The following is a 44,917-nucleotide window of genomic DNA, read 5'->3' as shown; positions in this document are numbered from 1 at the left end:
CCGCAATTTTTAAATCAGGTCCCGTGGTGTAGCGGTTAACATGCCTGCCTGTCACGCAGGAGATCGCGGGTTCGATTCCCGTCGGGACCGCCATTTAAAAGATTATATGCAGTGGTTCAGTAGCTCAGTCGGCAGAGCATGTGATTGAAGCTCACAGTGTCGGCGGTTCGATTCCGTCCTGAACCACCATTTTCCAGTTTAGCCGGCCTAGCTCAATTGGCAGAGCAACTGATTTGTAATCAGTAGGTTAGGGGTTCAATTCCTCTGGCCGGCACCATTTTTATCCAGTGGAGGAGTAGCGAAGTGGTTAAACGCGGCGGACTGTAAATCCGCTCCTTCGGGTTCGGGAGTTCGAATCTCTCCTCCTCCATTTATAGGGGTATAGTTTAATGGCAAAATAGAGGTCTCCAAAACCTTCGATGTGGGTTCGATTCCTACTACCCCTGCCATGGCGGTTGTGGCGAAGTGGTTAACGCACCGGATTGTGGCTCCGGCACCCGTGGGTTCGATTCCCATCAGCCGCCCCATTTATTGGGCTATAGCCAAGTGGTAAGGCAATGGGTTTTGGTCTCATTATGCGTAGGTTCGAATCCTGCTAGCCCAGTTTGAAGGCGCCATAGCCAAGGGGCAAGGCCGAGGACTGCAAATCCTTTATCACCGGTTCGAATCCGGTTGGCGCCTCCATTATAATAACGCGGAAGTAGTTTAGTGTTTAGAACATGCTTCTTCCTGAAGCAAGACATGGGTTCAAATCCTATCTTCCGCTCCATCTTATTTATATTTACTTTGATAATGTCATGCCACCGTGGCGGAATTGGCAGACGCGTTGGACTCAAAATCCAATTCCCTTTGCGGGAGTGTCGGTTCGAACCCGACCGGTGGTACTTTATAGAACTATTAAATTGATTTCAACAATAAAATTTTTGAAGGCAGTCAGATATAGTTTTCTGGCTGCCTTTTTTGTACTTTTAATCGAGGGAGCAGATGACATATCAATTCAGAAAGGAGAGAAACATTACGGACAGCAGGAAGAAAGAGCCTAAAGATATAGTAAAGGCCGTTAAAGACATTTTGAAAAGAAGATAAGAAACGTTAGGGTGATCATAGGTCCTATGGTCACTGATACATAAATGATTCAAAAAAAGTCTTTTGGCGATTATTATGTCATAATAGGACATAATATTTCTTCAGGGGGTGGAGTATGGACAGCTGGTACCGTATAGATAATACAGGCAAAATTTTTCATGCAGTATCCAATGCAGAAAATTCATATGTATACAGGATTTCGATGCTTCTCACAGAGGAGGTCGAACCTCCAGTGCTACAGGAAGCGCTTAATGCCATCATTCCAAGATTTCCGACATTGACTGTCCGTGTAAAGAAAGGATTGTTCTGGGATTATATGGAGAAAAACGATGCACCGCTCTTTGTACGGGAAGAATCCAATTACCCATGCGCACCGATTAAACCTTCTGAAAATGACGGCTATCTTCTCAGAGTATTGTATTATCACAAAAAGGTCTCGTTGGAAGTTTTTCATTCACTGACAGACGGTACCGGGGCATTAGAATTTTTAAAAACCCTTGTGTATCAATATCTGCTGTACAAAAAAAGAGATGTGTCTGACGATGGTTTCATCCTGCTGCCGGAAGATCATCCAAGCAGTAAAGAGACAGAGGACAGCTTTCATATCTACGCGGATAAAAAAGAGAGAAATGTCTTCAGGAATGAAAATTCCCCGGCGTACCAGATAAAAGGAACGGAGTTCAGGTCCGCTGGTATCAATATGATCCACGGTGTGATGGATGCGGCAAAGGTGAACGATTATGCAAAAAATCTTGGTACTACATTGACAGGATACCTTGCAGCGCTTATGATTCATACTGTAGGTGTAAAAATTCAAACAAAAAAATTCGATAATAAACATATAACAGTAGCCATCCCGGTCAATCTGAGAAGACAGTTTCCATCCGACACTTTAAGAAATTTTTTCTCTGTTGCGAATATAGGCGTCACTTATAATGATAAAATGCATTTTCCAGACATTGTAGATAAAGTGAATATAGAAATGATAAGACGCACCGGGAGGAAGTCGCTTCAAAAGAGTATCAATCAGCATGTCTATCTGCAGAACAGCTTCTTTACAAGAGGTATACCGGTATTTTTAAAGTATCCTGCAATGCGGTATGGTTTTAATTATATCGGTGAGAGGACAAAGACAATGACAATGACAAATATGGGGAATGTTATGTTGTCTGAATCTATGAAAAACTACATTGAGCGGATGGAAATGGCGATTTATACAACCAGGAAAAGTCCGGTAGGATGTGGCGTTGCAACTATTAATAATGTATTGACGATTACATTTTCCCAGTCAATTGAAGAGACGGACATCGTTCGGGGGTTCTTCAATGAGCTGACAAAACAGACCGGGGCAAAAATCGAAGTGTATTCCAATGAGTGGGGGGAAACGAATGATTAAATGTGCAGAATGCAGTACATGGACCAGACAGGCCAAATGCCCGCTATGCCAGACACAGCTTTCAGACAATGATACTGACAGAGAATACCGGTACCCATCCTATAAGGGGATGAAATTCGGTTTTAGAAGAGCACCGCGCTTTGCAATCCTGGCAGGCTTTTTTATAATTATGACTTGTCTTTTTATCAATATATCGGTGATGCCACATTATTTATGGATATTTTACGTTGCCGGATCGGTTACCTATTTTATCGTTTCCTTTAATCATACGATACTGTCAAAGTCACATCTTGGAAGCAAGATTGTGATACAGATAGTAAGTCTGACACTGCTGCTTCTGCTCATCGACTCAAGATCGGGTCTGCTGACATGGTCTGTAAATTACGTGTTGCCTTTACTTATCATTTCAGGCATGATCATGATTACCGGTATTGTGCTGGCAAAACGCATAAAATGGAGCAGTTATTTCAGCTTTCTGATTATTACGATTGGGCTTGGTTTCCTGCCTTCCATACTGATTGCGGCCGGTATTGTAACGGTATTATGGCCGAGTGCACTGGCAGCAGCGTATGCATTTGCTGCCATCGCAGTAATGTTGTTATTTGCCCAGCAGTCCTTTCTCACTCAGCTTGGCAGACGGTTCCATCTCTAAAATTTGTGATAAGAAAAGACATCCAAATCATTTTGATTTGGATGTCTTTTCTCTTCTCAGTCCTTATAGATGATTAATACAGCAAAAGTGTTGCCTGCAGAAAATTTAATATCGATGATTTCAGCCTGGCCATTTTCATACATAAACTCGTTGATCTTTTTATCCATCCCTTTTTCAGTCATCGCTGATAAAGTTTTCACCTTCATTAAATCCTCTCCGTTTACTTTAAATTCAGTTTAATTATACACATAATTTAAGGCGTTTCATATGATTTAAATATATGGAGAATATTAGACACACTACTTTGAAAAAGAGAATTAATGTATACTAACATGTTATTCTGTCAGATGTCAGTTTTCAGCCGCAGTGTATTGTGAATCTCATAAATAACGAAAAGGACCGATCCGTCTGATCAGTCCTTTCACCAATGATTATTCCCCAAACATCTCTTCTGAAAGGTCTGCGATATATTTCAGTTTTGCCCATTGTTCATCTTCTGTAAGAATGTTGCCATGATGGGTTGAAGCGAACCCGCATTGCGGGCTTAGACATAATTGATCTTTAGGGATGTATTTGGAGGCTTCTTCGATTCTTTCTTTGATTGTTTCCTTATCCTCTAAATCACCATGTTTTGAAGTGAAAAGGCCCAGTACAACTTTGGGCGCTCCTTGCGGAATGTAGGAAAGCGGGTCAAAATCTCCAGAACGATCGTCGTCATATTCCAAAAAGAAGCCGTCTACTTGTTCTTTAGCAAAAAGCACTGGGGCAATTTTTGCATAACTTCCTTCGAACGCCCATTTGGAACGGTAATTGCCTCTGCACAGGTGGGTGGTAATCACGAGATCTGCCGGTTTTTCTTCAAGTACCCCGTTGGCGACTCTGAGCGCGAGTTCTATCAGCTTCTCCCGGTCATAACCGGAATCATTGAATGGAATCTCCGGTGCATTGAGCCCTGCAATGTAAACATCGTCAAACTGCAGATACCTGCATCCGGCGTTATAAAACGCTTTAACGGCATCTTTGTATGCAGCAATAACATCGTCTGCATATTCTTCGATATCGGGATAAATGTCAGTATTGCGGATACCGGCGTTAAACAGCTGGTTCGGACTCGGAATTGTCTGTTTCGCTACAGCACGGTCACCGACGATGTCCTTGAATTCTATAAAGTCCTTTACATGGGGGTGGTTTTCATCGAAGTGGATTTTCCCCGTCACCCGTACATCATACCGCTCTGTTTCTTCACCTTTAAATGCAAAACCGGTTTCCGGCACATATCCTTCAACGCCGCCGAGATGTTCCAGAAAGTCCGTATGCCAGAAGCGTCTTCTGAATTCCCCGTCTGTGACAGCTTTCAGACCGGCTTCTATCTGTTTATCCACCGCATTTTTAATTTCTTCTGTTTCTATGGATCTAAGCCGCTCATATGAAATTTTATCTGCCTTATATTCCCTGCGCGCTTTGTGGATACTGTCGGGGCGGAGCAGGCTCCCGACGTGATCTGCTCTGAATGGTGCTTTAACTGTCGAATTTGCCATTATATTCCCTCTTTCTTTAAATAAAAGTCTGATGAAATAAACTCCACTCTATCCGTTAAGAAGAAAAGTGGAGTTTGTTATCCTGCTTCTCATCTTTGAGCTGCTGCTCCTGGAATTAGCACGGTATTGCCAGACAATCCGCTGCTGAGGTTTCGTCGGGCCAGTCCCTCCGCCTCTCTGGATAAGAATTTCGTTTATTAAATTAATATCACATTAAATGATATATAATTTTCTGTCAAGTATGAATTATTTGATTGAAAATGGGTAAACAGAAATGTAATCCACAATATACTTATTTAAAGTTTGGTGGTTGCAAAAAGTAAATAAGTGATGTATTATTGTATTATCTCGAAATCGAGACATTAATTTCAGGAGGTTTTTTAACTATGACAGTTTACGTATCAGATGCAGTCCACTCAGAAGTCGCTTTCCAGATAAAACACATGATGGTTTCTAAAGTAAAAGGTGAATTCGAGGATTTTACGTTTGAAGTGGATACAAACGATCTTGAAAATTTTTCAGATGCTAAAGTAACAGCTGAAATTGACGTTTCAAGCATTAATACCGGTCAGGAAGATCGCGATAATCACTTAAGATCCGCAGATTTCTTTGACACTGAAAATAACCCGAAAATCACTTTCACTTCCAACAGTGTAGAAAGATCAGGCAGTACAATTAAAGTGACCGGTGATGTTACGATGGCTGGAGTCACTAAAGAAAAAACTTTTGAACTCGTTTATAACGGTAAAGGCGTGAGCCCGATGAGCGGTGAAGAGGTTTACGGTTTCGAATCCGAATTCACTATCGACCGTGAAGAATTTGGTCTGACCTGGAATGCCCAGCTTGAAACCGGCGGTGTTCTTGTCAGTAAAGATGTGAAAGCGAACCTGGAACTCCAATTCGGCGCGAAAGCTGAAGGTTAATATAATTGGGTGAGCCATGTCTCTTAAATGAAAGGGATATGGCTCTTTTTTGTTTATATGCGCCTCTTAATGGTTATTAAACACTGAGGAGTGTGACGGCAATGAAAAGTTTTACGAAATTGAATGTTTTAGGTTTGTCGGTCTCATTGGCAGGCGCTATCATTTTTGCATTACATACCAAACATATCCAGCAAAGGAGTTTAGGCAGCCGTCTTGCTGAAATGATGGTTAAGACCGCTAATATACTGCCTGAAAAGATTGATCAGAAGTTTATCCGCAAACAGATTAAAAGCAACCGCAGGGAATATCACATTCCAAATGGCATGATTATTGATTCCAGAAGTGAATTTTTCTATATTCGCGGCATGAAAATATTTAAAATAATACCTGATGAAAAAATTTCAGACAGAAGAGTTCTTTATCTCCATGGCGGAGGATATATCAACCAGCCGCAGCCGTTTCACTGGTGGTTTCTGGACAGGCTCGTGCAGGAGACAGGGATGGTATTCCTCGTTCCAATATATCCCAAGGCGCCGGAATTCAGCCATGAAGAAGCGTATGCACTCATAGAAGCATTATATGAGCAGCAGTTCGATAACACAGAGGGCGACCTGGTCATAATGGGGGATTCCGCCGGCGGCGGATTATCGCTCGGTTTCACTCAGATGCTGCGTAATGAAGCAAAGCCGCTGCCAAAGGCACTCATATTAATATCACCCTGGCTTGATGCCACATTAAGCCATCCAGCGATACCTGAGTATCAGCGTAAAGATCCCATGCTCGGAAGGAAAAATTTAAGTAAAATCGGCAGTATGTGGGCGGGTAACGCTGCCCCGGATGATTATAAAGTCTCTCCTGTGTATGGGTCTGTTAATGGATTGCCCTGTATTTCAATCTTTGTGGGTACCCGCGAAATCTGTCTGCCTGATGTGCGGGAGCTTCAGTCAAGACTCGAAGATAGTAAAGCGCCTTATAACTACTGCGAGTACCCAATGATGAATCATAATTTTCCGTTGTCACCGATAAAAGAAGGGATGAGAGCCAGGAGCCGGATTGCAGAAATTTTAAAACGGACGTAGCAAAAGCCTGAAGAGAATTGTCTATCACCTGAAGAATGTAAGTAAGCACAACGGTAATGATGAATCATAATCAATGGCTGCAGGAGAGGCATATTGAAAAATTTAAAAAAGCGCTTGCTAAACGAGTATGAATGATGTTAATATCAATCGTGTTGTTCAGGCACTCTATCCCATACCTTTGATCTGCAGCAGATCATTATGGTGTTTCAATTAAGTCATAAATGGGTTAATATAGATGTGCTATGTAAAAGGTGAGGGGGCAGACATATGAAGGTCGAACTTACTAAGTTTAGAGTAAAAGAAGGCAAGAGCGAGCGTGTAGACGAGTGGATCACTTATATGCAGGAGCATATGGATGATGTTCTGATGACGCTTGAAGGTGAAAAGATGTTTGTTGAAACCATCTTCAGGGAGCAGGTAGGCAAACACGAATATCTTTACTGGTACAGCGTTCAGGATGAAAGTGGACACGAACTGGATGACGATGATACGCCAATGGACAGCAAACATGTAAGGTATTGGGAGGAATGCATTGATAAAACATTCCGGCCTGAAGACCTCGATGCTTCAGTAGTCATGATTCCGCCGCGTATTCGCAAGGCAATGCAGGATTGTATCAAATAATCCGGGATGGATTAAATAAGGAGAGGGACCTCTGGCGGCCCCTCTCCTTATTTCTGTTTGTCAGAAAAGGGAATCCTGATATATAATATAATAATTGGCAGAGACGTATCTGCGATTATCGGGAACATTAATTGCGTAAGTGTTTTTTATTTTAATATATGAGAATCACGCATTTTTTAACTGAAGGGAGGGATAAAAAATGGATCGTCATGAATTTAAGAAAAAAGTGGTGGATTATGCATATTCAATCGGTATCGATGAGATTGGATTCACCCATGCTGAACCTTTTTTGGAGTTCAAGGAGAAATTGATCGACTATCATAAAAGAGGCTATGCTTCCGGTTTTGAAAAAGGCACGGCAGCAGAGCGGACAGAACCGGAGCTATCTTTGGACTCAGCTGAAAGTATCATTTCGATCGCAGTGGGGTATCCGAATAAGATGCCGGACGCACCGAAGAGCAGGAAAGGGGAGCGCAGGGGGTTATTTGCAAGAGCATCATGGGGGGTGGACTATCATACGCTTTTGAACCAGCGGCTGTCCAAACTTGAAGCGTATATCAGGGAACTGGATCCTCGCGTTGAAACCAGATCCATGGTCGATACCGGCGTGTTGAGTGACAGGGAGGTCGCCAGGCGGAGCGGCCTTGGCTACATCGGAAAGAATGGATTTGTGATCAACCCGAACCTGGGTACATATTCCTATCTGGGTGAAATGATTACCAGTTTTCCATTCCCCCCGGATGAGGAACTGATTGATTCATGCGGGGATTGTAATTTATGTGTGGACCGCTGTCCGACAGGAGCCCTTATGGGCAATGGGCAGCTGGATTCACAGAAATGCATATCCTTCCAGACTCAAACCAAAGGGTTTCTCCCTGATGAATACCGCAGCAAGATCGGCAACCGGTTGTACGGCTGCGACACGTGCCAGCAGGTATGCCCAAGAAATAAAGGCATCAATACCGATCATCATGCAGACATTGAATTGGAGCCGGAAGTATTGAAACCGGAACTGACAGGTCTGCTTGAGATTTCGAACAAGGATTTCAAGGGGACCTATGGTCACCTTGCCGGTGTCTGGAGGGGCAAGAAACCGATCCAGAGAAATGCAATCATTGCCCTGGCACATTATAAAGAAAGAGACTCAATCGATGTATTGAAGCGGGTGGCTGAAAATGATCAAAGACCTGTCATAAAAGGCACCGCGTATTGGGCCATCGGACGTATCCTGCAGTCTGAGGCACTTGAATATATCAATGAAAGATATATAATAGAAGCGGACGAAGAAGTGAAGCGTGAAATGCTTAAAGGCGTCCAGGAAGCAGTTTAGGGGAGAAATGGAAATGACAAATCATATCGTACTGTACCAGCCGGAGATTCCTACGAACACCGGGAATATCGGCAGAACCTGTGCAGGTACAGACACAACACTTCATCTGATCAAACCGCTCGGCTTTTCCACTGATGATAAGATGCTGAAAAGAGCCGGACTCGATTATTGGCACAATATGGATATCAGATATTACGACAATGCAGAGGAATTTATTGAAAAGACATCAGGTAACTATTATATGATTACCAAGTTTGCAGAAAAATACCATACAGAAATGGATTTCAGTGATGCTGAAGAAAATCATTATTTTGTCTTTGGCAGAGAAACATCCGGGCTGCCGGAGTGGATGAAAGAGAGATATGCAGATACTGCGTTAAGAGTACCAATCAACGATAAAATAAGGTCCTTAAACCTGGCAAACACTGCTGCAATACTGCTCTTTGAATCCTTGAGGCAGCAGGGCTATCCGAAACTACATTAGGAGGAGGCACACAATGAACGAAACAATCAACCTGCTGAAGAACCATCGATCAATCAGAAAATTCAAGGATGAGCCGCTTGAGCGGGAAACCGTAAAGGAACTGGTGGCCAGCGCTCAGAGTGCAAGCACATCCAGCTATGTGCAGGCTTATACGATTATGGGTGTTACAGACCCGCAAAAAAAGGCGGCGCTCAAAGAAGTCAGTACGCAGCCATATGTGGAAAATAACGGACACCTGTTTGTTTTTCTGATGGATTATTACAGGCACAGGATGCTGTCGGAGAAAAAAGGGCTGCCGATCCAATATGACAAGACTGAACAGCTTGTCGTCGGTATCGTTGATGCAACACTTGCAGCCCAGAATCTGGCGATAGCTGCAGAAAGTATGGGGCTTGGGATATGCTATATCGGTTCACTCAGGAATGATATGGCCAGAGTGATTGAAATTCTGGAACTTCCTGAAGGTGTCGTACCTCTGTTTGGCATGGTGACTGGTGTACCTGACCATGAAGGAAGCAGGAAAGAACGCCTGCCTTTTGATGCGGTTTACCAGGAAAACACATATATGCCTTTTGAAGCGGCGGAGGAGAGCATTGAAGCGTATGATCAGAGAATCAGCGAATACTATAAAGCGCGTACAGACGGTGAACGTGATGATACGTGGAGCGATCAGGTCATTCCAATGTTAAGAAAAAAACAGCGTCTGGATGTGGACGCAGTGATTAAGAAGCAGGGCTACCTGGGACAGTAAAAAAAAGGCACATAACTGTTATGTACCTTTTTATAGAACGATCATATCAATGATTAATTCAGTCTCTTTTCTCCGTTGTCTTTGTAACCATATTCGGATTCGCGGCAAGCGGTCAGAATCGAAGTCAGGAATGAGATACACACCATAAGTATAAGAAATGCTTTCATAAACTGCGCCTCCTGTAATCATGCTTAATTCCATTATAAACCAAACGGCTGAAAGAAAAAAGCTGTATGCGGGAAATTTATTGTTAGAAACCTTCATCTTGAGGGTACAATAGAACTGACAGTGAGAAAATTAGGAGGAATCACCATGGCTATGAATTTCAAAATTTTTAATGACGATGAGCTGCTCAGCATATACACGGGTGATATTTTAAGGAAACAAGTGCATAACAACCCTGAAAGTATTCTGGCACTTGAACTGAATAAGGATCTGGACTGGACATATGAAAAATTTGCAGGGGAAGTGACACAGCATCCGGCAGATTTTTCACAGGTTTATATCGCAACTGTTAACAGTAATGGTGATGCTGATATCTTTAATCATCTGGATATTCCGAAAAATCAGCTGAAGACACGCGGCACTTCAGAACAGCTCAGCAGCATCCTGGGCGGCAAAAAACAAGTAAATCTTGCACTGTTGAACATCGGGGCCAACGGCGGTGTCGGATATAGCGGCAGCGGTGATGATGAGCTTTTATTTGCTGCCAGGGAGTTGATACTCGTGGCAGCCGGTGAAGATAAAGCTAAAGCTGTAAGGGACTTATATGATGCTGCAGAGAATGGCTCGGAAGCTTTTTCCAAGGTGAAACAGCACCGCATGGTCACTGTTGTGCTTGACAGTGCAGCAGCTTCGAGACTCGATCCGGATATCGCAGAATACTATACTTCAGAATTCGCTTAGATTCAGGCGTAATAGAGACGAAAAGGGAAACTGACGGTTATATTATCGATTCCCCCTGATGAAAACTCAGGTACTGAAAAGGAAGCAGAAATTAAAAATCATGAATAAGAGATGAATCCTCCTCTAAATTAGTATAAAATATTCCATGAATACTAATTTTTCAGGAGGTTTTTTAATTGTCATACAGAATCGAAAAAGATACTATTGGTGAAATCAAAGTACCCGCTGATAAATATTGGGCGGCACAGACGGAAAGAAGCAGACAGAATTTCCCGGTCGGCCAGGAGACAATGCCGATGGAAGTGGTGTCGGCATTTGCCCATCTTAAAAAAGCTGCAGCTGTTTCGAACAATGCACTGGGAAAGCTTTCCGATGATAAAAAAGAAGCGATCATATTCGCATGTGACAAAATCATTAACAGAGAACTGGATGAACATTTCCCTCTTGTCGTCTGGCAGACTGGCAGCGGCACGCAAAGCAATATGAACGTCAACGAAGTGGTCAGCTACGTGGCCAACGAATACCTGGATAATCAGAATAGCGGAGAAAAAGTCCATCCGAATGACGACGTCAATAAATCACAAAGTTCTAACGACACGTATCCAACCGCAATGCACATCGCACTTCTGCAGTCTGTTGAAGCCAAACTGGTGCCAGCGCTGAAAGCTCTCAGAGCAACCTTCGAGCAAAAGGAAGAAAAATTCCAAGCGATCATCAAGATTGGCAGAACACATCTTCAGGATGCCACACCGCTGACACTCGGGCAGGAAATCAGCGGCTGGAGATATATGCTTGAAAAATGTGAGACGCTTGTCGATGAATCGAAGCAGCAGCTTAAAAACCTGGCAATCGGCGGCACTGCCGTAGGTACAGGCATTAATGCCCATCCTGAATTTGGCGGGCGTGCAGCTGAGGAGATTTCAAAGCAGACCGGACTTGAATTTGTATCTTCTCCGAATAAATTCCATGCGCTGACTTCACATGATGAAGTGGTTTACCTGCACGGTGCATTGAAAGCATTGGGGGCTGACCTGATGAAAATTGCGAATGATGTCAGATGGCTGTCTTCCGGTCCGAGGGCCGGTATTGCTGAAATAGAAATTCCGGCAAACGAACCCGGATCTTCAATCATGCCCGGTAAAGTGAATCCGACACAGTCAGAAATGCTGACAATGGTGGCCTCCCAAGTTTTCGGCAACGATGCAACGGTAGGGTTTGCAGCTTCCCAGGGTAATTTTGAGCTGAATGTATTCAAGCCGGTTATTTTCTATAATACCCTTCAGTCCATCCGCCTTCTGGCAGACGGCATGGACACTTTCAATGAGAATTGTGCCACAGGCATAGAACCAATTGAAGAAAATATTGAAGGATTCCTTAATAATTCATTGATGCTGGTTACTGCATTGAATCCGCATATCGGTTATGAAAATGCTGCCAAAATCGCTAAAAATGCACATGAAAAAGGCATTACATTAAAAGAATCAGCAGTTGAATCCGGACAGCTGACCTCAGAACAGTTTGATGCGTGGGTCAATCCTGAAGATATGATCGAATCCAAAGATTAAGGAGTAATTTATGAAAAGAATCGGTCTAGTAGATATCGGCTCCAATACAATTCGGCTGGTCCTGTTTGAGTATGAAGCAAAGACTGGGCTTAAGGAGCTGCAGAATATCAAGGCGCCGGCCAGACTTGAGAGTTTTCTGGACAGTGAGGACGTGATGGAGACAGAAGGGGTCGACAGGCTGCTTTCCATTCTCAAAAGTTTCAAGCAGATTTCAGAAAAATATGGGGTAGAGGATGTTTATCCTGTAGCGACATCTGCCATTAGACAATCGATCAACGTGGATGAAATCCTGGAAAGGGTAAAGCATGAACTTGGCATAAACATCAAGGTGATCACGGGGGACGAAGAGGCTTACTACGGTTACCACGCTGTTGTGCACACCATCAGTAACATGGATGCTGTCACAATAGACATTGGGGGCGGAAGCACCGAGATCACCTATTTTGAAGATAAGGATCTCATGCACTCCGTCAGTCTGCCGTTCGGCGCTGTGACGCTCCATAATATGTTTTTTAAGGACAGAAAGCATAATGATAAAAAAGCAATAGCTGCTACTGAAAAATACGTCAGGGAGCAGTTGAACAGCGTCAAATGGCTGCCAAAGCGCAAGGTGCCTATCATAGCCATCGGGGGGAGCGCCAGAAGCATTGCCAGAATCCACCAGTCATCCATCAATTATCCGATTGCAGGTGTCCATGGATTTTCAATGAAGGAAAGCGATTTGAAAGATGTATATAAACTGCTCAAGGATACAGATGAGGATGATCTGGATGATATAGACGGGTTGAGTAAAGATCGCAGTGATATCATTCTGCCGGCATCGATTGTCTTTAAAAGCTTATACAGCACTGTTAAGGCTCAAGAATTTAAATTCAGCCGCAAGGGCCTGAGGGAAGGACTGGCGATGTCTATCATTTCAAAGGAAAATCCGGATGCTTTTAACAAATTTAAAATATTCTCAACTTCCCTAAGAGAGCTTGCCAATAATTTTCATATTAATGAATCTGCCGGAGCAAGGCGTACTGAAATTGCAGAACGCGTTTACCATGAACTGGAGAAATTTGACTTCATCAGTTTCCAAAAACATGAGAAGCATCTGATGATGAGTGCTGCCTACATCTTTTATCTGGGGGAATTCATCGACCGGGATGCCACCAGTCAGCACACCTATTATCTGATTACCAACAGCAACATCAACGGTATTGTCCATAAAGACAGAGTCCGGCTGGGACTGCTTGCCAGCTTTAAGAACAAGACACTGCTGCAGTTTTATGCAAAGGAATCCGGATGGTTCGGCAGCGATGAGATAAAAACCATTCAGGTGCTCGGCAGCATTCTGAAATTCTCCAATGCACTGAATGTTTCTGATACGGGCGTAGTAGCAGAGCTCTATATGGAAAAGGCAGACGATAATTTTGTGCTGAATGTGAAGTATAAAGGGGATCCCATTGCCGAAGAATATCAGGCAAATCGTCAAAAGAAACACATAGAAAAAATCATCGGTACAGATCTGGAGGTGAAATTTACAGAAGCTTAACATTCAAAGTGTATAATATACAGTGTAAGGAGGAGTGTTATGGCTTATAAACTGAATAATCCGGAGTACTATAATAATCGTGAGCTTAGCTGGCTCAGGTTCAACTACAGAGTCATTGAAGAAGCGGCGGACAGTAATAATCCCCTGCTTGAGCAACTGAAGTTCCTGGCCATAACAAGCTCAAACCTGGATGAATTCATCATGGTCCGTGTGGCCGGACTGAAGGACCAGGTTAAGATGAATTATCATGAACCGGACACCAAAACACAGCTGACCCCAAAGGAACAGCTCAAAGGGATTGGAGAATTAAACAGGGCAAACTCAGAAGTTCAATATGACTATTATCACCAACTGATGCAGGAACTGGAAGCATATAATATCTACCTGAGACGGCCCAATCAATTATCAGAATCAATGCAGGCGGAAATCGAAACGCTGTTTGATGAACAAATATATCCTTCGCTCACACCGCTTGGCATTGATGCCTACCGCCCATTTCCAAAATTGATGAACAAAAAGATAAATATTTTTGTCAACCTGTCGAATGAACTGGGGGACCGGACCGCCATTGTCCAGCTGCCGACTGTCATCAAACGCTTCTATGAGATCAAAGAGGGTAAGGACACATATTTTATCCTCACCGAAGATATTATAGAAGAACACGTAGAGAAGTTGTTTAAGGGTTTTCGTATCGATCGTACCTTTCCCTTCAGAATTACACGTAATGCCGATCTGACTATTCATGAGGAGGGGGCCGCAGATCTTCTGATTGAAATAGAAAGATTCCTTAAGGAACGGACTAAAGGTGCTGCGGTCAGACTGGAAATTGATATCAGCAAAAACAGTATGATCAACGGTTCATTTTTGAGAACTGAACTGGACCTTCATGAAGAAGATGTCTATAAATTTGACGGGCCGCTGGATTTGACTTTCCTGTTTGAACTCAGTTCACGGTTAAAAACGGACTTACCAAATCTTGTGTATAAACCATTTACACCCCAGGAACCTAAATTCCTCGGATCTGAAAATGTGTATAACAAGGCGATGAAAGAGGATATATTCTTCCACCATCCGTTTGAAACTTTCACACCGGTTGTTGAATTCATGCAGGAAGCAGCGGAGGATCCGGATGTGCTTGCAATTAAACAGACACTGTATCGTGTCTCCAGCGATTCACCGATCATCGATGCGCTGAAAACCGCTGCGGAAAATGGCAAACAGGTCACTGTCCTGCTGGAGCTGAAGGCACGTTTTGATGAAGAAAACAACGTGCAATGGGCAAAGGAACTTGAGGATGCAGGATGTCATGTCATCTACGGGATGCATTATCTGAAGACGCACAGTAAAATCACTTTAGTCGTTAAAAGAGTGAAGGGCAGACTGGTGAGATTTGTACACCTCGGCACCGGGAATTATAATGATTCAACAGCAGAGCAGTATACAGATATGGGTATCATTACAACCGACCCGCAAATCGGGAGTGATGCAATTAACTTCTTTAACTATTTAAGCGGCTACTCATTGAAACCGGAATACAATGCCCTCCATGTGGCCCCATTTGAAATCCGTGATCTGTTCGGGGAATCGATAGATGATGAAATTGAAATTCACAAAAAGTACGGCAACGGATATATATTTGCGAAAATGAATTCTCTTACAGATAAGAAAATCATCAATAAACTGCTTCAGGCATCCCAGGAAGGCGTTAAAATTGATCTGATCATCAGAGGCATCTGCTGTATGAAGCCCGGAATTGAAGGTGTCAGCGATAATATACGTGTCATCAGTATCGTGGGCAGATTTCTGGAGCACTCCAGGATCTACTACTTCAATCATAATGGTGAAGAAAAAATGTATCTGTCCAGCGCCGATATGATGACAAGAAATATGATCAAGCGTGTAGAGATTCTGTTCCCGATCTATGACAGGCGGATCATTGAGGAATTGAAGTCAATCAACCGGCTTTATCTCATGGATAATATTAAAGCGCGCAGTCAAAAACCGGATGGTTCATATGAATATGTCAGAAACTCACACCCACCGGTCAGTGCACAGGAAGAATTGATGAGACGTTCCGAAAGCTGCGGCAGGGAACAGCAGGTGCAAAAGGAAAATGAACTGCTGCTGAAAGTCAGAAACAGGTTTAAAAGAAAAAAATAATTGGACAGTGTGATGAAGCCGCCTGGATACATTCCGAGTGATATGTATCCAGGTGTTTTTAATATTTATTTGACTTTATTTTCTGAATTATTTAGAATAATCACATGTATTTTAACTAGAATAAATGAGGTGACGATATGACCACGTATGAACAATTTGCAATGGATGCAGAGAAACACAGAACCATTCCGGTTGTTGAAACTTTTTATACAGATATACTGACGCCGGTTCATATGTTTCATGCATTAAAGGAAGAAGCGGTATATATGCTGGAATCAAAAGAGCCTGATTCCCCGTGGTCCAACTTCTCATTTATAGGCTTGAACCCGATGGTTGAAATTGAAGGACAGCATGGCAGTTTCATAATCAAAGATTTGGAAAAAACAAAAAAAATAACAAAACATACGTTTCAGGAAGCATTTGACTACGTTGTTAAAATGCTTGATGTGAGCATCCCTGATATTGATATTCCATTCAGGGGCGGCGCGGTCGGCTATATCAGTTACGATTCGATATCTGATTATGAGCCGGTCCCCCCGCCGGCCGATGAAGGCGGCTCACTGCCGGATTATCATCTGTTATTCTGCCGGACACTGCTTGCTTACAATCACAGATCGAAGGAAGTCACCGTTTTAAATTTCGCACAAACGGATGCAGATGCTGACCTGGAGGCAGTATATACAGATTCCAGACGTATCATTGCAGATATAAGGCAAAGACTCGCAGGACAGATCACTTTAACCGATCTGATGCTCCCAGGGAATTTAGAAGTAAACAGGGAAATAAAATTCAAAAGTAATTATGAGAAAGAAAAATTTAAGAATGACGTTTTAAAAATTAAAACGCATATAGAAGCCGGGGATATTTTGCAAGCTGTGCTTTCCCAGCGATTTGAGACAAAGACGGACAGAAACGGTTTTGAACTTTACAGGGTATTGCGGCATGTCAATCCGTCGCCCTACATGTATTATTTGAAATTTAATGGTGTTGAGGTCATCGGCAGTTCACCGGAACGGCTGCTGCAGGTGCAGGATAATCGTCTTGAGGCCCATCCAATCGCCGGGACCAGGAAACGGGGGACTACACAGGCAGAGGATGACAGACTGGCTGAAGAGCTGTTGAATGACGAAAAAGAGATTTCGGAACACCGCATGCTGGTGGATCTTGCCAGAAATGATATCGGCAGAGTATCAGCGTTCGGCACGGTCGAAGTCAGTGAATATATGGTGATTGGCCGGTTTTCAAAAGTGATGCATATCATTAGTAAAGTAAACGGTACGCTCAGAGAGGATGTTTCTCCAATCGATGCATTCATATCCTCTTTCCCGGCAGGCACGCTGTCCGGTGCCCCGAAAGTAAGGGCAATGCAGATTTTGAGAGAATTGGAACCGACGCCGAGGAATTTGTATGGCGGCAGTATTTTGTATCTGGGATTTGACGGCAACATGGATTCCTGCATCACTATCCGTACGATGACACTTTCAGAAGGCAGTTTATATATACAGGCCGGGGCCGGGGTGGTTGCCGATTCTGACCCCGAGTCGGAATATCAGGAAACGGTGAATAAGGCAAGCGCACTGGAAAAGACTGTTCAAATCACTGAGACCATATTTGGCGCAGAAGCAGCTGCAGAACCGGCGAAAGGCGGACAGTGATGATATATATGATAGACCATTACGACTCCTTTACATTCAATATCGTACAGTATCTGGGGGAGCTCGGATATGACATCGCAGTGAGAAGGAATACGCATGTGACCATTGAAGAAATTGAAAGGCTGGCGCCGGATCTGATTTTCCTGTCCCCCGGTCCGGGCACTCCAAAAGACACCGGGACAACTTTGGAAGTCATTGACAGGTTCAAAGGCATTGTACCTATATTCGGCGTCTGTCTTGGCCATCAGACAATTGCATATACCCACGGGAGTGAGATTGTAAGAGCAGCCAGACTCATGCACGGTAAAATTTCGAAATTGAGGCATTCCGGGGCGGGCATATTTTCAGGTGTGCGTCAGGATACGGCTGTCATGAATTATCATTCCCTGGTTGTCGATCAACGGACGCTGGCAGATGAATGGGAGATTACAGCTGAAAACCATGAAGGAGAAGTTATGGGCATACGGCATAAAACTCACTCATTGGAAGGCATCCAGTTTCATCCGGAATCCATCGGCACTGTCCAAGGCAGGAAAATACTGAAAAACGCAGTCGAACAATTGAAAATGAAAGTATAAAAGCGGAACGGGATTGATATCCCGTTCCGCTTTACAATGTTTCTTTGTCCAATACTACGCGGACATATGTCTGGAGTATTGGATGCTGGAATTCGATTTTGCAGGCGAAAAGCTGTAAATCATGCAGCGTCGATGTGCCATACAATGGATCGCCGATGACCGGCATGCCGATATGTTCGAGGTGGACTCTGATCTGGTGGGTTCTCCCGGTTTCAAGTTCGATTTCAAGCTCGCAGAAGTCTCTGTTTACCTTGGCGTCCAGTATATGTGTAATGGCTGCCTTGCCTTTATTGGAAATATGATACTTATTTCGTTCTTTAGGGTTTTTGGCAACCGGCATATTGATGGTCTGTGGTTCCGGCAGCCGTTTCGTATCGACTCGGGCGATGTATGTTCTTCTTATCGCTCTTTCTGCCAGCATGTGATCAAGCATTTTCTTTATGAGCGGGTGTTTGGCAACAAGCAACACTCCTTTGGTCTCCTGATCCAGTCTGTGAACCGGTTCAAGATAAGGTGTGTTTAGTGTAAACACTGCATGATTCATCAGAGTGTCCGTTTCATCAAAATCATTTGGGTGGGTCTTTACCCCCTGAGGTTTCAGGAGGACTGCCAGATATTTGTCCTCATACATAATTTGGCATGGGCTGCTGCCTGGCTGATAGCTGCTTCCGCTGTGACCGTCTTTCAGGTGGATGTTATCACCTGTGTGAACTTCAGTGTTTAAAGGGGACGGGATAGCATTGATTTCAATGTCTTTGGACATCCGGAGAAAGTGGAGTTCTTTTTTTGGCACATGGAGTGCTTTTAATATATCTTCCAGTGTCATTGAATCGAAATTTTGATGAATTACAAACTGCATCTAGTTTTCTCCAGCCATGGCATTGATGAATTCCTCGTAACCTTCGGCATTGCCGGGATCACCGGTGAGACGGTCCACTTCCTCACCATTTTCGAAATAGATGAGTGTCGGTGTCGCTTCAATCTGATATTCCTGCCAAGCTTGTTCATACTCGTCGACATTGAGCTGTGTAACTTCTTCTCCGGTATTTTCAAATGCATCGATGAGGTATGGCGTCGCATTTTCACAGTGTCGGCATGTCGGGCTCCAGAAATAGACAAATTCATCTTCGCCGTTGTCGACGATGGCATTCACTTCATCCAGCGTCTGATTGTAATGATAATTTTCGTCATCAAGTTTGTCTATCGTCGGGCCGGACAGTTCGTCTGTTTCCAGGTCGGTATATGGATAGTATCCGGAGTCGCTGAGCTGTTCCGGCTCACTTGAACTGTTGTTCATATAGAGGAATACGCCGACAAACGCAACAACCACAATGCCGATGATGCTGTAAAATATTTTGTTTCCCATTTAGAAATTCTCCTTTTTAATTGTTTTTGCCATAAATGATAAAATTAATATAATGATGAATGCTGTAAGAGCCAGAAATGGAATAGTGATAAATCCAAACCAGTTGATGTACTGTACAGTACAGGAGACACCTTCACATGAAACGGCCCCTTCATCAAATATAATGGATTTCTGCAGCAAGTAATGATAACCGGCCATCATCACACCGATCACACTGATTGCCCGGGTATAGATGATTGCCCCATGATCTTTACGTATGATGCCGATGAGTGAAATGAGTACGATGGGGTACATGATGATCCGCTGGTACCAGCACATTTCACAGGGTACATATTGTCTGATTTCACTGAAATAAAGTGAACCCATTGTCGCCAGAAGCGAAGTCAGAAATATTAATTGCATATACAGCCTGTTCAGATTCAAGTCAGTCCTCCTTGGTACTTTCCTAAGTATAAATCATACTATATCATTATAGAAGGATTGACCGAATTACAGGTGACAATTATTTTACAATTTGATTAACGTTGTATGTATGAAAAGAGGCTAATTATGAAGAGTAAACTGCAGCTTCTGAAAGATATTGCCGAGTTCCTGAATGAAGAGACGGATAGAAATACGATGATTGACGGGGCTCTGAGAGAGCTCATCGATCATACGGATTTTGAAACGGGATGGGTGTTTTTCATCAATCAGCAAGGCACTCACGAACTTATCTCCCATTACCGGCTGCCGCCTTCACTCGAAAAGGAAAACAATAAACACCTGTGTGATGGCAACTGCTGGTGTGTCACTAAATATAACAATAATGAGCTGGAGCAGGCAACGAATATATTTGTATGTTCAAGGCTTGAAAAGGCGAAGAAAGCGTTTCCTGGAGAGAATAATGGCATCACGCATCATGCGACAGTGCCGTTGATTTCCGGTGAAGAATCCTTCGGACTGCTCAACATCGCGAGTCCCGGGAGAGAGCAGTATGATAAAGATGAACTGGACCTGCTTGAATCCGTCGCATTCCAGATCGGGTCCACGTTAAAACGGCTGGAATTGACCGCCCGGGAACAGGAAAATATGATTATTAGGGAACGTCAGCGGCTGGCCAGGGATCTTCATGATTCTGTAAATCAGATGCTGTTTTCCATCGGTATCACATCACATGCAGCCAAAGGTTTGAATGATGAAGAAAAGGTTTCGGATGCATTCAATTCCATTGAGAATACGTCCAAACATGCCATGAATGAAATGAAAGCATTAATCTGGCAGCTCAAACCCATTGGTCTGGAGAATGGGATCATCAATGCGATTCAAAATTACGCAGAGCTGCTGGGGATAGATCTGGATATAGATGTTGCAGGTTTCTATAATGTTGAAGATGAGGTGGAGATCAGCCTGTACAGAGTGCTCCAGGAAGGGCTGAATAATATCAGGAAGCATGCGGGCAGCAGCAGGGCCGACATTGCAATCATTTCTGAATCAGACCATCTGAAGGTAAGAATATCGGATAAAGGCGCCGGCTTTGAAGATGATAAAGACTCCCAAAACAGTTATGGACTGGACAACATGAGGGAAAGGGTGCGGAAGTTTGGCGGTTCTCTTGACATTGAGTCAAGGAAAGGTTTTGGCACGACGATAACAGTTACAATACCGATTGGAGAGTAAGCTTATGTATAACATAATTATGACGGATGACCATCATATTGTCAGGGAAGGTATGAAATTTTTGTTATCGACTACAGAAGATATCAACGTCGTTGAAGATTTTGGCACAGGCGAGGAGACTTTAAAATTTCTGGAGGAAAACCAGGCGGAGATCGACCTGGTGCTGCTCGATCTTGTGATGCCGGAAATGGATGGTATCGAAGTGACCCGGCGGATAAAAGCCGAATACCCGGAAATCAAGGTATTGGTGCTGTCAAGCTATACAAGCGAAGAGTATATCCGCCCAGTCTTTGCCGCCGATGCTGACGGTTATATCATCAAGGAAATGGAGGCAGAAGAACTGATCGGCGCCATTAAAAATGTGATACAGGGAGAAAAAGTCATCCATCCGAATATTTTGGAAGTCATCGACCAGGGAGGGGATATGCCCCATGAAAAAAATTTACTGTCAGCAAGGGAGATTGAAGTGCTGAAAGAAATCGTCCGGGGGAAATCCAACAAAGAGATTGGAGAGACGCTTTTTGTCAGTGAAAAGACAGTCAAAACTCATGTCAGTCATATTCTGAATAAGCTGGAAGTGACAGATCGGACGCAGGCCGTGATATATGCAATCAAGTATAATATCGTTAATTTCTAAAAAAATTATCGGGGACGGGAGTAAACGGTTACAAAAATTTTATTTACAAAAGCCGCAAGTCCTCTTTATAATAAGTAATGATTCTTTATTTTCAAATTTTAGGGGGATGTTATGAAAACGAATAGAATGACCCTGTATATTGTCATTGGTCTCATCGCGGGTATTGTGATAGGGTCTGTGTTTAATACGATGTCGGATCAGGCATGGGTACAGTGGATTGACCAGTACATATTCAATGTTGTCGGCCAGCTGTTCCTGAATATGATCTTCATGATGGTGGTGCCGATCGTCTTTATCTCAATCGTCTTAGGTGTCTATAATGTCGGAGATCCGAAAACACTCGGCAGTCTCGGTATCAAGACGATCGGATTTTATCTGATCACAACAGCCATAGCGATCACGATCGCAATGACAGTCGCCAATGTACTGGATCCGGGTACCGGCCAGTCCGAGCTTCTCGAATCGGAAGAAGTATCCGAGTACCGTTCAACGGAACTCGAAGGCGGGGAAACCGGTCAGGCCGTAGAGCAGACAGTCGACCAGACCATCATCGATCTAGTGCCGGGGAATATTTTTCAGGCCATGGCCGAAGAAAATATGCTCCAAATCATCCTGCTCGCCGTATTCATCGGTATTGCCATGATTACGGTCAAAGATAAGGTCGGCACGCTGGTGAAGGTGTTCGAACAGGCAAATGACGTGGTACTGACGATTGTCATGGCCATCATGAAATACTTTGCAGCTATTGGCGCCTTCGGCCTGGTGGCTACAGCGTTCACCCAGGCCGGATTCGATGCGATTGGGCAGCTGGGCATGTACTTTGTCTGTGTACTGATTGCATTGTTTATCCATCTTGCACTGGTATATGGTTCAATGGTCCAATTTTTGGCGAAGAAAAGCTACGTATGGTTCCTTAAAAACTTCGCGCCGGCAATGGGGATTGGTTTTAGTACTTCATCATCCAGTGCCTCACTGCCCGTTTCATTGGAGACTGCGCAGAAAAGACTGAATATCCGCAAGGGGATATCCAGTTTCGTTCAGCCGCTCGGCGCCACAATCAATATGGATGGCACGGCCATCATGCAGGGCGTGGCGACAGTATTCATCGCTCAGCTCTCGGGCATTGATCTGACGCTCATGCAGATGGTGACAGTGGTTGTCATTGCGACAGTTGCCAGCATCGGTACTGCCGGAGTTCCGGGTGTCGGTCTGGTAATGCTGGCAATGGTGCTGACAGCGATCGGTCTTGATCCGGCGGCGATCGGTATCATTATTGGGATAGACAGACTGCTTGATATGACCCGGACGATGACGAATATCACCGGAGATGCTGCGATCGCACTGATTCTTGATCATCAGCAGGATGTTAAAGAAGGCAAGCACAAAGAAGGTGCGTCCGAAGAGGCATAATTTTAATCTTAAAATTGAATAATCCAAAGGGGCATGTGATGAACACTTGGTGACATAAAGTGCATGCCCCTTTTATTTTTTGGGAAAATATATTATTATATTAAAAGTGTATAATTATAGTATAGGGATATTACAATATAAGGATTAATTGAAAGGAAGAAAAGAATGGATAAACAGACTTTTACGGAGATGCTCCAGTCCAAGTTTAAAATGGTCAGGACGGAAGCGGGTTACACGCAGGACTCCATGAGTCATACTATCGGGCTCTCCAAAAAAACACTCGTGCAAGTAGAGAAAGAACGCATAATGCCGAACTGGACAACATGCATATCATTGTGTGCACTGTTCAGGGAAAGTGAGGTGCTCACGAATACATTTGGCGGAGATCCACTGGAACTTGCACAGGTGATTTCAAGAGGGCATTGTGCCTATCCAAACTATGAAGGTGAAGCGGTGTACTGGGAGGAATTGGACAGGAAGAACGGCTACCGTCTCCAGTACAATAAGAGCAACCAGATCTACAGGGTGCTGAACCCGATGAACCGCCCGCTTCACGCCTCATATATTGAGCGTGAAATCCGCACATTCTTCTTGAGGCAGACAGATCTGCAGCTGGTTTAAAAAGTGACAAGCACCGGGCATACGGTGCTTTTCTTTTGTTTAAAAGCTGTTTATAGGATAATATAGGTAAGTCCGAGGAGGGGTGCGGAATGAATCCGGCTGTACAAATTTTATTCATGGCAGTAATTGGGTCGCTCATCGGCGGGATGACGAATATGCTCGCTATAAAAATGCTCTTTAAGCCTTATGAAGCAAAATATCTGTTCGGCTGGCAGCTGCCTTTAACGCCCGGCGTCATTCCAAGGCGGCGCGACGAAGCTTCAGGCAAGCTTGGAGAGATCATCAGCGGGCACCTTTTAACGCCGGAAGTATTCATACAAAAATTGAAAAGTGATGAAACCCAGAAATTCATCTTATTTTTTATCGAAAAACAGATCGATACAATTGAAAGGGAAAAACTCTCCGTCAGATACTTTCTGGAAAGGCTGTCAGAAGGGTTATCCCAAAAGATTGTTGACAGCTTTAATGATGAGCTTAAAAGTAAAATTCTTTCAGAGGGTGACCGGTTATATGGTGAAAAGATCAGCACTCTGATTCCGGATGATGCCATGAAAACATTGGATTCGAAAGTGGATGAACTCCAGCCGCAGATCATCAGAAGGGTCCAGCTGTATATCGATTCTGAAAAAGGGTACGACGATTTATATACGATGACCGATGAGTTCATTGAAAACAGGGGCAGGTTTGCCAGATCCTTAAAATATTTTATGAGCAAGGAAACAATTGTGGAAAATATCAGGGGAGAATTAACAAAGCTGCTGTACCATCCGAAAATGACGGATATACAAGTGAGAATCATTCAGGAAGAGTATGACAAAGTTAAGGGATACCGCCTTAGCGACATTCTCTCCCTCGATGACAAGACAGCTTTGGCTGAGAGTGTTTCAGATGTTCTGAAGCACCGGATAGATATTGATGCAATTCTCGACAGACCCATCATCGATTTCAATCCACAGATGTTCAATGCCTTTAAGGACAGAGGGAAATTTAAGCTCCGTGACAATATCACGGCCTACCTGGGTAAAAATACAGCGCGGATTTTTGAAAAGCTGCAGCTGGCGCAGGTGATAAAGAAACAGGTGGACAGTTTTGAACTCAGTCATATCGAACAGCTGGTCATGTCGATAGCGGATAAGGAATTTAAAATGATTACACTGCTCGGGTATTTTCTGGGTTTTATCATCGGCGCCGTCCAGGGAATCATTGTACTGTTTTTATAAGCAGGTGAAGTGTGTTAAAGTTATTATATCTTGTGTAAAAGGGAGTTTTAATTAATGACAGCCAACGTATATGATTCAGCGAATGCACTGGAAAGTGCACTTAGAGAATCCGAAGAATTTAATAACATGAAGGAATATTACGGGAAGGTCAATGACAATCCTGAATCCAAAGCAATGTTTGAGGAATTCAGACAGATTCAGATGGATCTTCAGCAGAAACAGTCGCAGGGTGAAGAAATCCAGGAAGAAGAAGTTCAAAAAGCACAAAAATCAGCTGAGGACATTGAAAAAGATGAAAACATCAAAGCATTGATGGAAGCTGAACAGCAAATGAGCCAGCTGATCCAGGACCTCAACAAAGTAATTATGAAACCCATCGAAGAACTATACGATCTTAACAGTCAAAATTAAGAGGGAAAGAGGTCTGCTTAAAGGGCCTCTTTCTTTTATTTTTTGGTATACTATACATAGACGATTTAATGAAAAGTCAGGTGAGATGAATGGTCAGTTTTATACACACAGCAGATCTGCATCTGGACAGCCCCTTCAAGTCCAGAGCGAAGATGCCTTCAGGGGTTCTGGAGGCACTGATGGAGAGTACATACAAAAGTGTGGGGAGGATGATTGATTTCGCGGTTGAACAGAAAGTGGATTTCATCGTTATTGCCGGTGATGTTTTTGATCAATCCAACCGTACTTTAAAGTCAGAAATATTCATGAGACGTCAGTTTGAGAGGCTTAAGGATAACGGGATTTTCGCTTTCGTGACACACGGCAACCACGATCCGCTGACTGACGGCTTCAAAACTAATTGGCCGGACAATGTTACTGTTTTTAAGGAAAATGTTGAAACCAATGAGTTGATCAGTTCAAAAGGTGAGAGGGTATTACTCCATGGGTTCAGTTATTTTCTGGATGATTCATATGAGAACAAACTGGATGACTATCCGGTCAATACTTTGAACGATGGTATTCATATCGGTATTTTGCATGGCACATATTCAAAGAGTACACATAAACACGAGCGGTATACCGAGTTTAACCTTGAAACTTTGAATGAAAAACTCTACCACTACTGGGCGCTTGGTCATATCCATCAGCGTGAACAGCTGAGTGATCTGCCGCCTATCAATTATCCCGGCAATATCCAGGGACGTCACAGAAATGAGTTTGGAGAAAAAGGTTTTCTTTATGTGGAGGGGGATGATGTCTATCTGGAATCGAGATTCGTCCCAGTACATGATGTCCTGTTTTCTGAGTACACACTGGATGTCAGCACATTGGAAAAACAGGACCTCTATCAGACGATTGTCGAATTCAAACACAGATTGAGGGAAAAAGGCAAGCAGATCATCCAGCTGACACTTTATCATGACGGTGATGAGGTGATTTCTGACAGTGATTTTGCCGAAGTCGTTGAACTGCTGAAAGAAGACGAACAGGATTTGAAGGATTTTGTCTGGATAGACAATCTTCGTCTTAATTTCATGCATCAGGACCAGATTGCACTTTTAAACGACATAAAAAGAAGCTATTCATCCAATGACGAATTGTTTAAAGAAGCGGTGAATTCGATGTACATGGATCCAAAGCTCAACCGCTATCTGCTGCCTATTCAGGAAATGGGAAAGGAAGCGCTGCTGGATGAAGGTGAAGAACGACTAAAAATGCTGATGAGGAAGTAGTGGGTATATGAAAATCACATCCCTGAATATATATGGCTACGGTAAAATTACAGAGACTGAGTTAAATACAGATCAGGATTTTGTGCAAATATTCGGCGAAAATGAAGCGGGTAAATCCACAATGCAGTCCTTTATACATTCGATACTCTTTGGTTTCCCTACCCGCAAGGAACAGGAGCCGAGAAGAGAACCCCGCATGCACAACCTTTACGGCGGCCGGCTGACTGTCGAATTCCCGGATGAGAACGGGCCCGTAGAGATAGAACGGATCAAAGGCAAGGTACAGGGGGACGTGAAGATCTACCTTGCAGATGGAACCGCAAGGGGGGAAGAATGGCTCAATAAAAAACTGAATTTTATCGATAAGAAGACATATCGGTCAATATTTTCATTCGATGTATTGGGCTTGCAGGATATTCATAAACATATGACTGAAGATAAACTTCAGGAATACCTGCTGAGAGCAGGGGCGCTGGGCTCGCATGAATATGACGAGATGTTAAGCGCCATTGATGAAGAACTTAAATCCATTTATAAGAAAAGCGGAATCAATCCAAAAGTGAATCAGGAACTTGAAGAAATATCCGGGATCAATGAAAAGATTAAACAGCTGGGTGAATATGAAGAACACTATAAGACGCTGATGAATGATAAAACCAAGACCGAAGAAAGTATAAACGCCAAAAAAGATGCCTTGTTCCAGCTTGAGAATATTCGGAAACAGAAAATGAAGGAAGTCATGTATCATAAAGATATTAAAGAATGGAAATCTTTAGAAGATAAGCTGAACATTGAGCCGGTTGTCTTTCCTGAGAATGGTGTTGAAAGATATGAATCACTAAAAAATCAACTTGAACAGACTGATAAAGATATCAGGCTTAGATCGGAAAAGCTGGAGGCGTTAAGGCAGGAGGCTGCTTCGATTGAACTGCCGGATCCGGAGCAGCTGTCCTATCTTGAGCAGATACAGAAAAGGGAACCGGATATTAAACAGAAGAACATGGAGTATACCAGGTTAAGCAATGCCAGAGATCACCTCGAAGAAGAAATTGGGCAGCTCAGAAAAGATATTGGCTGGCAGGAAGAACATGGGGATGTGGATGATTCCAATATTGTCAAAGACTCTGTTCAAACGCTGTTATCTAAGCTTGACGAAGCGGTTCTCGAGGAACAGTACCTTATCAGGGAAATCGATCATTTGAAGTCAGAAATAAAACAGTTTGACCAGGAGATAGAGCAGCTTGAGAAAGAACAGATCAGTGATGAACGTATTAAAGTGAAAAGAGAATTGATGGACCGTCAATTTGAACTGAAGGAAAAGGAGAAGATGTTCCAGCTGATCGAGAAAGACTATGAACGTGAAAAACGGGAGCGCGACAGGGTCAAGCGCGGTCAGTCCATTCTGATTATCGGCATCAGTGTCATTGCGCTGTTAATTGGTGTCTATTATATGTTTACACAGAACTGGCTGCTCGGCGGCGTATTTCTGGCAATCGGCATCGTGACATTGTTCCTGCTCATGCTGACCAATCAGAGTAATGATGATTCCCTTAAGCAGGATTACCAGAAGGAAGTCAGCGCGCTCGAAAATGAGATTGAAACCATCAAGCGCAATACTGATATCGATTTCGATCTCAACGAAGCAAGAGAATTGAAAATGGATTTGAAGACGCAGAAAACCAAGCGGATATCATCCAATGTAAAACTTGAAGAAATGAAGGAAGCACTCTCTCAAAAAGAAGCCCTTCATGATTCAGTGAACACTGACCTCCATCAAGTGAAACACGATTTGAAAGTGAATCCTAATATGGAGAATAAATACATTCTTGACGCCATCCATACGATCCGGGAGATAAAACAGAAGAGAAATCAGGTCATGAGACACAGCGTCGAGATGGATAATATCACCAGAGCACTTCAAAACTTTAAAGGTGAGATTAAGAACGGCATTGCGCATATGGGTATTCATTATGATGAAAATACAATCTTCTATGATGTCAAAAGTGAAATATCCAGGATGAATAATAACCAATCTCAATATGACAATGCCAATGAGCAGATTGCACTGCTTGAAAAAGAAATCAATGTGTTAAAAGAGACCCGCGAGTCCTCCAGGAGAGAAATTGACAAGCTGTTTGATTATGTGGATGCAGACGATGAGGAAGAATATTATTACTACGCCAGGAAACATGATGAATATCAAAGTAATATAGAGCAGTTTAAAGAACTGAGCACTAAGCTTGATGAGGAGCACTTTGATTATGATTCGAGAAGCGAACTCGCGAACTTCCTGCTCGCAGATCTCAAAGAAGAAGAAGAGACCATTACGTCCCAGATTGATGAGTTCAATGAAAAACTTCAGGGAGAACAAAAAGTGCTGGCTGACAAAAACGCCGAGATCAGCCACCTTGAGAGTGACGGTAAACTGAGTGAGCTGAACCACCAGTTTGAAATGCGAAAAAGCTATATACAGAGCCTGGCAAAAGAATATATGTCGCTGAATTATATCCGCATCCTTATAGAGACGCATATCAAGGCGATCAAGGACGAGCGGCTGCCGATTGTGATCGAAGAAGCCAGATCCATATTTGAGGATGTTACAAAAGGCAGGTATATTAATATCATCTATGATGAAAGCGGTATTCAGGTGCGCCACACCAATGGACAGATGTTCCATCCGCTGGAACTTTCACAGTCAACAAAAGAAATGCTGTACATCAGCCTGAGATTGAGTTTGATAAAAGCCCTTAAAGGGTACTATCAGCTGCCGTTGATCATAGACGACGCATTCGTCCACTTCGACAAGGAACGAAAGAAGATCATCATGGAATACCTCCGCAATAAAGTATCCGATCAGGTGATGTACTTCACTTGTAACCTGGATGCATCCATACCAACGCAACAGACAATCAAACTAAAAGAGAAAGTGAAATGAGGTGTCTCAGATTAATAATGTGGAGAAACTTAAACCGGGAGATTCGGTCGAGGCCTTCTACCTGATCAAAAGGAGCCAGCAGGGTGTAACTACACAGGGAAAACCGTATATGACACTGTATCTGCAGGATAAAACAGGGGAAATAGAAGCGAAACTCTGGACTGTGACGAAAGAAGATATGGAAGTCCTTAAACCCGAAACTTTGATTAAAGTGAAAGGCGATGTCATCGATTACCGCGGAAAGAAACAGATGAAGATCGCCGCTTTCAGAACAGCGGGTGATGAGGACGGTCTGAGTCCCAAAGATTTTGTTGAAAAGGCACCAATTGATGAAGAAACCCTTCATGAAAGTATTATGGATTACGTCATTAAAATTGAAAATGGGAGCCTGCAGAGAATCGTCAGGCAGATATTGAACAAATACAGAAAAGAATTTCTCTCGTATCCTGCAGCCATGACCTATCATCATGACTTCGTATCCGGCCTTGCCTACCATGTCCACTTCATGCTGAGGACTGCAGAGTCCCTGTGTGACATATATCCGTCACTCAACCGCAGCCTGTTATACAGTGCGATCATTCTGCATGATGTTGGCAAAGTCAAAGAGCTGACTGGACCTGTGGGTACCACCTACACCACAGAAGGTAATCTGATTGGTCACATTGTCATCGCAAGCGAAGAAGTGGCCAGGGTGGCCGAAGAGCTCAATATTGAAAGCGAAGAAGTGATGCTGCTTAAACATATGATTTTAAGTCATCACGGCAAGCTTGAATATGGTTCACCCAAACAGCCGATGCTCAAAGAGGCGGAGATACTTCATTATATTGATAATATCGACGCCCGGATGATGATGATGGACAAGCATCTGAATAAGGCGGATAAAGGACAGTTTACTGAGCGTCTGTTCCCGCTTGAAGGCAGATCGCTCTACAAACCGGAGTCGTTCGAATAAAAGAAGCCCGCTCATTTGTTGAGCGGGCTTCTTATTATTCTTCAGTGGACTCTTCTTCGGAAGAAGCCTCTTCAGTGGATTCTTCCGAAGACTCTCCGCCTGAACCTGAGCCTTGTTCTGTTGATTCTTCAGACTCCGGATTCAGGTAAGTATCTTCGATAAATGTCCTGATTTCTTCATTTTCGAATTCTGCATTGTATTCCTCAAGCACATCCCTGTAGAACTGAAGCACTTGATCCTGATTTTCCTGTATGCGCTGGTTGACAACCTGCTGTTTGATCGTCGGCAGGTCTTCTTCGATGTTTTCTTCTTCATGGCGTTTGATGATATGATATCCATTCTCTGATTGTACAGGTTCTGAAACTTCACCGGGTTCAAGTTCCCAGAGGGTGTTTTCAAATTCTTCCACCATTTGACCCTGCTGTACGTAACCCAGTTGCCCGTTGTTCTGAGCACTGCCCTGATCATCGGAGTTTTCTGAAGCGAGTTCTCCGAAGTCGGCACCGTTATCCAGTTCCTCTTTTAGAGAGTTGGCTTTTTCCTGAGCTTCTTCATCCGTCAGATCGCTTTGAGGCTGCTGCATTTGTTGCTGTTGCTGCTGTTGTTCGCCTTCTTCCGGCTGAACGCCAATCAGAATGTGGGAAGCTTCTCTGACTGAATCTATGGCTTCCTCATCCGTGATTTCAAATTGCTCCTGGAAAAACTGATCATGATATGCATTGTTAACGCGCTGTTGTTTATAATCTTCAACAGTCACGCCCGGCTGCTGCTGTTGAAGCATCATGGAAAACTGTTCTTCACCGCCCATCTGTTCAACCTGTTCGTCGACTTGAGACTCCACTTCCTCTACATCTACTTCGTCGCTGTATTTATCCTGCAGGATCGTATCCAATGTTAACTGGAATGTTTGATTGGCGACCTGATCCGTGCCAATTTGATTAAGTATATCGTCTGAGGTTACCTCTCCGGCATCACTTGTTGCAAGTACATCACCAAATTCTGTTTCACCGCTGTCGCTGCTTCCGTTCTCTGAATCCCCGCTGTCATTGCCTCCTGCGCAACCTGCAAGGCCAATCAGTCCGACACCGATGACAATCGGAGCTAGTTTTTTCTTCATTGCACAAATCTCCTTTAGTTTTAACTACAGATGTCAATATATCACAATATAACAGCGGGGTACAAATGATTGTACACCGCTGCTGAATGACAATTATTTAAACTTAAACTTAAAGTTATCCTGTATATTACTGACCGATTTCTGAATTTCTTCTCCGCGATTCTGGAGATTCTCCCCGTTCTCTTTAAGACGTTCAATATTCGGATTGATGTCAGCCTGGAAGTTATTGACCATTGTTTTAATTTCATCGCCCAGTGTTTTGAATACTTCCTGGGACTCATGCTTGGTTGTCAGGAATGATGATTTGACTTCACCAGCTTCAATCTTCAATTGGTTCATTTGGGATTTCATGCTGTCTGAATTTGATCTGAGGGAGGACTGGAGGTCGCTGCCTGATTTGGGTGCGTTTAATACTGCAATCAGGGCGCCCCCGGTGACACCAACAAGAAATCCGATGCCAAGGTTTTTAATTTTCATTTGATTTTCACGTCCTTTAGCTGTTTATAGAATATTACCCGTAGATTATATCAGTTATACATCGAGTTTATCTTTGAGCATCTGTTCAATCTCTTTCTTTTCTTCGTCGGAACGTTCATTCGGGTCCTGATTCCACTGGTAGCCAAATCCGTCGTACTCATTTTCATATCTCGGCACCAGGTGGAAATGGATATGATAAACCGATTGGGAAGCGAAAGATCCATTGTTCTGAATAACATTAAGGCCGGCGGGTTCAAATGCATCTTTAACCGCATTCGCCACTTTAGTAATGATTTTCATCAGATGGGCACCCGTCTCTTCATCCAAATCATATATATTTTCAATCGGTTTTCTCGGGACAACCAGAGTATGCCCTTTGGACAGAGGGAAAGCATCCATGAATGCGATGCAAATGTCATCTTCATATACGATATTTCCAGGGATTTCACCGTCTGCTATTTTTTCAAAAACTGTTTTGCTCATTCATTGTACCTCCATTGTATTGATATGATATATTTGTTTAATATAAGTATACAAATATTTGATTATAAATAAAAGGAAGTCGGTTATGGTACTCAAAATTAACCATCTGACAGGCGGTTATTCTAAAACCCCTGTGATACATGATATTTCCATGAACATTGAAAAAGGTGAAATAGTTGGGCTCATCGGCCTTAATGGTGCGGGAAAGAGTACAACCATCAAGCATATATTAGGGCTCCTGAGGCCGCATTCGGGTGAAATACGGGTCAGTGGCATGACTATGGCGGATGATGCTGAAAATTACAGAAGACAGCTCGGCTATATCCCGGAGGCCCCTGTACTCTACGAAGAGCTGACCCTGAAAGAACATATCCAGATGACTGCAATGGCATATGGCATTGATGAAGACATTGCGCTTGGACGGGCAGACGAGCTTTTAAAAATTTTCAGGCTAAAGACGAAGATGGATATGTTTCCGACGCATTTTTCCAAGGGGATGAAGCAGAAAGTGATGTTGATATGTGCGTTCCTGGCGAAACCGGAATTGTACATTATCGATGAACCTTTTTTGGGACTGGATCCTTTAGGCATAGATTCTCTGATTGACCTGATGATCAACGAACGGTCACAGGGCAGATCCATACTGATGAGTACTCACATTCTGGCGACCGCCGAGAAATATTGTGACCGTTTCGCCATTATCGATAACGGAAAAATGATCACAGTCGGTACGCTGGATGAACTGAGGGAAGAGTTTGGCATGGCGGATAAAAACCTGGATGAAGTATATCTCGAAATTACAGGAGGCAGCAGAGAAAATGCCTGATCACCTTTTTAAACCGAGGATGAATGAGGATATCAGTCGAAGGAGTTATTATGGCAAGTTCATATTCAACAGTCATTTCCTGATTTTTCTTACCATCGCTGCCGGTGTCTTCCTATACACACTGCTGGGTGCACTGCAGACGATTGAATATTCCATCTGGCTGGATATCACGGCAGCACTCATCATGAGTCTGCTGGTTTTACCGGGCTACAGATCACTGTTGAAAGAAGCGGACGGATTATTCCTCCTTCCCTACGAAAAGCGGATGGGAGGTTATTTTAAAAATGCGGACAGATATTCATTGTCATTGAGCGTTATGAAGCCTGTAATCGGCGGGGCTGTCGCTGTACTTATTCTTTCTTCAGGTCATGACCTGCCTGCAGTCATTGTTTTTGCAATCATATCAGCACTGTTCTACATGGCGAACTTCCATATCAGAAAAAATGCAATTAATACAGATTTATCAAATGTAACACTGCTGGTTACAGTTTTTGTGATGAATATACTGAGTCTCTTCCTCATTCTTCAGCATGTACTGTGGGTCATTCTGCCTGTTACTCTCACATATGCATTATCACTTTATGTCAAAAGCAGGAGTCACAAGGTTTTGGATTGGAATGCTTTCATCGAATATGAAGAAGTCCAGCTGAACCGTTACTACAGAAATGTTTCACTGTTTACCAATGTAAGTCATGTGGATAAACAGTTCAAAAGAAGAAAGTATTTGGACCGCCTGCTGTGGAAACCGAAAGGGAAAGCGTTCAACAAAGAAAATATGTACGAGTTTCTTTTCTACAGGACATTTGCAAGGGATCATGATCTGCCCATGATTATACTGCGACTGATTATTATCTTTGCTGTTGTGATGATATGGATCTCCAATCTTTATCTGTCTGTGATCATTGTGCTTTTCGGCATTTATATCATCGTCCTGCAGTTGTCCCAGATCTACACCGCCCAGGCTTATCTGCTGTGGCCAAAAGTATGGCCGGTGAAGCGGGAGTATATCCAGGAGAGTTATATTGCATATTCTCATAAACTCGTTTTCGTTATTTCCTTGATTTTTGCGATAATTTTTACAGTCGTGCATCCGGTGTATTTCTATGCAGCAACTGTATTTCCACTATGGGGCTATCTGATAAACAGAGTGCTCAGCAAAGGGGTATACAAAAAGGAAAAAGAACTAAGCGACTGATCGTTTCTGTCGCTTAACTCCTCTCTTCATCATATGGATCAGATTCCACATTCTCCTCGAGCGGCATATATATTTTCGAAGTGATGGTCTCCTGGAATAGGGATTCGGCGGTTCTGAACCGTTTCAATACTTTTGCACTCAGATAATCGCTGTAATCCGCCGTGTCTTTAAAGTCATTATAGGTAGAGGCAGCAGCCCATTGGATCAATGCGATAAAAGTACTGTCCTCAACAGACTCCCCGATTCTTACGGCCTGGGCCCCCCTGACATTTTGAACCACACTATACAATTCCGAAAGATGCGCTGTTATACTTTCGCGCTTGTCGCTGGCTACCGGGATGGTGTGTACTGATGTGGTGTTATTTTCTTCCAGAACGCCAAAAGATCTGATCAATGAAAATGTGCGCCTTGTTTTGAAAACAGATGATTCACTGCCGTCTTCATAATATAAAAGTGCTTCATGGCCGATTGCTGCAATATTTACTTCGGGATGCGCTTTTTTCAGGCTTTTTAGATAGGAGACTGTCCCTGTTGTCAAATGTAAATTCATTATGTTCACCTCGTATATCGTTCTTGATCATATATACCTTTCCCAATTATCGGTTAAACACAATTGAAATGAATCAAATTTTTGACATTCTTAAAGTTAACAATAATTATTATAAACAATATGTTAGAATGTTGAGTGATATACAGAATATTGGAGGAAAATATATTGTTCAATGATACGATCATCAAAGCGGCGAGGGGAGAAAAGACGGAGTATACACCTGTGTGGTTCATGAGACAGGTCGGCCGCAGCCAGCCGGAATATAACAAAGTTAAAGAAAAATACTCCCTTATGGAAATTACGCATCAGCCTGAGCTGACAGCTTATTTAACGGCGACTCCAGTGGAAAACTACAATGTTGATGCAGCGGTTCTTTATAAAGATATCGTTTCGCCTCTGGCGCCAATCGGCATGGATGTTGAGATAAAAAAAGGTGTGGGACCGGTCATACACAATCCGATCCGCAATATCGATGATGTGGAAAAACTCGGTGAACTTGACCCATATAAAGACCTCGATTATGTCTGCAAAACGATAAAAATACTGACTGAAGAGAAATTGAATGTACCGCTGATCGGTTTTTGCGGTGCGCCATTCACTGTGGCGAGCTACATGATTGAAGGCGGACCGTCCAAAAATTACCATAAAACAAAAACGATGATGTACAATCAGCCCGATACTTGGTTTAAGCTGATGGATAAGCTGACAGATATGAGTATTCGCTATTTGACCGCCCAGGTTGAATCCGGAGCGAAAATGATTCAAATTTTCGATTCCTGGGGCGGCGCATTGAACAAAAATGATTACGGATATTATCTTTCTCCATCCATGAACCGGATTATTGATGCGGTCCGCAAATTGGGTGTACCGGTTATCGTGTTTGGCATCGGTGCCTCGCATCTGATTCCTGAATGGAACAGTTTGGACATGGATGTCATGGGACTCGACTGGAGAACATCCATTGAGGAAGCCAGAGCACTTGGTGTCGGCAAGGCCCTGCAGGGCAACCTGGACCCGGCGCTTCTGCTTGCTGACTGGGAGGTCATTGAAAAACAGACAAAAGAAATATTGGATCAGGGCGGAAACGCAGGTCATATATTTAATCTGGGACACGGGGTATTTCCGGAAGTGAGCCCCGACACACTGAAAAAGTTAACGGCTTTTGTACATCAATACAGTAAAGGAAAGTGAACCAAATGACAGAGAAAAAAGGATTATTGGTAATGGCGTACGGTACGCCTTACAAAGAAGAAGATATTGAACCGTATTACACGCACATCAGGCATGGCAGGAAGCCCTCCGAAGAAGCCCTCCAGGATTTGAAGGACCGGTACGAGGCAATCGGAGGTATATCACCTCTGGCTGACACAACCAAAAGGCAGGCTGAAGCACTGGCTGCACAGTTGAATAATTCTCAAAAAGAAGTGCAGTATGAGTTGTTCATTGGACTTAAGCATATTGATCCTTTTATCGAGGATGCGGTTGAATCCATGAATAATCATGGCATTAAAGAGGCGGTTTCAGTAGTACTGGCACCGCACTATTCCGATTTTTCAGTCGGGACCTATAATGAACGGGCTAAGAGCGAGGCTGAAAAATATGGCATCGAGGTTAAATCTGTTGAGTCATTTTATGAGCAGGCGCCGTTTATCGATTTCTGGACTCAGGCTGTAAAATCATCATTAAATGAAATCCCTGTTGAAGAGCGGGATGAAACAGCAACCATCGTGAGTGCACACAGTCTGCCCGAGAAGATAAAAGAACATAATGATCCATACCCGGATCAGCTTGAAGAGACAGCACGCCTGGTTAAAGCGCATGCAAATCTTGAAAACGTCCATATCGGATGGCAGTCTGAAGGAAATACACCGGATCCGTGGCTCGGCCCGGATGTTCAGGATCTGACGAAGGAGCTGTATGATACCTACGGCTACAAGCATTTTATCTATCTGCCTCTGGGATTTGTATGTGAACATCTCGAGGTGCTTTACGACAATGATTATGAGTGTAAAGTCGTTTGTGACAACGTGGGCGCAGGGTATCACAGGCCTGAGATGCCGAACACGGACGAGAGATTTATACAGGCAATGATTAACGAAATCAACAGACTCTAGAAAAGAAGGCGGATTACAGTGAAGAAAGCAGCAGTTATCGGAGCAGGGATCACAGGTCTGGCAACAGCTTATTATCTTTCTGAACATGAAGGAATCGAAGTGGATTTGTATGAAAAAACGGATCGTGCCGGAGGTAAGATCCGAACATATCAAAAAGATGGATTCACGATTGAACTTGGGCCTGAATCATACCTGGCGCGCAAAGAGATTATGACAGAGCTAGCCTCAGCAATCGGCATGGAAGGGGAACTGGTCAGAAACTCCACAGGTCAATCCTACATCTATGCAAACAAAAAACTATCAGCACTGCCGAGGGGAGCAGTACTCGGCGTCCCTACGGAACTCGGCCCTTTCCTTGCCACTGATCTGGTGTCAGTACCGGGCAAGATAAAAGCGGGCAAGGATCTGATTAAAAAGCCCGGGCCGCTTTACACGGATGTTTCGGTGGGAAGGTTCTTCAGAAGAAGACTTGGTGATGAGGTCCTTGAAAACATGATAGAACCACTGCTTTCAGGAATCTATGCGACCAATATCGATGAACTGAGTCTGATGTCTACCTTCCCTTACTTCAAGGAAAGAGAAGATAAATATGGCAGTCTGATCAAAGGTGCCATTGCCGAAAAACCCGTGTCATCCCACAGTAAAACAAAAAAACAGGGGCAGTTTCTGCAATTTAGAAATGGCCTGCAATCGTTTATCGACCAGCTTTTGAAGACTGTACAGAAAAAAGGCGTAAATACCCATTTTAATGCGGATGTTGAGTCAATTACTAAAGCGGATGGCGTTTATTCCGTGACAGTGAATAATGAAACAAAACGTTATGATAATGTCGTTGTAACCGTTCCGCATTTCCAATATAAGAGATGGTTCGATGATTTTCCGCTAGAATACTTCAAACATATGGAAGCGACCAGTGTTGCCACTGTCGTTATGGCATTTGACAGTGCCCAGGTTAAAAATGATATAGACGGCACCGGGTTTGTTGTAGCCAAAAAAATGGATACTGCAATTACAGCCTGTACCTGGACGAATAAAAAGTGGAAGCATTCCACACCAGAAGGAAAAGCCCTTTTAAGGGCATATGTCGGACGGCCGGGCGACTTCATTGTTCAAGAAAAAACTGACGAGGAAATCATTCGTCTTGCCAGGAAAGATCTTGATAAGATCATGGATATCGAAGGGAAACCTGAATTTTCAATCGTTACCAAACTTGAGCAATCGATGCCCCAGTATAAAACAGGTCATAAATCGAGGATCGATGCTGTGCATAAGTATATGGCAGACAATTATCCCGGTCTGTACCTGACAGGCGCTTCGCATTACGGTGTCGGCCTGCCTGATTGTGTCAGGCAGGCGAAAGAAACTGCAGACTATATCATCAGGTGAACGGAATATATGTAAAGTCATGACCAGAATGTTATTATGATAATATCTGGTTATTTTTAAAAGGAGGAATCCGTTTGAAATTTATATCTAATAAAAACATCACAGACCCAATGGTAAATTTAGCGATGGAAGAATATGTACTCCGTGAAATCCCGACCGATGATTCATATTTCCTCTTCTATGTGAATCAGCCGTCCATCATCATTGGGAAAAATCAGAACACCTTTGAAGAGATTAATGAGCCATACATTAAAGAAAACAACATTAAGGTTGTCAGACGTGTTTCCGGCGGCGGGGCAGTCTATCATGATGAAGGCAATTTGAACTTCAGTTTTATCACCGAAGATGATGGAAACAGTTTTCACAATTTTTCACGTTTCACGAAACCGATTGTGGACGCATTGAATGATATGGGAATTCCGGCTGAATTATCGGGACGGAATGATCTGGAAATCAAAGGTAAAAAAGTATCGGGCAATGCCATGTTCACCCAGAAGGGCAGGATGTTCTCGCACGGTACACTGATGCTTGACAGTAATGTTGGAGAGGTGCAGAATGCACTGAAAGTCAATCCTAAAAAAATTGAATCCAAAGGAGTTAAATCCGTCAGAGGACGTGTGGGCAATATCAGTGATTTCCCCGAAGGCCAAATCGAAATGGAAGACTTTAAACGCAAAATTCTGGCATATATATTCGATGGAGAAGAGAATATCGAAGAATACGTTCTGTCTGATGAAGACTGGGAAAAGATCAATAAATTGTCAGAGGAAAAATATCAGACATGGCAATGGAACTATGGTAAGAATCCGAAGTACAATTACAACGTTTCCCATAAATTTGATGCTGGATTACTGGATGTCAGATTGAACGTCAAGAAAGGCAGAATTGAAAATGCTAAAATCTTTGGCGATTTCTTCGGTGTCGGTGAAGTGGATGTAATCGAGGAGAGACTGAGCGGAGCCGAACACAATAAGGCAGCGATTGACAAAGCACTTGAAGACGTTGATATCAGTCATTATCTAGGTAAAATTACAAAAGACGAGCTGCTGGATCTCATCGCTTAAAATAAGCTGACTTTACCTTATGTACCTGGTACAAAAGTAAAGTCAGCTTCTATTATTGCGCTTCATCATTAGTATCTTCATCAGTCAGTTCCTTTAGCAAGTTGGTATATTTCATGAATTTTTCTTCATCTTTTTCCAGCAGAGCTTCCTCAACTTTTTCAGAATATAATTTATGATTATACTCATCCATTGCTTCCTGTAACAGCAATTCAGCAGAGAGGTCGTTAATTGTGTTGATGAAGACGCGCAACTGGTTCACCGGGTAGACTTGTTTATTCATACCGTTTTCCCCCTTCAACATTTTTGTTGTTATAAATTATATAACACGTTTCAGCTTTGGTCAAACAGTGTTTTGAATTTTTTGACTATTTATTTATGTAATATTACATTTAAAATTTTATAATTAACATAACTTTTAACATTATAATATAATAGTTAACAAAAATTAAATAATGTGATATTATGAAATTAGAATATTTTAACAGGGAGGGAAACTATGAACCGTCTCCAGTATCAAATTCATGAAGAGACAATGTACATCACAGCTTTTAATAACAAAAGCAGCATAGAAAGCACGATAGGGGAAACATACGGAGACAGCCTGGAATGCAGGTTGACGCCGAATAAGATTATAGAAAGGAATTGCAGGAATCATTCCCAAAACTATGCATCAAGAAAAGATCTGACAAAAACATTGACGAATATTTCCAGCAAGATCCCGGTGATCATCGATCTGTTTGGATCTTACATATACTTTTGTACCCATTCAGACCGGGTGCCTGAGAACAATTGGTTCAATATTAAACACATTCAGTCCTATTGGGATGACAAGGGGAACACACGGGTTCAATTCTCGAATAATGAAGAACTGGAAATCGATATTTCATATGCTTCTTTCAATAATCAATATTTGAATGCCTTGAAATTACATTATAGGTTTAACCAGCAGAAAGAAAGATATCAGAAAAAAGAAATGGCCATGCAGTTTCAGTACCCGGCGATGGCGAATCGCGAAGCCACTCATGTCAATGAAACAATCTACCATTCATATATTAATTATATCAATGGGCTGCAGAGCAGGAACCGGGTGTAAATTTCATATAAATTCTAATATGAAACGGTTGAAATCATCTGTGGAAATCGATATAATTATAAATGTTCGATTGAAAAATTAACATTGTTCCACAGTAGCTCAGCGGTAGAGCTATCGGCTGTTAACCGATCGGTCGTAGGTTCGAGTCCTACCTGTGGAGCCATGGAGATGTACTCAAGTGGCTGAAGAGGCGCCCCTGCTAAGGGTGTAGGTCGGTTTTGCCGACGCGAGGGTTCGAATCCCTCCATCTCCGCTTACATAATAATTTGTTTTAACTTAAACCCCTTCAAACGTTGATTTGACGGGGTTTTTATTTTTGGCCTCGTTGTATAAAGGGTATTAATTGGGATTAGTTTGGTCAATATCTGGTCAATCTATCACATACCCCCTAGGAGTACCAAAGTTTTTTCATTGTCTTCCTGATAATGTTCTTTCAGCAGGTGACTGTATACCTGCGTAGTGATACTAATATTTTTATGCCCCAATCTTTGGCTGATGTAATAAATGGATACACCTTGAGACAACAAAAAGCTACAGTGGGTATGTCGCAAACTATGCAATGTTTTATGTTCTGGAATCTTTAAGCGCTTCTTAGCATGATTGAATGTCTTTTCAACTGCATTGTAGGACAGACCAAAAATTGGTTCATGCAGAGAAATGGAGCGCTGGGATAATAGTTTTTTAACGTGATTCATATCTGATTCAGATATATCTATGGTACGATTTGATGTTTCTGTTTTAGTGCCTGGTAAGTGGATGGTATTTTTCTGTAGATCCTTATATTGCAGATGATTGATTTCGCTGAATCGAGCCCCGGTACATATTAATAGGTAGATAAACAACGCGCTGCGACTGTCATATTGTTTAATATCGTTTTTCAGCGCTTTATATTGATTGATTTCCATGTATTTTTCATGATCTGGCTGGGTCGGTACTTTACCGTACACTTTAGTGTTCCATGCGGGGTTCCGATAGATCAACCCATCGTGTACTGCATGTTCCAGACAAGCTTTAACTGCATTATGGACCTTCCTCACCGATTCCTTTGTATGATCTTTGGCATAATGATTAATAAACTCTTGGTATTCGATACTGGTTAAATCTTTGATTCGCTTGTTTTGGGGAAAATACGATTCAATTAACCGTAGTGCATTTTTATAGTTATCGAGCGTTTTATCTGTGACTCGCTCCTCCTTATTTGCAGTTACCCATCTCTCGTAATACTCATGCAGGAGTACATTGGATGATGCATCTATACCGTGTGACACTTCGTTTAATATTTTTCTGATTTCGGCGTCAGCAGCACTTTTTTTCTTGATCCCTTGCTTTCGGTACCGCCTACCATTGTACCTAAAATCATATTTATATGTACCTTCCGGTTGTTTAATCGGTTTCATCTCATCACTCCATAATTAACATTTTGTAGCCTAGTCTGCTCGATCAACATCTCAATACGATGTAAAGCCATATCGATAGGTACATTAAAATAATTAGCGACTTCTTGAACCTCATACAATTCATGCCGTCTAATTAGCTTTTCAGGCATCATCAAGAGTAGTGCAAACTTGGCTGCTTCTGCCTCCTGCTTCATATTGAAAGCGTAGGGCATCATATTCTGATTGGTACAATGAAGAAACATATGCCCGGCCTCATGACAAAATGCCCGCCACATATCAAATGCATCACCAATTTTTACTGCAATAACATCTACACCTTTTTTACTGAAATAGAAATTCGCATTGTGGTTATATAAAATATGCGTAGAAAACATATAAGATAAATAATGGATATTTAAATCCAACTGATCCGTAATGCAACACTCTACAATCTCATTCACTTTACTTTCGATTCGCATAAAACCTCCTGAAATAGAACGTATGTTCGGTATTTAGTTTAAAAAATGACTGACCACGGGTATAGTACTAGTGGTCAGCTAGTTGATATTATTGAAGATTAATTTTGCCTGTTTGGGTGCCAAAGATACCTTCTTGAACTTCTAATACTTTTTCTGGGTTATCCGCATTTGTTTGACTCACATCAAATACTATTTTCCCACTCAATGTGCTTCCTGGATTTAGATTTTCCAAGAAGAATGAGTTTACAATTTCGCCGTTTTCATTTTGGTTCGCAGTCATTGAAGCTTCTGAATCAGCATCAAAAGTTGCGCCGTCAATAAGTAATTTGAAATAGGTAGAATCCACTGTTACTGCTTCATCTCCATTATTAGTAACCGTGAGATCTACAACAATAAACGTTTCATTTGCAGTCGTAGGGAAAGCAGAAGGGCCAACTTGTGATGCAGTAGTTATTTCGTTCACAGTATATGACATGTTACCCACATCAACTTTCTCACCGATTGCACCATCAGGCGCTTCAGTATCTTCTTCTGTAGATTCTTCTGATGTTTCTTCTTCAGTGCTTTCTTCTGTCGTATCTTCTGATGCTGTCGTTTCTGATTCAGTGTTAGATTCATCTGTACTCGAAGTATCTTCGCCGCCGCCACTAAATGCAGCAGTACAAGCACCAAACAGAATAAGTACACCAATAATGATGACTACCCACTTCAGGCATCCACCTTTCTTTTTCTCTTTTGCCACGTAAAAGCCCCCTAAAATAAGTATTTAACCCCAGTTATGTATGATAATGGAATTATTATTTATAAATAAAAGGGAAGTCAATCCCTATTTATCTCTTTTCTTTTGGTCGAGTATGTAATTCAAAAAATCATCGACCTGTTTTTTTACGGCCTCTTTCTCTTCTTCTGGCAAGTTGTCGAAACCTTCCTTATCGGAAAACATTAAAGCTTCCGCATCCTCGAAGGGGTCGTCAGCAGCTTGTCTTGGTTGTCTGCCGTACAATTCATCTAATGAAATTTCTAACACGTCAGCAAGCTTTACTTGTGTTTCAGTATCAGGAGTTCTTTGGGAGCTCTCATATCGAGATAGAACAACATTAGACACATCTATTTTGTCAGCTAAATCTTTTTGAGTTAGCCCCCTTATTTTACGATAATGTTTTATTTGTTTACCTAAGTCACTATCACCCATAAGATCACTCCTTTATATACTTCAATGTTACCACAACGGTAAAAGATAATTAATTTCCGATTTGGAAATAAAATCTATTGACTTACCTTTATGGTAATGTTAATCTATGGTTACCAGATAGGTAAGAGAGGTGAAAACATATGGTAGGAGAAAAAATTAATATCAGAAGAATCAAAGAAGAAAGAGTCGCAAAAGGTTTTTCAATTTCGGAAATGTCTGAAGCGTTGGGGTATCAGAGTTATGTTGCCTATTATCGCAAGGAAGAAGGGCAAAGGCGTTTTAGTACAAATGATGTTGCGAAGATAGCCGAAAAGCTTGATTTGGATTTAGATAAAATTTTTTTAGATGATAAGTTGACAAATCGGTAATTGTGGAGGCATAACATGAAGAACTTATTAGTAGGAGCAACACTCTCAATCACAGTTGCAGCTGTAATCAAGAGAGTTACTGAAATACAGAGTCAAATTGATGTTTTAGCTACAGAGGTTACAACACTTAAAGTTACTCAAAAGTGATGTGATTTCCAGAAACAGTGACTTTATAACCTTGTTTCTCGGCTTCACTTTTAATTTCATCTGGAGACATTTCGTATCTTCCAGCATCAATAGAAGCTTTAGGCTCTTCGTTTTTGTGGGATACTTTGAAATTCGCTTGAAGTGTTTCATCAAGTTTCTTCCATCCAAGTAAAGGTCTCTGGTTATCAGGTTTTGGACTAAGCATTATCTCACCTCCCTCCTATAAGGAAGATTATACCAAAAGAAAGGAAGTATCAAATGGAGCAATTGCAAGTATTTGAACAGAATGGAGAACTTTATACAG

The 44,917-nt window shown here is 42.6% G+C and carries 47 protein-coding genes, 12 tRNA genes and 1 riboswitch; of the genes, 44 read left to right on the top strand and 15 right to left on the bottom strand.

The genetic code is table 11. From position 1 onward, the window contains the following. Positions 1-17: 17 nt before the first annotated feature. The 12 genes from G343_RS0101610 to G343_RS0101550 all read left to right on the top strand — a co-directional run bounded on the left by G343_RS0101610 (position 18) and on the right by G343_RS0101550 (position 3,134). Positions 18-93 (top strand) — tRNA-Asp (locus G343_RS0101610). A gap of 20 nt (positions 94-113) precedes the next feature. After that, a tRNA-Phe gene (locus tag G343_RS0101605) sits at positions 114-189 on the top strand. A 12-nt stretch (positions 190-201) separates the two neighbouring features. Continuing rightward, positions 202-277: transfer RNA gene (locus tag G343_RS0101600), tRNA-Thr, on the top strand. Positions 278-289: 12 nt separating this feature from the next. Then, positions 290-370 (top strand) — tRNA-Tyr (locus tag G343_RS0101595). Between the two features lie 5 nt (positions 371-375). Continuing rightward, positions 376-449 (top strand) — tRNA-Trp (locus G343_RS0101590). Positions 450-451: 2 nt separating this feature from the next. Next, positions 452-527, top strand: a tRNA-His gene (locus G343_RS0101585). Positions 528-532: 5 nt separating this feature from the next. Next, positions 533-604 (top strand) — tRNA-Gln (locus G343_RS0101580). A 6-nt stretch (positions 605-610) separates the two neighbouring features. After that, a tRNA-Cys gene (locus G343_RS0101575) sits at positions 611-684 on the top strand. A gap of 10 nt (positions 685-694) precedes the next feature. Further along, a tRNA-OTHER gene (locus tag G343_RS0101570) sits at positions 695-769 on the top strand. Between the two features lie 30 nt (positions 770-799). Beyond that, positions 800-884 (top strand) — tRNA-Leu (locus tag G343_RS0101565). Between the two features lie 317 nt (positions 885-1,201). Then, on the top strand, positions 1,202-2,482 hold the full coding sequence (locus tag G343_RS0101555; protein ID WP_020006373.1) for a hypothetical protein: 1,281 nt from the start codon (positions 1,202-1,204) through the stop codon (positions 2,480-2,482). Further along, positions 2,475-3,134, top strand: a complete 660-nt coding sequence (locus G343_RS0101550; protein WP_020006372.1) for a DUF6320 domain-containing protein — start codon at positions 2,475-2,477, stop codon at positions 3,132-3,134. The genes G343_RS0101555 and G343_RS0101550 overlap by 8 nt, the downstream gene beginning before the upstream one ends. A gap of 56 nt (positions 3,135-3,190) precedes the next feature. Here G343_RS0101550 and G343_RS15090 read toward each other — a convergent pair whose 3' ends face one another. Then, positions 3,191-3,340: a sporulation protein Cse60 gene (locus G343_RS15090; protein WP_020006371.1), complete on the bottom strand. Its 150-nt coding sequence runs from the start codon at positions 3,338-3,340 to the stop codon at positions 3,191-3,193. Positions 3,341-3,565: 225 nt separating this feature from the next. Beyond that, positions 3,566-4,672 (bottom strand): 5-methyltetrahydropteroyltriglutamate--homocysteine S-methyltransferase, encoded by a 1,107-nt coding sequence (locus G343_RS0101540; RefSeq protein WP_020006370.1) that lies wholly within the window; start codon positions 4,670-4,672, stop codon positions 3,566-3,568. Between the two features lie 86 nt (positions 4,673-4,758). Beyond that, positions 4,759-4,860, bottom strand: a riboswitch (SAM riboswitch). A 198-nt stretch (positions 4,861-5,058) separates the two neighbouring features. On the opposite strand from G343_RS0101540, the gene G343_RS0101535 reads away from it, so the two are divergent. From G343_RS0101535 to G343_RS0101475, 12 genes are all read left to right on the top strand, one after another. Further along, a complete protein-coding gene (locus G343_RS0101535; RefSeq protein WP_020006369.1) occupies positions 5,059-5,595 on the top strand; it encodes a YceI family protein in 537 nt (178 codons plus the stop codon). 101 nt (positions 5,596-5,696) lie between these two features. Further along, the gene (locus G343_RS0101530; protein ID WP_020006368.1) at positions 5,697-6,674 is read left to right on the top strand and encodes an alpha/beta hydrolase fold domain-containing protein; all 978 of its coding nucleotides are present in this window, start codon (positions 5,697-5,699) and stop codon (positions 6,672-6,674) included. 267 nt (positions 6,675-6,941) lie between these two features. Then, positions 6,942-7,298: a DUF6176 family protein gene (locus G343_RS0101525; RefSeq protein ID WP_020006367.1), complete on the top strand. Its 357-nt coding sequence runs from the start codon at positions 6,942-6,944 to the stop codon at positions 7,296-7,298. A 199-nt stretch (positions 7,299-7,497) separates the two neighbouring features. Continuing rightward, positions 7,498-8,628, top strand: coding sequence for a tRNA epoxyqueuosine(34) reductase QueG (gene queG, locus G343_RS0101520; protein WP_020006366.1), 1,131 nt, complete (start codon positions 7,498-7,500; stop codon positions 8,626-8,628). A 13-nt stretch (positions 8,629-8,641) separates the two neighbouring features. Further along, positions 8,642-9,112, top strand: a complete 471-nt coding sequence (gene trmL / locus G343_RS0101515) for a tRNA (uridine(34)/cytosine(34)/5-carboxymethylaminomethyluridine(34)-2'-O)-methyltransferase TrmL (protein WP_020006365.1) — start codon at positions 8,642-8,644, stop codon at positions 9,110-9,112. A 13-nt stretch (positions 9,113-9,125) separates the two neighbouring features. Further along, on the top strand, positions 9,126-9,863 hold the full coding sequence (gene nfsA, locus G343_RS0101510; RefSeq protein WP_020006364.1) for an oxygen-insensitive NADPH nitroreductase: 738 nt from the start codon (positions 9,126-9,128) through the stop codon (positions 9,861-9,863). A 312-nt stretch (positions 9,864-10,175) separates the two neighbouring features. Continuing rightward, positions 10,176-10,769: a 6-phosphogluconolactonase gene (locus tag G343_RS0101500; RefSeq protein ID WP_020006362.1), complete on the top strand. Its 594-nt coding sequence runs from the start codon at positions 10,176-10,178 to the stop codon at positions 10,767-10,769. A gap of 176 nt (positions 10,770-10,945) precedes the next feature. Then, entirely contained in the window at positions 10,946-12,334 is a 1,389-nt protein-coding gene (gene fumC, locus G343_RS0101495) for a class II fumarate hydratase (protein ID WP_020006361.1), read from the top strand. A 10-nt stretch (positions 12,335-12,344) separates the two neighbouring features. Next, positions 12,345-13,871: an exopolyphosphatase gene (ppx, locus tag G343_RS0101490; protein WP_020006360.1), complete on the top strand. Its 1,527-nt coding sequence runs from the start codon at positions 12,345-12,347 to the stop codon at positions 13,869-13,871. Between the two features lie 39 nt (positions 13,872-13,910). Then, positions 13,911-16,031, top strand: a complete 2,121-nt coding sequence (locus G343_RS0101485; RefSeq protein WP_020006359.1) for an RNA degradosome polyphosphate kinase — start codon at positions 13,911-13,913, stop codon at positions 16,029-16,031. Positions 16,032-16,168: 137 nt separating this feature from the next. Next, entirely contained in the window at positions 16,169-17,686 is a 1,518-nt protein-coding gene (trpE, locus tag G343_RS0101480) for an anthranilate synthase component I (RefSeq protein ID WP_020006358.1), read from the top strand. Further along, on the top strand, positions 17,686-18,264 hold the full coding sequence (locus G343_RS0101475) for an anthranilate synthase component II (RefSeq protein WP_020006357.1): 579 nt from the start codon (positions 17,686-17,688) through the stop codon (positions 18,262-18,264). Before trpE ends, G343_RS0101475 begins: the two co-directional genes overlap by 1 nt. A gap of 31 nt (positions 18,265-18,295) precedes the next feature. Here the strand turns inward: G343_RS0101475 and G343_RS0101470 are convergent, their stop codons facing one another. The 3 genes from G343_RS0101470 to G343_RS0101460 are packed head-to-tail and all read right to left on the bottom strand — an operon-like array spanning position 18,296 to position 20,053. Beyond that, positions 18,296-19,123: an RluA family pseudouridine synthase gene (locus G343_RS0101470; RefSeq protein WP_020006356.1), complete on the bottom strand. Its 828-nt coding sequence runs from the start codon at positions 19,121-19,123 to the stop codon at positions 18,296-18,298. Further along, positions 19,124-19,630 carry a thioredoxin family protein gene (locus tag G343_RS0101465; protein WP_020006355.1) on the bottom strand — a complete coding sequence of 169 codons (507 nt, stop codon included), beginning with the start codon at positions 19,628-19,630 and terminating at the stop codon, positions 19,124-19,126. Further along, entirely contained in the window at positions 19,631-20,053 is a 423-nt protein-coding gene (locus G343_RS0101460; RefSeq protein ID WP_020006354.1) for a disulfide oxidoreductase, read from the bottom strand. It lies immediately after the preceding gene. A 126-nt stretch (positions 20,054-20,179) separates the two neighbouring features. Between G343_RS0101460 and G343_RS0101455 the strand changes: the two genes are divergently transcribed. The 9 genes from G343_RS0101455 (at position 20,180) to yhaM (ending at position 30,746) form a co-directional block, all read left to right on the top strand. Further along, complete coding sequence (locus G343_RS0101455; RefSeq protein WP_020006353.1) at positions 20,180-21,286, top strand: GAF domain-containing sensor histidine kinase; 1,107 nt, start codon at positions 20,180-20,182, stop codon at positions 21,284-21,286. A gap of 4 nt (positions 21,287-21,290) precedes the next feature. After that, on the top strand, positions 21,291-21,923 hold the full coding sequence (locus tag G343_RS0101450) for a response regulator (protein ID WP_020006352.1): 633 nt from the start codon (positions 21,291-21,293) through the stop codon (positions 21,921-21,923). A gap of 111 nt (positions 21,924-22,034) precedes the next feature. Next, the gene (locus tag G343_RS0101445; RefSeq protein WP_020006351.1) at positions 22,035-23,333 is read left to right on the top strand and encodes a dicarboxylate/amino acid:cation symporter; all 1,299 of its coding nucleotides are present in this window, start codon (positions 22,035-22,037) and stop codon (positions 23,331-23,333) included. Positions 23,334-23,498: 165 nt separating this feature from the next. Next, positions 23,499-23,954 (top strand): XRE family transcriptional regulator XdrA, encoded by a 456-nt coding sequence (gene xdrA, locus G343_RS0101440; protein ID WP_020006350.1) that lies wholly within the window; start codon positions 23,499-23,501, stop codon positions 23,952-23,954. Between the two features lie 89 nt (positions 23,955-24,043). Beyond that, complete coding sequence (locus tag G343_RS0101435; protein ID WP_020006349.1) at positions 24,044-25,174, top strand: DUF445 domain-containing protein; 1,131 nt, start codon at positions 24,044-24,046, stop codon at positions 25,172-25,174. 54 nt (positions 25,175-25,228) lie between these two features. Next, entirely contained in the window at positions 25,229-25,585 is a 357-nt protein-coding gene (locus G343_RS0101430; RefSeq protein ID WP_020006348.1) for a YlbF/YmcA family competence regulator, read from the top strand. Positions 25,586-25,674: 89 nt separating this feature from the next. Then, positions 25,675-26,859, top strand: a complete 1,185-nt coding sequence (locus G343_RS0101425) for a metallophosphoesterase family protein (RefSeq protein WP_020006347.1) — start codon at positions 25,675-25,677, stop codon at positions 26,857-26,859. 7 nt (positions 26,860-26,866) lie between these two features. Further along, entirely contained in the window at positions 26,867-29,794 is a 2,928-nt protein-coding gene (locus tag G343_RS0101420; RefSeq protein WP_020006346.1) for an ATP-binding protein, read from the top strand. A 10-nt stretch (positions 29,795-29,804) separates the two neighbouring features. Next, positions 29,805-30,746 (top strand): 3'-5' exoribonuclease YhaM, encoded by a 942-nt coding sequence (gene yhaM / locus G343_RS0101415; protein ID WP_026366225.1) that lies wholly within the window; start codon positions 29,805-29,807, stop codon positions 30,744-30,746. A gap of 34 nt (positions 30,747-30,780) precedes the next feature. On the opposite strand, the gene G343_RS0101410 is transcribed toward yhaM, so the two are convergent. The 3 genes from G343_RS0101410 to G343_RS0101400 all read right to left on the bottom strand — a co-directional run bounded on the left by G343_RS0101410 (position 30,781) and on the right by G343_RS0101400 (position 32,823). Next, entirely contained in the window at positions 30,781-31,863 is a 1,083-nt protein-coding gene (locus G343_RS0101410; RefSeq protein WP_020006344.1) for a peptidylprolyl isomerase, read from the bottom strand. Between the two features lie 93 nt (positions 31,864-31,956). Then, on the bottom strand, positions 31,957-32,340 hold the full coding sequence (locus G343_RS0101405; protein WP_020006343.1) for a YtxH domain-containing protein: 384 nt from the start codon (positions 32,338-32,340) through the stop codon (positions 31,957-31,959). A 54-nt stretch (positions 32,341-32,394) separates the two neighbouring features. Beyond that, entirely contained in the window at positions 32,395-32,823 is a 429-nt protein-coding gene (locus G343_RS0101400) for an HIT family protein (protein ID WP_020006342.1), read from the bottom strand. Between the two features lie 85 nt (positions 32,824-32,908). Between G343_RS0101400 and G343_RS0101395 the strand changes: the two genes are divergently transcribed. Together G343_RS0101395 and G343_RS0101390 are read left to right on the top strand one after the other, a co-directional pair. Continuing rightward, positions 32,909-33,649: an ABC transporter ATP-binding protein gene (locus G343_RS0101395; protein WP_020006341.1), complete on the top strand. Its 741-nt coding sequence runs from the start codon at positions 32,909-32,911 to the stop codon at positions 33,647-33,649. Then, complete coding sequence (locus G343_RS0101390; protein WP_020006340.1) at positions 33,642-34,844, top strand: ABC transporter permease; 1,203 nt, start codon at positions 33,642-33,644, stop codon at positions 34,842-34,844. Before G343_RS0101395 ends, G343_RS0101390 begins: the two co-directional genes overlap by 8 nt. Positions 34,845-34,857: 13 nt before the next feature. Here G343_RS0101390 and G343_RS0101385 read toward each other — a convergent pair whose 3' ends face one another. Beyond that, entirely contained in the window at positions 34,858-35,394 is a 537-nt protein-coding gene (locus G343_RS0101385; protein ID WP_020006339.1) for a hypothetical protein, read from the bottom strand. Between the two features lie 165 nt (positions 35,395-35,559). Between G343_RS0101385 and hemE the strand changes: the two genes are divergently transcribed. The 4 genes from hemE (at position 35,560) to lplA (ending at position 39,958) form a co-directional block, all read left to right on the top strand. Beyond that, a complete protein-coding gene (gene hemE / locus G343_RS0101380) occupies positions 35,560-36,585 on the top strand; it encodes a uroporphyrinogen decarboxylase (RefSeq protein WP_020006338.1) in 1,026 nt (341 codons plus the stop codon). 5 nt (positions 36,586-36,590) lie between these two features. Continuing rightward, a complete protein-coding gene (hemH, locus tag G343_RS0101375) occupies positions 36,591-37,508 on the top strand; it encodes a ferrochelatase (protein ID WP_020006337.1) in 918 nt (305 codons plus the stop codon). Between the two features lie 18 nt (positions 37,509-37,526). Next, positions 37,527-38,894, top strand: coding sequence for a protoporphyrinogen oxidase (hemY, locus tag G343_RS0101370; protein ID WP_020006336.1), 1,368 nt, complete (start codon positions 37,527-37,529; stop codon positions 38,892-38,894). 74 nt (positions 38,895-38,968) lie between these two features. Continuing rightward, complete coding sequence (gene lplA, locus G343_RS0101365) at positions 38,969-39,958, top strand: lipoate--protein ligase (protein WP_020006335.1); 990 nt, start codon at positions 38,969-38,971, stop codon at positions 39,956-39,958. A 52-nt stretch (positions 39,959-40,010) separates the two neighbouring features. Here the strand turns inward: lplA and G343_RS0101360 are convergent, their stop codons facing one another. Further along, on the bottom strand, positions 40,011-40,238 hold the full coding sequence (locus G343_RS0101360) for a hypothetical protein (protein ID WP_020006334.1): 228 nt from the start codon (positions 40,236-40,238) through the stop codon (positions 40,011-40,013). 216 nt (positions 40,239-40,454) lie between these two features. Here G343_RS0101360 and G343_RS0101355 point away from each other — a divergent pair, with 216 nt between their 5' ends. From G343_RS0101355 to G343_RS0101345, 3 genes are all read left to right on the top strand, one after another. Then, positions 40,455-41,051 carry a competence protein ComK gene (locus G343_RS0101355; RefSeq protein WP_020006333.1) on the top strand — a complete coding sequence of 199 codons (597 nt, stop codon included), beginning with the start codon at positions 40,455-40,457 and terminating at the stop codon, positions 41,049-41,051. Between the two features lie 88 nt (positions 41,052-41,139). Beyond that, positions 41,140-41,214 (top strand) — tRNA-Asn (locus G343_RS0101350). A gap of 1 nt (position 41,215) precedes the next feature. Then, positions 41,216-41,304 (top strand) — tRNA-Ser (locus G343_RS0101345). A 124-nt stretch (positions 41,305-41,428) separates the two neighbouring features. On the opposite strand, the gene G343_RS0101340 is transcribed toward G343_RS0101345, so the two are convergent. The 4 genes from G343_RS0101340 to G343_RS14920 form a co-directional block, all read right to left on the bottom strand. Further along, the gene (locus G343_RS0101340) at positions 41,429-42,448 is read right to left on the bottom strand and encodes a tyrosine-type recombinase/integrase (RefSeq protein WP_020006332.1); all 1,020 of its coding nucleotides are present in this window, start codon (positions 42,446-42,448) and stop codon (positions 41,429-41,431) included. Then, complete coding sequence (locus G343_RS14135; RefSeq protein ID WP_020006331.1) at positions 42,445-42,906, bottom strand: ImmA/IrrE family metallo-endopeptidase; 462 nt, start codon at positions 42,904-42,906, stop codon at positions 42,445-42,447. The genes G343_RS0101340 and G343_RS14135 overlap by 4 nt, the downstream gene beginning before the upstream one ends. An 88-nt stretch (positions 42,907-42,994) precedes the next feature. After that, positions 42,995-43,648 (bottom strand): DUF4352 domain-containing protein, encoded by a 654-nt coding sequence (locus tag G343_RS0101330; protein ID WP_020006330.1) that lies wholly within the window; start codon positions 43,646-43,648, stop codon positions 42,995-42,997. Between the two features lie 84 nt (positions 43,649-43,732). Beyond that, positions 43,733-44,098, bottom strand: coding sequence for a helix-turn-helix domain-containing protein (locus tag G343_RS14920; protein WP_020006329.1), 366 nt, complete (start codon positions 44,096-44,098; stop codon positions 43,733-43,735). 140 nt (positions 44,099-44,238) lie between these two features. Here G343_RS14920 and G343_RS0101320 point away from each other — a divergent pair, with 140 nt between their 5' ends. Together G343_RS0101320 and G343_RS15810 are read left to right on the top strand one after the other, a co-directional pair. After that, a complete protein-coding gene (locus G343_RS0101320) occupies positions 44,239-44,466 on the top strand; it encodes a helix-turn-helix domain-containing protein (protein ID WP_020006328.1) in 228 nt (75 codons plus the stop codon). Between the two features lie 15 nt (positions 44,467-44,481). Then, positions 44,482-44,613, top strand: coding sequence for a hypothetical protein (locus G343_RS15810; protein WP_020006327.1), 132 nt, complete (start codon positions 44,482-44,484; stop codon positions 44,611-44,613). On the opposite strand, the gene G343_RS0101310 is transcribed toward G343_RS15810, so the two are convergent. Beyond that, entirely contained in the window at positions 44,600-44,818 is a 219-nt protein-coding gene (locus tag G343_RS0101310) for a hypothetical protein (RefSeq protein WP_020006326.1), read from the bottom strand. The two genes, G343_RS15810 and G343_RS0101310, sit on opposite strands and share 14 nt — an antisense overlap. Positions 44,819-44,917: the final 99 nt, after the last annotated feature.

Origin of the sequence: Salinicoccus albus DSM 19776, from assembly GCF_000385175.1 — a bacterium.
GTDB lineage: Bacteria > Bacillota > Bacilli > Staphylococcales > Salinicoccaceae > Salinicoccus > Salinicoccus albus.
This window is presented reverse-complemented; position numbering and strand designations above follow the sequence as displayed.

Excerpts from the sequence above, each read along its gene's own strand:
- G343_RS0101540 (WP_020006370.1), bottom strand. The coding sequence starts at position 4,672 with ATGGCAAATTCGACAGTTAAAGCACCATTCAGAGCAGATCACGTCGGG.
- G343_RS0101400 (WP_020006342.1), bottom strand. The coding sequence starts at position 32,823 with ATGAGCAAAACAGTTTTTGAAAAAATAGCAGACGGTGAAATCCCTGGA.
- G343_RS0101405 (WP_020006343.1), bottom strand. The coding sequence starts at position 32,340 with ATGAAAATTAAAAACCTTGGCATCGGATTTCTTGTTGGTGTCACCGGG.
- G343_RS0101470 (WP_020006356.1), bottom strand. The coding sequence starts at position 19,123 with ATGCAGTTTGTAATTCATCAAAATTTCGATTCAATGACACTGGAAGAT.
- G343_RS0101425 (WP_020006347.1), top strand. The coding sequence starts at position 25,675 with ATGGTCAGTTTTATACACACAGCAGATCTGCATCTGGACAGCCCCTTC.
- ppx (WP_020006360.1), top strand. The coding sequence starts at position 12,345 with ATGAAAAGAATCGGTCTAGTAGATATCGGCTCCAATACAATTCGGCTG.
- G343_RS0101525 (WP_020006367.1), top strand. The coding sequence starts at position 6,942 with ATGAAGGTCGAACTTACTAAGTTTAGAGTAAAAGAAGGCAAGAGCGAG.
- G343_RS0101535 (WP_020006369.1), top strand. The coding sequence starts at position 5,059 with ATGACAGTTTACGTATCAGATGCAGTCCACTCAGAAGTCGCTTTCCAG.
- G343_RS15090 (WP_020006371.1), bottom strand. The coding sequence starts at position 3,340 with ATGAAGGTGAAAACTTTATCAGCGATGACTGAAAAAGGGATGGATAAA.
- G343_RS0101455 (WP_020006353.1), top strand. The coding sequence starts at position 20,180 with ATGAAGAGTAAACTGCAGCTTCTGAAAGATATTGCCGAGTTCCTGAAT.
- G343_RS0101410 (WP_020006344.1), bottom strand. The coding sequence starts at position 31,863 with ATGAAGAAAAAACTAGCTCCGATTGTCATCGGTGTCGGACTGATTGGC.
- G343_RS0101395 (WP_020006341.1), top strand. The coding sequence starts at position 32,909 with ATGGTACTCAAAATTAACCATCTGACAGGCGGTTATTCTAAAACCCCT.
- G343_RS0101465 (WP_020006355.1), bottom strand. The coding sequence starts at position 19,630 with ATGGGAAACAAAATATTTTACAGCATCATCGGCATTGTGGTTGTTGCG.
- G343_RS0101530 (WP_020006368.1), top strand. The coding sequence starts at position 5,697 with ATGAAAAGTTTTACGAAATTGAATGTTTTAGGTTTGTCGGTCTCATTG.
- G343_RS0101445 (WP_020006351.1), top strand. The coding sequence starts at position 22,035 with ATGAAAACGAATAGAATGACCCTGTATATTGTCATTGGTCTCATCGCG.
- G343_RS0101475 (WP_020006357.1), top strand. The coding sequence starts at position 17,686 with ATGATATATATGATAGACCATTACGACTCCTTTACATTCAATATCGTA.
- G343_RS0101555 (WP_020006373.1), top strand. The coding sequence starts at position 1,202 with ATGGACAGCTGGTACCGTATAGATAATACAGGCAAAATTTTTCATGCA.
- G343_RS14920 (WP_020006329.1), bottom strand. The coding sequence starts at position 44,098 with ATGGGTGATAGTGACTTAGGTAAACAAATAAAACATTATCGTAAAATA.
- G343_RS0101500 (WP_020006362.1), top strand. The coding sequence starts at position 10,176 with ATGGCTATGAATTTCAAAATTTTTAATGACGATGAGCTGCTCAGCATA.
- G343_RS14135 (WP_020006331.1), bottom strand. The coding sequence starts at position 42,906 with ATGCGAATCGAAAGTAAAGTGAATGAGATTGTAGAGTGTTGCATTACG.
- G343_RS0101550 (WP_020006372.1), top strand. The coding sequence starts at position 2,475 with ATGATTAAATGTGCAGAATGCAGTACATGGACCAGACAGGCCAAATGC.
- G343_RS15810 (WP_020006327.1), top strand. The coding sequence starts at position 44,482 with ATGAAGAACTTATTAGTAGGAGCAACACTCTCAATCACAGTTGCAGCT.
- G343_RS0101385 (WP_020006339.1), bottom strand. The coding sequence starts at position 35,394 with ATGAATTTACATTTGACAACAGGGACAGTCTCCTATCTAAAAAGCCTG.
- G343_RS0101340 (WP_020006332.1), bottom strand. The coding sequence starts at position 42,448 with ATGAAACCGATTAAACAACCGGAAGGTACATATAAATATGATTTTAGG.
- G343_RS0101310 (WP_020006326.1), bottom strand. The coding sequence starts at position 44,818 with ATGCTTAGTCCAAAACCTGATAACCAGAGACCTTTACTTGGATGGAAG.
- trpE (WP_020006358.1), top strand. The coding sequence starts at position 16,169 with ATGACCACGTATGAACAATTTGCAATGGATGCAGAGAAACACAGAACC.
- G343_RS0101320 (WP_020006328.1), top strand. The coding sequence starts at position 44,239 with ATGGTAGGAGAAAAAATTAATATCAGAAGAATCAAAGAAGAAAGAGTC.
- G343_RS0101355 (WP_020006333.1), top strand. The coding sequence starts at position 40,455 with ATGAACCGTCTCCAGTATCAAATTCATGAAGAGACAATGTACATCACA.
- G343_RS0101420 (WP_020006346.1), top strand. The coding sequence starts at position 26,867 with ATGAAAATCACATCCCTGAATATATATGGCTACGGTAAAATTACAGAG.
- G343_RS0101450 (WP_020006352.1), top strand. The coding sequence starts at position 21,291 with ATGTATAACATAATTATGACGGATGACCATCATATTGTCAGGGAAGGT.
- G343_RS0101390 (WP_020006340.1), top strand. The coding sequence starts at position 33,642 with ATGCCTGATCACCTTTTTAAACCGAGGATGAATGAGGATATCAGTCGA.
- G343_RS0101430 (WP_020006348.1), top strand. The coding sequence starts at position 25,229 with ATGACAGCCAACGTATATGATTCAGCGAATGCACTGGAAAGTGCACTT.
- xdrA (WP_020006350.1), top strand. The coding sequence starts at position 23,499 with ATGGATAAACAGACTTTTACGGAGATGCTCCAGTCCAAGTTTAAAATG.
- G343_RS0101360 (WP_020006334.1), bottom strand. The coding sequence starts at position 40,238 with ATGAATAAACAAGTCTACCCGGTGAACCAGTTGCGCGTCTTCATCAAC.
- nfsA (WP_020006364.1), top strand. The coding sequence starts at position 9,126 with ATGAACGAAACAATCAACCTGCTGAAGAACCATCGATCAATCAGAAAA.
- G343_RS0101485 (WP_020006359.1), top strand. The coding sequence starts at position 13,911 with ATGGCTTATAAACTGAATAATCCGGAGTACTATAATAATCGTGAGCTT.
- hemH (WP_020006337.1), top strand. The coding sequence starts at position 36,591 with ATGACAGAGAAAAAAGGATTATTGGTAATGGCGTACGGTACGCCTTAC.
- G343_RS0101435 (WP_020006349.1), top strand. The coding sequence starts at position 24,044 with ATGAATCCGGCTGTACAAATTTTATTCATGGCAGTAATTGGGTCGCTC.
- queG (WP_020006366.1), top strand. The coding sequence starts at position 7,498 with ATGGATCGTCATGAATTTAAGAAAAAAGTGGTGGATTATGCATATTCA.
- trmL (WP_020006365.1), top strand. The coding sequence starts at position 8,642 with ATGACAAATCATATCGTACTGTACCAGCCGGAGATTCCTACGAACACC.